The 55931-nt window shown below is 67.9% G+C and carries 59 protein-coding genes and 2 tRNA genes (2 of these 61 running past the window's edge); 41 read left to right on the top strand and 20 right to left on the bottom strand.

What is annotated here, in order from left to right; all coding sequences use genetic code 11:
- Positions 1–357: the 5' portion of a hypothetical protein gene (locus OG817_RS24215; protein WP_406046924.1), read on the bottom strand. The gene continues 174 nt to the left of window position 1, outside the view; only the first 357 of its 531 coding nucleotides appear in the window; it begins with the start codon at positions 355–357; the stop codon falls past the left edge of the window.
- Between the two features lie 85 nt (positions 358–442).
- A complete protein-coding gene (gene pepN, locus OG817_RS24210; protein ID WP_406046923.1) occupies positions 443–3013 on the bottom strand; it encodes an aminopeptidase N in 2571 nt (856 codons plus the stop codon).
- Positions 3014–3121: 108 nt separating this feature from the next.
- On the opposite strand from pepN, the gene OG817_RS24205 reads away from it, so the two are divergent.
- From OG817_RS24205 to OG817_RS24195, 3 genes are all read left to right on the top strand, one after another.
- Positions 3122–3736, top strand: coding sequence for a DsbA family protein (locus tag OG817_RS24205; protein ID WP_360456256.1), 615 nt, complete (start codon positions 3122–3124; stop codon positions 3734–3736).
- Positions 3737–3826: 90 nt separating this feature from the next.
- Complete coding sequence (locus OG817_RS24200) at positions 3827–4621, top strand: hypothetical protein (protein WP_406046922.1); 795 nt, start codon at positions 3827–3829, stop codon at positions 4619–4621.
- 16 nt (positions 4622–4637) lie between these two features.
- Positions 4638–5105, top strand: coding sequence for a ribose-5-phosphate isomerase (locus tag OG817_RS24195; RefSeq protein WP_406046921.1), 468 nt, complete (start codon positions 4638–4640; stop codon positions 5103–5105).
- Here OG817_RS24195 and OG817_RS24190 read toward each other — a convergent pair.
- Positions 5069–5281, bottom strand: a complete 213-nt coding sequence (locus OG817_RS24190; RefSeq protein ID WP_406046920.1) for a hypothetical protein — start codon at positions 5279–5281, stop codon at positions 5069–5071. The genes OG817_RS24195 and OG817_RS24190 overlap by 37 nt on opposite strands.
- A gap of 10 nt (positions 5282–5291) precedes the next feature.
- Here OG817_RS24190 and OG817_RS24185 point away from each other — a divergent pair, with 10 nt between their 5' ends.
- The 9 genes from OG817_RS24185 (at position 5292) to OG817_RS24145 (ending at position 12968) form a co-directional block, all read left to right on the top strand.
- A complete protein-coding gene (locus OG817_RS24185) occupies positions 5292–6116 on the top strand; it encodes an Fpg/Nei family DNA glycosylase (RefSeq protein WP_406046919.1) in 825 nt (274 codons plus the stop codon).
- A gap of 66 nt (positions 6117–6182) precedes the next feature.
- Complete coding sequence (locus tag OG817_RS24180) at positions 6183–7277, top strand: PP2C family protein-serine/threonine phosphatase (RefSeq protein ID WP_406046918.1); 1095 nt, start codon at positions 6183–6185, stop codon at positions 7275–7277.
- Positions 7278–7310: 33 nt separating this feature from the next.
- Positions 7311–7760 carry a hypothetical protein gene (locus OG817_RS24175; RefSeq protein ID WP_406046917.1) on the top strand — a complete coding sequence of 150 codons (450 nt, stop codon included), beginning with the start codon at positions 7311–7313 and terminating at the stop codon, positions 7758–7760.
- Positions 7761–7807: 47 nt separating this feature from the next.
- On the top strand, positions 7808–8236 hold the full coding sequence (locus OG817_RS24170) for an SRPBCC domain-containing protein (protein ID WP_406046916.1): 429 nt from the start codon (positions 7808–7810) through the stop codon (positions 8234–8236).
- A gap of 235 nt (positions 8237–8471) precedes the next feature.
- A complete protein-coding gene (locus tag OG817_RS24165; RefSeq protein ID WP_406046915.1) occupies positions 8472–8909 on the top strand; it encodes a nitroreductase family deazaflavin-dependent oxidoreductase in 438 nt (145 codons plus the stop codon).
- A 47-nt stretch (positions 8910–8956) separates the two neighbouring features.
- On the top strand, positions 8957–9400 hold the full coding sequence (locus OG817_RS24160; RefSeq protein WP_406046914.1) for a nitroreductase family deazaflavin-dependent oxidoreductase: 444 nt from the start codon (positions 8957–8959) through the stop codon (positions 9398–9400).
- Positions 9401–9576: 176 nt separating this feature from the next.
- Positions 9577–10305, top strand: coding sequence for a CDP-alcohol phosphatidyltransferase family protein (locus OG817_RS24155; RefSeq protein WP_406046913.1), 729 nt, complete (start codon positions 9577–9579; stop codon positions 10303–10305).
- Positions 10306–11151, top strand: a complete 846-nt coding sequence (locus OG817_RS24150) for a hypothetical protein (protein ID WP_396394953.1) — start codon at positions 10306–10308, stop codon at positions 11149–11151.
- A gap of 128 nt (positions 11152–11279) precedes the next feature.
- Positions 11280–12968: a SulP family inorganic anion transporter gene (locus OG817_RS24145; protein WP_406046912.1), complete on the top strand. Its 1689-nt coding sequence runs from the start codon at positions 11280–11282 to the stop codon at positions 12966–12968.
- 125 nt (positions 12969–13093) lie between these two features.
- Here the strand turns inward: OG817_RS24145 and OG817_RS24140 are convergent, their stop codons facing one another.
- On the bottom strand, positions 13094–13699 hold the full coding sequence (locus OG817_RS24140) for an MFS transporter (protein ID WP_406046911.1): 606 nt from the start codon (positions 13697–13699) through the stop codon (positions 13094–13096).
- Between the two features lie 78 nt (positions 13700–13777).
- Positions 13778–14380, bottom strand: coding sequence for a TetR/AcrR family transcriptional regulator (locus tag OG817_RS24135; RefSeq protein ID WP_406046910.1), 603 nt, complete (start codon positions 14378–14380; stop codon positions 13778–13780).
- A 70-nt stretch (positions 14381–14450) separates the two neighbouring features.
- On the opposite strand from OG817_RS24135, the gene OG817_RS24130 reads away from it, so the two are divergent.
- Entirely contained in the window at positions 14451–14885 is a 435-nt protein-coding gene (locus OG817_RS24130; protein ID WP_406046909.1) for a PaaI family thioesterase, read from the top strand.
- Here OG817_RS24130 and OG817_RS24125 read toward each other — a convergent pair.
- The 5 genes from OG817_RS24125 to OG817_RS24105 form a co-directional block, all read right to left on the bottom strand.
- On the bottom strand, positions 14882–16030 hold the full coding sequence (locus OG817_RS24125) for an AAA family ATPase (protein WP_406046908.1): 1149 nt from the start codon (positions 16028–16030) through the stop codon (positions 14882–14884). The two genes, OG817_RS24130 and OG817_RS24125, sit on opposite strands and share 4 nt — an antisense overlap.
- A 39-nt stretch (positions 16031–16069) precedes the next feature.
- The gene (locus tag OG817_RS24120; protein WP_406046907.1) at positions 16070–17026 is read right to left on the bottom strand and encodes a phosphotransferase family protein; all 957 of its coding nucleotides are present in this window, start codon (positions 17024–17026) and stop codon (positions 16070–16072) included.
- A 142-nt stretch (positions 17027–17168) separates the two neighbouring features.
- Complete coding sequence (locus OG817_RS24115) at positions 17169–19040, bottom strand: ABC transporter ATP-binding protein (protein WP_406046906.1); 1872 nt, start codon at positions 19038–19040, stop codon at positions 17169–17171.
- A complete protein-coding gene (locus OG817_RS24110) occupies positions 19037–20701 on the bottom strand; it encodes an ABC transporter ATP-binding protein (RefSeq protein WP_360457805.1) in 1665 nt (554 codons plus the stop codon). Before OG817_RS24110 ends, OG817_RS24115 begins: the two co-directional genes overlap by 4 nt.
- Before the next feature lie 318 nt (positions 20702–21019).
- On the bottom strand, positions 21020–22246 hold the full coding sequence (locus OG817_RS24105; RefSeq protein WP_406046905.1) for an MFS transporter: 1227 nt from the start codon (positions 22244–22246) through the stop codon (positions 21020–21022).
- A 186-nt stretch (positions 22247–22432) separates the two neighbouring features.
- Between OG817_RS24105 and OG817_RS24100 the strand changes: the two genes are divergently transcribed.
- From OG817_RS24100 to OG817_RS24085, 4 genes are all read left to right on the top strand, one after another.
- Positions 22433–24310, top strand: coding sequence for a hypothetical protein (locus tag OG817_RS24100; RefSeq protein ID WP_406046904.1), 1878 nt, complete (start codon positions 22433–22435; stop codon positions 24308–24310).
- Between the two features lie 32 nt (positions 24311–24342).
- The gene (locus OG817_RS24095) at positions 24343–24534 is read left to right on the top strand and encodes a hypothetical protein (protein WP_406046903.1); all 192 of its coding nucleotides are present in this window, start codon (positions 24343–24345) and stop codon (positions 24532–24534) included.
- Positions 24534–25058: a DinB family protein gene (locus OG817_RS24090; protein ID WP_406046902.1), complete on the top strand. Its 525-nt coding sequence runs from the start codon at positions 24534–24536 to the stop codon at positions 25056–25058. The genes OG817_RS24095 and OG817_RS24090 overlap by 1 nt, the downstream gene beginning before the upstream one ends.
- A gap of 165 nt (positions 25059–25223) precedes the next feature.
- Positions 25224–25799, top strand: a complete 576-nt coding sequence (locus OG817_RS24085; RefSeq protein WP_406046901.1) for a nucleotidyltransferase domain-containing protein — start codon at positions 25224–25226, stop codon at positions 25797–25799.
- 2 nt (positions 25800–25801) lie between these two features.
- Here the strand turns inward: OG817_RS24085 and OG817_RS24080 are convergent, their stop codons facing one another.
- Positions 25802–26317, bottom strand: a complete 516-nt coding sequence (locus OG817_RS24080) for an AAA family ATPase (RefSeq protein ID WP_406057484.1) — start codon at positions 26315–26317, stop codon at positions 25802–25804.
- Positions 26318–26459: 142 nt separating this feature from the next.
- On the opposite strand from OG817_RS24080, the gene OG817_RS24075 reads away from it, so the two are divergent.
- From OG817_RS24075 to OG817_RS24060, 4 genes are all read left to right on the top strand, one after another.
- Positions 26460–26822, top strand: coding sequence for a VOC family protein (locus tag OG817_RS24075; protein ID WP_406046900.1), 363 nt, complete (start codon positions 26460–26462; stop codon positions 26820–26822).
- 55 nt (positions 26823–26877) lie between these two features.
- Entirely contained in the window at positions 26878–27429 is a 552-nt protein-coding gene (locus tag OG817_RS24070; protein ID WP_406046899.1) for a GNAT family N-acetyltransferase, read from the top strand.
- A 184-nt stretch (positions 27430–27613) separates the two neighbouring features.
- Complete coding sequence (locus OG817_RS24065) at positions 27614–27982, top strand: YciI family protein (protein ID WP_406046897.1); 369 nt, start codon at positions 27614–27616, stop codon at positions 27980–27982.
- A 102-nt stretch (positions 27983–28084) separates the two neighbouring features.
- Positions 28085–28498 carry a cytidine deaminase family protein gene (locus OG817_RS24060; RefSeq protein WP_406046896.1) on the top strand — a complete coding sequence of 138 codons (414 nt, stop codon included), beginning with the start codon at positions 28085–28087 and terminating at the stop codon, positions 28496–28498.
- 17 nt (positions 28499–28515) lie between these two features.
- On the opposite strand, the gene OG817_RS24055 is transcribed toward OG817_RS24060, so the two are convergent.
- Positions 28516–29022, bottom strand: a complete 507-nt coding sequence (locus OG817_RS24055; RefSeq protein WP_406046895.1) for a DinB family protein — start codon at positions 29020–29022, stop codon at positions 28516–28518.
- 154 nt (positions 29023–29176) lie between these two features.
- Between OG817_RS24055 and OG817_RS24050 the strand changes: the two genes are divergently transcribed.
- The 11 genes from OG817_RS24050 (at position 29177) to OG817_RS24000 (ending at position 38016) form a co-directional block, all read left to right on the top strand.
- Positions 29177–29536: a hypothetical protein gene (locus tag OG817_RS24050; protein ID WP_406046894.1), complete on the top strand. Its 360-nt coding sequence runs from the start codon at positions 29177–29179 to the stop codon at positions 29534–29536.
- A 1106-nt stretch (positions 29537–30642) separates the two neighbouring features.
- Positions 30643–30966 carry a putative quinol monooxygenase gene (locus tag OG817_RS24045; protein WP_406046893.1) on the top strand — a complete coding sequence of 108 codons (324 nt, stop codon included), beginning with the start codon at positions 30643–30645 and terminating at the stop codon, positions 30964–30966.
- A complete protein-coding gene (locus tag OG817_RS24040; protein WP_406046891.1) occupies positions 30959–32164 on the top strand; it encodes a helix-turn-helix domain-containing protein in 1206 nt (401 codons plus the stop codon). The genes OG817_RS24045 and OG817_RS24040 overlap by 8 nt, the downstream gene beginning before the upstream one ends.
- A 99-nt stretch (positions 32165–32263) precedes the next feature.
- A complete protein-coding gene (locus tag OG817_RS24035; RefSeq protein ID WP_406046890.1) occupies positions 32264–32674 on the top strand; it encodes a plasmid replication, integration and excision activator in 411 nt (136 codons plus the stop codon).
- Between the two features lie 12 nt (positions 32675–32686).
- On the top strand, positions 32687–32992 hold the full coding sequence (locus OG817_RS24030) for a hypothetical protein (RefSeq protein ID WP_406046889.1): 306 nt from the start codon (positions 32687–32689) through the stop codon (positions 32990–32992).
- Between the two features lie 6 nt (positions 32993–32998).
- Positions 32999–34474: an FtsK/SpoIIIE domain-containing protein gene (locus tag OG817_RS24025; RefSeq protein ID WP_406046888.1), complete on the top strand. Its 1476-nt coding sequence runs from the start codon at positions 32999–33001 to the stop codon at positions 34472–34474.
- Positions 34471–34860 carry a WhiB family transcriptional regulator gene (locus tag OG817_RS24020; RefSeq protein ID WP_406046887.1) on the top strand — a complete coding sequence of 130 codons (390 nt, stop codon included), beginning with the start codon at positions 34471–34473 and terminating at the stop codon, positions 34858–34860. The genes OG817_RS24025 and OG817_RS24020 overlap by 4 nt, the downstream gene beginning before the upstream one ends.
- Positions 34857–35057 carry a hypothetical protein gene (locus OG817_RS24015; RefSeq protein ID WP_406046886.1) on the top strand — a complete coding sequence of 67 codons (201 nt, stop codon included), beginning with the start codon at positions 34857–34859 and terminating at the stop codon, positions 35055–35057. The genes OG817_RS24020 and OG817_RS24015 overlap by 4 nt, the downstream gene beginning before the upstream one ends.
- A complete protein-coding gene (locus OG817_RS24010; RefSeq protein WP_406046885.1) occupies positions 35054–36640 on the top strand; it encodes a replication initiator in 1587 nt (528 codons plus the stop codon). Before OG817_RS24015 ends, OG817_RS24010 begins: the two co-directional genes overlap by 4 nt.
- A gap of 15 nt (positions 36641–36655) precedes the next feature.
- Complete coding sequence (locus OG817_RS24005) at positions 36656–36853, top strand: excisionase family DNA-binding protein (protein ID WP_406046884.1); 198 nt, start codon at positions 36656–36658, stop codon at positions 36851–36853.
- Positions 36853–38016: a tyrosine-type recombinase/integrase gene (locus OG817_RS24000; RefSeq protein ID WP_406046883.1), complete on the top strand. Its 1164-nt coding sequence runs from the start codon at positions 36853–36855 to the stop codon at positions 38014–38016. Before OG817_RS24005 ends, OG817_RS24000 begins: the two co-directional genes overlap by 1 nt.
- A 94-nt stretch (positions 38017–38110) precedes the next feature.
- Here OG817_RS24000 and OG817_RS23995 read toward each other — a convergent pair.
- Positions 38111–38181, bottom strand: a tRNA-Gly gene (locus OG817_RS23995).
- Between the two features lie 131 nt (positions 38182–38312).
- On the opposite strand from OG817_RS23995, the gene OG817_RS23990 reads away from it, so the two are divergent.
- The 5 genes from OG817_RS23990 (at position 38313) to clpX (ending at position 43069) form a co-directional block, all read left to right on the top strand.
- Positions 38313–38385 (top strand) — tRNA-Pro (locus OG817_RS23990).
- A 77-nt stretch (positions 38386–38462) separates the two neighbouring features.
- Entirely contained in the window at positions 38463–39866 is a 1404-nt protein-coding gene (gene tig, locus OG817_RS23985; protein ID WP_406046882.1) for a trigger factor, read from the top strand.
- A gap of 415 nt (positions 39867–40281) precedes the next feature.
- Entirely contained in the window at positions 40282–40905 is a 624-nt protein-coding gene (locus OG817_RS23980; protein ID WP_131349683.1) for a ClpP family protease, read from the top strand.
- 29 nt (positions 40906–40934) lie between these two features.
- Positions 40935–41546 (top strand): ATP-dependent Clp protease proteolytic subunit, encoded by a 612-nt coding sequence (locus OG817_RS23975; RefSeq protein ID WP_396394932.1) that lies wholly within the window; start codon positions 40935–40937, stop codon positions 41544–41546.
- Positions 41547–41773: 227 nt separating this feature from the next.
- Positions 41774–43069 (top strand): ATP-dependent Clp protease ATP-binding subunit ClpX, encoded by a 1296-nt coding sequence (gene clpX / locus OG817_RS23970; RefSeq protein WP_360370783.1) that lies wholly within the window; start codon positions 41774–41776, stop codon positions 43067–43069.
- 87 nt (positions 43070–43156) lie between these two features.
- On the opposite strand, the gene OG817_RS23965 is transcribed toward clpX, so the two are convergent.
- Genes OG817_RS23965 through OG817_RS23935 form a run of 7 tightly spaced genes read right to left on the bottom strand, consistent with a single transcriptional unit; the run spans position 43157 to position 52028 of the window.
- Positions 43157–44464 (bottom strand): aspartate aminotransferase family protein, encoded by a 1308-nt coding sequence (locus tag OG817_RS23965; protein ID WP_406046881.1) that lies wholly within the window; start codon positions 44462–44464, stop codon positions 43157–43159.
- A 22-nt stretch (positions 44465–44486) separates the two neighbouring features.
- Positions 44487–45854: a hypothetical protein gene (locus OG817_RS23960; protein ID WP_360453892.1), complete on the bottom strand. Its 1368-nt coding sequence runs from the start codon at positions 45852–45854 to the stop codon at positions 44487–44489.
- The gene (locus OG817_RS23955) at positions 45847–46650 is read right to left on the bottom strand and encodes an amidohydrolase family protein (RefSeq protein ID WP_406046880.1); all 804 of its coding nucleotides are present in this window, start codon (positions 46648–46650) and stop codon (positions 45847–45849) included. Before OG817_RS23955 ends, OG817_RS23960 begins: the two co-directional genes overlap by 8 nt.
- Complete coding sequence (locus OG817_RS23950; protein WP_406046879.1) at positions 46647–47408, bottom strand: amidohydrolase family protein; 762 nt, start codon at positions 47406–47408, stop codon at positions 46647–46649. Before OG817_RS23950 ends, OG817_RS23955 begins: the two co-directional genes overlap by 4 nt.
- Positions 47401–49581 (bottom strand): heparinase II/III family protein, encoded by a 2181-nt coding sequence (locus OG817_RS23945; RefSeq protein WP_406046878.1) that lies wholly within the window; start codon positions 49579–49581, stop codon positions 47401–47403. The genes OG817_RS23950 and OG817_RS23945 overlap by 8 nt, the downstream gene beginning before the upstream one ends.
- Entirely contained in the window at positions 49578–50645 is a 1068-nt protein-coding gene (locus tag OG817_RS23940) for a Gfo/Idh/MocA family protein (RefSeq protein ID WP_406046877.1), read from the bottom strand. Before OG817_RS23940 ends, OG817_RS23945 begins: the two co-directional genes overlap by 4 nt.
- 57 nt (positions 50646–50702) lie before the next feature.
- Complete coding sequence (locus OG817_RS23935; protein ID WP_406046876.1) at positions 50703–52028, bottom strand: ABC transporter substrate-binding protein; 1326 nt, start codon at positions 52026–52028, stop codon at positions 50703–50705.
- Positions 52029–52222: 194 nt separating this feature from the next.
- Between OG817_RS23935 and OG817_RS23930 the strand changes: the two genes are divergently transcribed.
- The 4 genes from OG817_RS23930 to OG817_RS23915 form a co-directional block, all read left to right on the top strand.
- Positions 52223–53104 carry a carbohydrate ABC transporter permease gene (locus tag OG817_RS23930; RefSeq protein ID WP_396394922.1) on the top strand — a complete coding sequence of 294 codons (882 nt, stop codon included), beginning with the start codon at positions 52223–52225 and terminating at the stop codon, positions 53102–53104.
- Positions 53104–54012 carry a carbohydrate ABC transporter permease gene (locus OG817_RS23925; protein WP_396394921.1) on the top strand — a complete coding sequence of 303 codons (909 nt, stop codon included), beginning with the start codon at positions 53104–53106 and terminating at the stop codon, positions 54010–54012. The genes OG817_RS23930 and OG817_RS23925 overlap by 1 nt, the downstream gene beginning before the upstream one ends.
- Before the next feature lie 62 nt (positions 54013–54074).
- A complete protein-coding gene (locus OG817_RS23920) occupies positions 54075–55601 on the top strand; it encodes a hypothetical protein (protein WP_406046875.1) in 1527 nt (508 codons plus the stop codon).
- Positions 55598–55931, top strand: partial view of a fumarylacetoacetate hydrolase family protein gene (locus OG817_RS23915; RefSeq protein ID WP_406046874.1) — the start only. It continues 503 nt past the right edge of the window; 334 of the gene's 837 nt are visible here — the first part of the coding sequence; its start codon is at positions 55598–55600; its stop codon lies beyond the right edge, outside the window. The genes OG817_RS23920 and OG817_RS23915 overlap by 4 nt, the downstream gene beginning before the upstream one ends.

The raw sequence follows: 55931 nt of genomic DNA, 5'->3' as shown, positions 1-55931 counted from the left end.
CCGCAGATCGTCGGCCTCCATGCCGCTGAAGATGCTGAGCCGCGACTGGAAGTCCTTCGACCAGCTCTGTACGACGAGGTAGATCGCGTCGTCGCCGAGGTGCAGCACGACCACGGCCAGACCGAGCGCGCCCATCGCGTCGTCGAACTCGAGTTGCCTGGTGGCGGTGGCACGGGCGACCTCCACCATGTGGTCGTCCCACTGCCGTCCGCGTGCGGTGATGACGTACGGCTTCACGAGCCGGTGCGGGTACCGCCAGGGCATCAGCGGCGTGACAGGTCGCGGGCGGTACGCCTCTGCGAGTCCGGTCAGCGCAACGGCTGCCGCACCGGCCAGGGCGGGGTCAGAAGCGGGCACCCCATCAGTTCTACAGGTCACCAGGCCGACCACGACAGCACCGGCCCCACATCGGAGTGGGGCCGGCGCTGTGCGGGAGGACGGGTCAGCCGGCGTCGCGCTCCTGCGCCGCGATCGCGCGGGTCAGGTCGGCCTGGGCCTCGGTGACGTAGCGGAGCGTCGGGGCGTCGACCGACGTCGACTCCACCGACAGCCACCCGGTGAGCGCGTCCAGCGTGGACTGCTCCGGGAGGTGCCGAGGCGACAGGTAGACCAGCACGTTCTCGCCCATCGACGAGCCGAGGCGGGTGTAGACGTCCTTGGCCGCGCTCAGGTACTTCTCGACGTACGGCCGGAGCAGGTCCTCCTGGCCCGGCTGCTGGAAGCCGAGGATGGTCCTGAACTGCGTCTCGTTCGGGGTGTCCCCGGACTCGACCGCGATCCGCCACGCCTCTTCCTTGGCCTCGGCGGTCGGCCGCGCTGCCCGCGCCTGAGCCGCACGCTCGCCACCGGTGATGGTGGTGTCGCGGGTCAGCTCGTCGTCGATCTCCGCTGCGTCGATCCGGCCCAGCCGGGCCAGTGCGACGATCAGCGTCCAGCGCAGGTCGGTGTCAACGACCAAACCGGGCGGCAGGTCGCGGTCGTCCAGCCAAGCTGTCAGCCGGTCCGCGCCGGCGTCGGAGAACACCGCCGAGCTGTACGCCCGGGCGAACGCGAGCTGGTGGTCGCTGCCCGCCTCGGCGTCCGCGAGCAAACTAGCCAACGTCTCCTCGAACTGCGTCCGCAGCGCCGGACGGTTCGCCGGGGCGGCGTACAGGTTGATGGCACTGGTCGCCTGCGTCAGCAGCGACCGTACGCCGGTCAGATCGGTCTCGGCCCGGATCCCGCGCAGCACGATGCCGACGTATTGGCTGGCCGGCATCTCCGCGTCGCGGGTCATGTCCCAGGCAGCGCCCCACGCCAGTGCCCGCGGCAGCGACTCGGACAGCTGGTCGATCGACTCGACCAGCGTGGCCCGGGACCGCTCGTCCAGGCGGATCTTGGCGTAGGTCAGGTCGTCGTCGTTCAGCAGCACCAGATCCGGCTGGGTGGCGCCGGTCAGCTCGGGCAGCTCGGTGCGCGGGCCGTCGATGTCCACCTCGAATCGCTCGGTGCGGACCAGTCCGTCGTCGGTCCGGCGGTACAGACCCACCGCCAGCCGGTGCGGCCGCAGTACCGGGAACTTCTCCGTCGCGGTCTGCTCGATCGCGAACGACGTGAACGCACCCTCGGCGTCGACGGCGAAGTCGGCCCGCAGCGTGTTCACCCCGGCGGTCCGCAGCCAGCGCTCGGTCCAGTCGTCCAGGTCGCGGCCGGACGCCTTCTCCAGCGGCTTGAGCAGGTCGGTCAGCTCGGTGTTGCCGAAGGCGTGGTCGGCGAAGTACTCCTTCAGCGCGGTGATGAAGGTGTCCTCACCGACGAACGCGACGAGCTGCCGCAGCGTGGACGCGCCCTTGGCGTAGGTGATGCCGTCGAAGTTCACCTCGACCGCGTGGAAGTCGACCATGTCGGCCGCGATCGGGTGCGTCGAGGGCAGCTGGTCCTGGCGGTACGCCCAGTTCTTCCGCGCGTTGCAGAACGTCGTCCAGGCACCGGCGTACTTGGTCGTCGCGACCGCCTGCGCCCAGTGGCTGGCCCACTCGGCGAACGACTCGTTCAGCCACAGGTCGTCCCACCAGGTCATGGTCACCAGGTCGCCGAACCACATGTGCGCCAGTTCGTGCAGCACCGTGTTGGCGCGCGCTTCCATCTCAGCGTGGGTGGTGCGGCTGCGGAACAGGTACTCGTCCCGCAGTGTCACGCAGCCGGCGTTCTCCATCGCGCCCATGTTGTACTCCGGCACGAACGCCTGGTCGTACTTGTGGAACGGGTACGGCGTACCGAACGCCTTCTCGTACAGCTCGAAGCCCTGCTTGGTCACCTCGAACAGGTCGTCGATGTCCAGCGCCTCCTGCAGGGAAGGACGGCACAGCAGCGACAGCGGGTACGACCCGTGCGGGCCCTCGTACACGTCGGTGACGACGTGGTACGGCCCGGCCACGACAGCGGTGATGTAGGTCGAGATCCGCTCGGTCGGCGGGAACTCCCAGCGGGCCAGCTCCTCGCCGTTCGCACCGGCGTACGGCGTCGGCTCGGGGGCCGGAGCGTTCGAGATGACGACCCAGCGGGCCGGTGCGGACACGGTGAAGGTGAAAGGGGCCTTGAGATCCGGTTGCTCGAAGGTGGCGAACACCCGGCGGGCGTCCGGCACCTCGAACTGGGTGTAGAGGTAGGTCTCCTTGTCGGCCGGGTCGACCGAGCGGTGCAGCCCTTCACCGGTGCGCGAGTACAGGCAATCGGCGGCCACGCGGAGCTCGTTGCGGTCCGCCAGCCCGTCCAGCTGGATCCGCGCGCCGTCGTACACCGTGTCGGGGTCGAGCGCGCGGCCGTTCAGCGTCACCTCACGGACCTTCTCCGCGATCAGGTCGGCGAAGCTGCTCGCGCCCGCCTCGGCGGCGAACGTGATGGTGGTCACCGACGGGTACGTCGGGGCGCCACTCGGGGCGTTGGACAGGTCCAGCTCGATCGCGTAGCTCACGTCGCTGACCACGCCCGCACGGGTACGCGCCTCGTCGCGCGTCAGGTTGGTTCCAGGCATGTCGGCATCCTATGCACCTGGCTCCAGGCTTCGCCGACGGATTCCCCGCGACATTGCGCATGGATACCAAACCGGTGCCTGATTGTTTGATTTTGTATGATCGAGAACATGACTGCCCCCGCCGATTTCTGGTTCGACCCGGCTTGCCCCTGGGCCTGGATGACGTCTCGCTGGATGCTCGAGGTCGAGCAAGTCCGGGATGTGAAGACGACCTGGCACGTGATGAGCCTGGCCGTCCTGAACGATGGCCGCGAATATCTGGAGGACAAGTACAAGAGCTTCCTGACCAACGCCTGGGGCCCGGTCCGCGTGCTGATCGCGGCCGAGCAGGCGCACGGCAACGAGGTGCTGCTGCCGTTGTACACCGCGCTCGGCCGGCGGATCCACGTCGAGGGCCGCGGCATCGGCGACGGCAAGGGTGACGTGGTCCAGGAGGCGCTCGCCGAGGTCGGCCTGCCCGCGTCGCTGATCGAGGCCGCCGACACCGACAAGTACGACGACGCGCTGAAGAAGTCGCACCACGCCGGCATGGACCAGGTCGGCATGGAGGTCGGTACGCCGGTGATCTCGGTCGAGGGCACCGCGTTCTTCGGCCCCGTCGTCACGCCCGCGCCCAAGGGTGAGGCGGCCGGCAAGCTCTGGGACGGCGTCCGCCTGGTGGCCGGTACCGAGGGCTTCTTCGAGATCAAGCGCACCCGCGACCGGGGCCCGATCTTCGACTGATTCGGTCTGTGATTCAAGGCTTGAATTCGCACCGCCCGGATGGTGAAGGTTACTCACCAAGTAGTTCTCCGAGCAGTGAGCAGGTACCAGATGACGTTGCGTGACGAACTTCCCGAGACCGTTGCCGTGCCCCCGGGACTGACGGCGGGGATCGCCGTCTTCGACCGCGGGACCGGGCAGTTCGTCCAGCAACACAACGCCGACCATCGGTTCCGGTCGGCGTCGGTGGTGAAGCTGCTGATCGTGCTCGACCTGCTCTGGGACAGCGGACCGGCGTACGACGTGCCGGCCGAGGACCGGGCCCGGCTCGAGGTCATGCTGCGCAGCAGCGACGACGACGCGGCGAGTTACTACTGGGATCACCTCGGTGGTGCGGGGATCGTCGAGCGGATGGTTCGGCGGCTCGGTCTGACCCACACGGCCGCGCCGCCGGCCACGCACCCGGGCTTCTGGGGCTACGTCGCGATCACCGCCGCGGACACGGTCCGGATCTATCGGCACATCCTCGACGAGGCTCCGGCACCGGTGCGCGAGTACATGATGGGCCTGCTGCATGAGCCGACCCGCCTCGGCACTGACGGCTTCGACCAGTACTTCGGGATCGCGTCCGTCTTCGACCCGGACTTCAGCATCAAGCAGGGCTGGTCGGGATTCCTCGGCTCGAGCGGCTACGGCTCGGACAAGGCCAAGCCGGTCGACGTCCCGCTGGATCTGGTGAGCGAGGCACTGCACACCACCGGGACGGTCGGGGCGGATGATCGCACCATCGTCGCCGTGTTCACCCTGCACCCGCGCGGAACGCAGTACGACAAGGCCTACACGGACGTGACGGCGCTGACCGCGGCGCTGACCGTGCCGGGCGGCGTACGGCGGCCTGCGAGCTGATGCGAGACTTCTGGCCATGCGAGTGCACATCGGCTCTGACCATGCCGGCTTCGAGTTGAAGAACCACCTGGTCCAGCACCTCACGGCTGCCGGGCATGACGTCGTGGACCACGGCCCCGCCGTGTACGACGCCGTCGACGACTACCCGCCGTACTGTCTGCGGACCGGGGTAGCGGTGGTCGAGGAGCCGGGCAGCCTCGGCATCGTGATCGGAGGCTCGGGCAACGGTGAGCAGATCGCCGCGAACAAGGTGAAGGGGGTCCGGGCGGTGCTGGCCTGGAGCACCGACACCGCGCGGCTCGGCCGGGAGCACAACAACGCCAACGTGATCAGCGTCGGCGCGCGGATGCATTCGGAGCAGGAGGCGACCGGGTTCGTGGAGACGTTCCTGGCCACCGACTACTCCGGCGAGGAGCGGCACACCCGCCGGATCGACATGCTGTCGGGCTACGAGTCGACCGGCGAACTGCCGCCGCTGTCGTGATCCTCCGGCGCGTCGGCGGCTGTCCCGGTCTTGGCCGGGCGGCGGTCGGCGGGCCGGCGGGGACGGGAGACGTCGCGGGCCCGCATCGAGCGACCCGTGCCGACCACGGCCGGCGTGGGCGGACCGCTGCGGCCCTTGGCTCCCGGCGAGCCCTGCGTTCCATTGGTCATCCCCATATGAGGAATCATGCCTGAAGGTCACACCCTGCACCGCCTGGCGAGCGACATCTGGGACGCGTTCGGCGGCCGCCCGGTCCAGGCGTCCAGTCCACAGGGCCGGTTCGTCGACGGCGCCGCGCTGCTCAACGGCCACGTGCTGCGGCAGACCGAAGCCCACGGCAAGCACTTCTTCGCCGACTTCGAGGGCGCCGGCTGGCTGCACATCCACCTCGGTCTGATCGGCAAGGTCGACTTCGGTACGGCGCCGGTGCCCGAACCGGTCGGCCAGGTCCGCCTCCGCCTGCAGAACGCCACGTCGTACGCCGATCTGCGCGGGGCGACCGTGTGCGAGGTGCTGGCCGACGGCGAACGCGAGGTGCTGATCGCGCGGCTCGGGCCGGACCCGCTGCGCGACGACGCGGACCCGGAACTGGCGTGGAAGCGGATCCATCGCAGCAAGCTGCCGATCGGCCAGTTGCTGATGGACCAAGGGGTGCTGAGCGGTGTCGGCAACGTGTATCGCGCCGAGGTACTGTTCCGCGCGAAGCTGCACCCGATGACGCGCGGCCACCTGGTCAAGAAGCGCGAGTGGCAAGGCATGTGGAACGACCTGCTCGAGCTGATGAAATACGGCGTCGAGACCGGCCGCATCGATACCGTTGCCGACGACCACACACCTGAGGCGATGGGCCGTGACCCACGGCAGGACGATCATGGCGGCGAGGTGTACGTCTACCGCCGCCAGGGCCAGCGGTGTCACGTCTGCCACTCGGTGATCCGGACCGAGATCCTGGCCGGGCGCAACCTCTTCTGGTGCCCCAAATGCCAGCGGACAGGTCTCACTCGCAAGTGACGGCAGCCAACGGTTGTATGACGATGATATGCGCGGACCAGGGAGTGCCGTTATGTTCTTCACACCATGAACTGGCGCGGCGGTCTCGCTGGAGTAGTGCGACGGGTCGGCCGCCGGGTCGACGCGCTGGTACGCCGTGCGCGCCGGTCGCACCCGATGGCGTTCGCCGCGATCCTGCTGATGACGGTGCTCTTCGCCGTCGCCAGCCTGAGCTGGAAGACGCACTTCCCTGCGTCGGCGCTGATCATCCCGCTGCTGCTCGGCGGGCTGCTGCTGCGCTTCAAGCAGTTGCTCGTCCTGACGCTGTTCACGCTGACGGTCAGTTCGTTCGTCGTCATGTCCCGTCCGGCGCTGCCGAAGACCGGGTTCGTGCTGGTCCTCGGGGTGATCGGCTGGATCGTGATCACCAACGCGAAGGTGCGCAACCAGCTCGGCGTTCCGGGAACCCGCGGCGAGTCGATGCTGATGGAGCTGCGCGACACGCTGACGGCCCAGAGCGACCTGCCTGAGATTCCGATCGGCTGGCGGCTCGAGGTGGCGATCCGTTCGGCCGGTGGGTCGACGTTCTCCGGTGACTTCGTGGTGTCGACGACGCACGAGCAGACACTCGAGGTCGCGCTGGTCGATGTCTCGGGCAAGGGAATCGATGCCGGCACCCGGGCGCTGTTGCTGTCCGGTGCGTTCGGCGGGCTGCTCGGCGTCGTCCCGGCCCAGGACTTCCTGCCGTCGGCGAACCGCTACATTCGCCGGCAGGACTGGGACGACGACTTCGCCACCGTGGTGCACGTCGCGGTCGACCTGCAGTCCGGGGACTTCGACGTACGGACCGCTGGTCACCCGCCCGCGATCCTGTTCGATGCGTGGGCCGGGCGCTGGCAGACGCGCGAGTCCGACGGGCCGCTGCTCGGGTTGATGGAGGCGCCGGAGTTCGCGGTGAACCATGGGCAGCTGAAGCTCGGCGACGCGCTCTTCCTCTATAGCGACGGGATGGTCGAGACACCTCGCCGCGACATCGTCCGCGGCACCGACCGGCTGGCCGGGCACGCGGAACGCCTTGTCGGACAGGGCTTTCTGGGCGGCGCTGAAGCGCTGGTGGCGAATGCCGGCGGCCCCGGCGACGACTCGGCGATCGTCATCATCCACCGCCTGGCCCACGGGTAGAGCTGCGCTCGTGATGGCGTAGCCTGCACGATCGTGACGAGCGAGGGCTTCGACAAGGATGCTGACCGGGCGGCGCCGGACGTGTCGTTCGAGGAACTGGTCGCGCTGATGCCCGACGCGGTCCGGGACGCGTTCCCGCCGGACCGCTGGCAGTTGGAGAAGCTGTGGGCGCTGGACCTCAAGGTCGAACCGGTGGAGATCGCCGACCTGGTCTGGATGTTCGACCTGCCGCTGTGGCAGCTCGACGGCGAACGGTTCAAGATCACCCCGAACCAGGTCGCCGAGACCCCGATGAACTTCCGCGGCAGCTACCAGCGGGTGATGGACTCCGACCTCGACCACCCGATCAACCTGGTCGCGTACCGCGGCCGCCTGGTCGTGCTGGACGGCGTACATCGGCTGCTCAAGGCGCACTTCCTCCGCCGGCGCTGGATCGAGGCCACCATCGCGACCGCCAGGCAGTTGCAGTCCTGCGCGCCGTGAACCCGACCGGCTGGTCTGCGGCTACCGGCGCTGGCAGGGTGGTGGCCATGGACAGCAGGGTGGAACGTGAGGTGTACGTCGAGGCGCGGCCGGACCAGGTCTGGGCGGCGCTGACCCAGGGCGAGAACTTCACCCGGTGGTACGCGTTCGGCGGGGCCGACATCGACCTGAAGCCGGGCGGCCGGATCGTGCTGCAGTGGGATGAGCACGGGCGCTACCTCGGCTTCGTCGAGAAGGTCGAGCCCGGCCGTCGCTTCGCCTACCGGTACGCCGTCGAGGCGGACACCGACCCGGCGCCGGGTAACGCGAACCTGGTCGAGTTCACCCTCACGCCGGAGGGCGACGGTGCCCGGCTCGGTGTGGTCGAGTCCGGCTTCGACCGCCTCGATCCACCCGCCTTGGCCCACCCGGACGAATCCGCCCAGTCCTGGGAAGCCGGCCTGGCGGCGCTGGCGGCTCTGGCGGCGACACTGTGAGACTTCACCTGCGGATGGCCGCCCTGGTCGCGTCGACTGTCGCGCTTGCGTGATCTGGTCCGTCTTCACCGGGATCGAACCCTTGTCGGAGGTGCAGCTACGCCACCAGTACGGCGACCCCGAACGCTACCGACGCACGACGAAGGCTACCTCCCGATGACATCCGCACCAGGTCCGCGGTCCAGAAGGTGAAAAACCGGCGATAGTGATGCATCACCGATCTAGCATCGGTGACATGACAACCACCAACGACGAGTACGCCCCGAGCCCGAGGGACTGGGTTCGCGACCTGGTCCAGCAGGTCGAGGCGGCCGGAACCACCCACGTCGTCGAAATCCGCGGGCAGAAGGTGGTGCTGGTGACGATGCGCGGCGCCAAGTCCGGCAAGCTCCGCAAGGTCCCACTGATGCGGGTCGAGCACCATGGCGTCTACGCGGCGGTCGCGTCGACCAGCGGTGCTCCGAAGAACCCGGTCTGGTACCACAACCTCAAGGCCGACCCGAAGGTCACCCTGCAGGACGGCACCGTCACCAAGGAGTATGCCGCCCGCGAGATCGACGGTGCGGAGTACGACGAGTGGTGGCAGCGGGCGGTCGCCGCATTCCCGTTCTACGCGGAGTACCAGGACCAGACCACCCGCAAGATCCCGCTGTTCCTGCTCGACCCGGTGTGACGCGCCGCGATTAGTGATGGTGATGCGTCACTATTACCATTGGTGACATGACAACCAGCAATGACGACTACGCGCCGAGCCCGACCGGCTGGGTCCGCAACCAGGTCGAGAAGGTCGAAGCCGCCGGTACCACCGACGCGGTCGACATCATCGGGCTCAAGGTGGTGCTGCTGACCATGCGCGGCGCCAAGTCGGGCAAGCTCCGCAAGGTCCCGCTGATGCGCGTCGAGAACGACGGCGTGTACGCCGCGGTCGCCTCGCTCGGCGGCGCCCCGAAGAACCCGGTCTGGTACTACAACCTGAAGGCCGACCCGAAGGTCACCCTGCAGGACGGCGACGTCACCAACGAGTACGTCGCCCGCGAGATCGAGGGCGCGGAGTACGACGAGTGGTGGAAGCGCTCCGTCGACGCGTACCCGCCGTACGCCGAGTACCAGACCAAGACCAGCCGGAAGATCCCACTGTTCCTGCTGGACCCGGTCAGTAACTGAGACGACGCCGTCGGTCACCCGGGGCCCATGTCATCCCAGTAAAGTCTGTGAACAGTTCCACGGCGGAACGGTACAGGTTGCTCAGAGCGGTCCAGGGACTGTGAGACGCTGGGCTCGGTAGTTCGGCGCGTTGCGTCGACCGAGTTCTGGGAGTCGTCCTGACCACACACGACGCGGTGCAGGAACCGTTCGTCGGGTCGACGCGGTTGCGTCTGGCCGGACTGGCACTGCATGCCTATACCGCGAGCGGAACGGTGCTCGCGCTGCTGATCGTCATCGCCGCCATCGACGGGGACGCGGTCCGTGCGCTCTGGCTCGGCCTGGCAGCGCTGGTGATCGACGGGACCGACGGGATGCTGGCCCGCCGGCTGCGGGTCAAGGAGACTCTCCCGTGGTTCGACGGCGCGATGCTGGACAACATCGTCGACTACCTGACCTACGCATTCGCCCCGATCGTGCTGCTCTGGACCGGCGACTACCTGCCCGCCGGCGCGCTCGGCGCGGTGCTCGCCGCGCTGCCGTTGCTTGCCTCCAGCTACCAGTTCTGCCGGGTCGACGCGAAGACCGACGACCACTTCTTCCTCGGGTTCCCCAGCTACTGGAACGTGGTCGCGTTCTACGTGGTCGTCCTCAGCCTCACCCCGGTCGTCACCGGCATCATCCTGGTGGTCTGCTCGATCCTGGTCTTCATCCCGGTCAAGTACGTCTACCCGTCCCGGACCAAGGCGTTCCGGTCGCTCAACCTGCTGACCACCGCGATCTGGCTGGCGTCGTACGCCGTACTCCTCGCCCAGATGCCCGACCCGAATGCGATCGTGGTCGCCGTCTCGCTGGCCTACCTTCTGTACTACGCGGTGCTGAGCCTCTACATGACCTTCTGGGTCCCAAGGCGCAAGGTCGTCTGAGTGGTCTTAGGTCTGGGGGCGGCGCTCGGCGCCGCGGTGCTCTTCGGTATCGCCTCGATCCTGCAGGCAGTCGGCTCGCGCAAGGTCCCGACCGAGTCCGAGCTGGATCCGCGGCGGCTCGGCGGGTTCGTGGTCGCGCTGCTCAAGCAGCCGGCGTTCGTTGGTGCGCTGGTGCTGAACCTGGCCGGTTTCGGGTTGCACTTCGTTGCCCTTCGCCTCCTTCCGCTGTACCTGGCGCAGGCGGGGATCGCGGTGAGTCTGGTCGTGACCGCGTTGCTTGCGACGCGACTGATGTCGGATCAGCTGAGTGCGCTCGAGTGGTCTGCGGTGCTTGCGGTCTGTGTGGGGCTCGGGCTGCTGGCAGTGTCGGCGGGGGATGCGGGGGAGAGCACGGAGCATCACGGGCTGACGATCGGGGTCATCGTCGGTTTGGTCGCGATTGCGGTTCTTGGTGCGCTCGCGAGTCGGTCGCAGCGTGGTGTGTCTACGGCGTTGCTTGGTCTGCTGGCTGGCCTCGGGTACGCCGGGGTCGCGATCTCGGCGCGGTTGTTGCAGGACGGGTCGGTGGGTGAGTTGCTTCGCAGCCCCACGACGTACACGCTGCCTATCAGTGGGGCGATGGCGTTCATTCTTTACTCGCTCGCGTTGCAGCGTGGGTCGGTGACGCTGGCAACCACTCCGATGATCGCCCTGCAGACCATTACCCCAGCCGCCGTCGGCGTCTTCGTCCTCGACGACGCGGTCCGCTCCGGCTGGTGGCCCGCCGCAATTGCCGGCTTCCTCCTCTCCGCCGCAGGCTCCCTGATCCTCGTCCGCTTCGAATCCGTCAAACCCGACCCGAGGTAGTCCCCACCCGCCCGGTGTGTTGCGGGCTGCCGCCCGCGCTTGAACGTCTCGGCGGGCTGTGGGGTGTGGGTGGGGTGGCGGTGTTGTACTTGTGGTCTCGTCGGGCAGGGCGTGGGTAGGGGATGGGCATGGGTAGATGGTCTGTGTCGGTGACCGGGGTGGCGACGCTTCGGGAGTATCGGCTGGGCTGGTTGCGGCCGGATGTGATTGCTGGGGTCACGGTGGCGGCGTACTTCGTGCCTCAGGTGATGGCGTACGCGCAGCTGGCCGGGTTGCCGGCGGTGACCGGGTTGTGGGCCGCTATCGGCCCTCTGCTGTTGTACTTCGTGCTGGGTTCGTCGCGGCTGCTGTCGCTCGGCCCGGAGTCGACGACCGCGTTGCTGACCGCCACGGCGATCGGGCCGCTCGCAGCGGGTGATCCGGTCCGCTACGCGCAACTGGCCGCCGTACTGGCGCTGATCGTCGGTGCCATCTGCGTGCTGGGATGGCTGGCGCGTCTCGGGTTCCTCGCGGACCTGCTGTCCAAGCCGGTGCTGGTCGGGTACCTGGCCGGGATCGCGGTGATCATGATCACGGGCCAGCTCGGCCGCCTGACCGGTGCTCCGGTGAGCGGCGACTCACCGCCCGCCGAGGTACTGTCCGTGATTCGTTTGTACGCCGAATGGCAGGCGGCGCCGCTGGTGTTGTCACTGGCTTCGCTGGGGTTGTTGCTCGCGTTCGCTCGCTGGACGCCGCGACTGCCGGGTCCGCTGATCGTGGTCGCGCTCGCCGCCTTGGTGACGTGGGTGGCAGGGCTGGGCGACAAGGGAGTGACCGTGGTCGGCAACGTGCCCAGCGGGCTTCCCGTTCCGCGACTTCCGGACATCTCGGTTGCGGACGTCGGCCTGCTCGCGTTGCCGGCCCTCGGTGTTGCCCTCGTCGGCTACACCGACACGGTGCTGACCGGGCGCGCGTTCGCCTCCCGTGGTCAAGAGCGTGTCGACCCCGATGGTGAACTGCTCGTTCTCGGCCTGGCCAACGTGTCCACCAGCCTGGTTCGTGGTTTCCCCATCAGCAGCAGCGGAAGCCGGACCGCCCTCGCGGAGGCCACCGGCGCGAAGAGCCAGGTGTACTCGCTCGTCGCCGCAGCCGTCATCGTCGCGACGTTGGTCTTCGCCGGACCGTTGCTGTCGACGTTCCCGATCGCCGCGCTCGGCGCGCTCGTGGTGTTCGCCGCCTTGCGGCTGATCGAACTGTCCGAGTTCCGCCGTATCGCCAGCTTCCGCACCAGCGAGTTCCTGCTGGCGATGGCGACCACGGTTGGCGTGATCGCGCTGGATGTCCTGTACGGCGTCCTGGTCGCGGTCGCCTTGTCGGTCATCGACATACTGCGTCGCGTCGCCCGCCCGCACGACGGCATCCTGGGCTATGTCCCGGGGATCGCCGGCATGCATGACATCGACGACTACCCGGACGCGAGGCCGGTCCCGGGTCTGGTCGTGTACCGCTACGACTCGCCACTGTTCTTCGCGAACGCCGAGGACTTCCGCCGCCGCGCGATGGCCGCGGTCGACGACGCCGACGCACCGGTCCGCTGGCTGCTCCTCAACGCCGAGGCGAACGTCGAGATCGACATCACCGCCATCGATGCGCTCGACTCCCTCCGCGAGGACCTCACCTCCCGCGGCATCGTCCTCGCCCTGGCCCGCGTCAAACAGGAACTCCGCGACGACCTCGACGCCGCCGGCTTCCTCGACCGCCTGGGCCCCGACCGCCTCTTCTACACCCTCCCCACCGCAGTCGAGGCCTTCCGTCTGGAGACCACGGCGCCGGAATAGTTGCCGCAAGCAATATCACGGCACTTCTGCCGCCCGGTTCGCGGCAGCGATCCAGGATCGACCGGCGAAGATGGCGAGCGACGCGCCGGCGGCACCCATGACACCTACCGCGGTTGACGGTGAGGTCAGGCCTGCCACCGCTCCGGCAGCGGCGACACCGAGACCTTGGACCGCTTGCAATCCCGCCGAGGCAAGCCCGATGACGCGTTCAGCGCCAGCGCGACGTGCGATCCGGTCAGGCCGACCAGCGCTCCGCCCGCTGCGAATCCGGCTACTTGGACGATGCTGTCGGTCGCATTGGCCAGGCCGACTCCGACGACGTACCGGTCTCCCTCCAGGACGGTCGGCAGGATCGCGTTGCGAGCAGCGCTGTAGAGCGGCTGCAGTCCGACGACGACGATCAGCAGTGCAGCTAGTACGGCGACCGGCAGCCCGGGGATCGCCATCGCGGTCACCAGACCCGCGCGGCTCAGGTCTGTCACCACCATCACCGTACGGCGCGGGAACCGGTCCGCCAGCCCGGTCAGCAGTGGGGCGCTGACCAACGACGGCAGGAACGACAGGGCGTACGTCAACGCGGTGACGGCGGCGGACTCGGTCCGGTCGAAGACCAGTACGGCGATTGCGACCCGGGCGAGTTGATCGCCGAGCCGGGACTGCGCGTGCGCGATCCACAAGGCGCGGAACTCGGCCACGCCCACGACTTCGCGGATGGTCGGACGGCTGGCCATGCGCCGACGCTAGGTAGCGCAACTTTCAGATCGCTGTCACCGCCGCCCAGGCCCGCCGTGAAAGCAGCCTGAAAGTGGCTAGCGCTGGGCGAGGTGGCGGAGGAGGGCGGTCAGACCGGCGATCTGGTAGCGCCAGAAGCTGGTGATCGTGGCACGGAGGTCCGCCTCGGTCTCGTTGTGGAGCAGGATCCGGGCGATGGTTCTCGAGGTGTTCGTCCAGATGGATTCGAACAGGTCGAGGTCGCCGGCCGCGACCGAGTCGGCCGGCAGCGCGTTGACGAGAGCCTCCACGGACAGGCTGTTGATGCGCGCGACGACGTCCGCGTGCCGCGTCCCGGCCGCACCGGAGAGGATCACGACGGACTCGAGCCGGTACTGCAGCCAGAACCGCATCATGTCGTCGGCGACATCCGTGGTCGTGCCGTCACGTTTCACCAGCGCGGCGAAGTCCTCGACCCGGCGGCCGACCACCTGCTCCAGCGTGTTGACGACCTCATCCGGTACGACGGCGTCGTACAACTCCTGTTTGTTGCGGTAGTAGCGGTACAGGTTCGCCGGTGCCATCCCGGCCTCGGCCGCGACACCGGCCATGGTGGCACCGGCGTACCCGTGGACGGCGAACGCCCGGAGTGCGGCTGCGCGGATCCGGGACCGGACGTCATCCTTCAGCACCTGCGGCACACGAAAGAGCCTAGCATGAATAGTGAATCTGTGATTCGCTATTGGCCGGAGCCGATCAGAGGAGGCAAGGATGACTCGCACCGGAGTGTTCTGGGACGGCGTGGAAGGGCGGGCGCCGGTACCGCACGCGGCGCGCACGCTCGGGTTCGAGCTGCTCGAGGCCGATCCGGAGCAGGGCACGATCTCCGTCGCGTTCGCCGGCGTCGAGGCGTTCACCAATCCGTTCGGGGAGGTCCTCGGCGCCTTCCTCGCCGCGATGCTCTACGACACCGTCGGCCCGGCGCTGCTGGCCACGCTCCCGCCCGGCCGGTTCATCGAGACGCTCGACCTCAACACCACGTTCGTCCGTCCGGCGCGCATGGGCCGGTTGATCGGCCACGGTCGCGTCGTCACCCGCGTCGACGACCACGCCACGCTCGAAGGAACGCTCTACGGCACCGACAACGAGATCGTCGCCACCGCAACCGCCACCGCTCGAGTCATCGACCTCCCGTCAGCCGCCTAGCGCGACGGCCACTTCCAGGCGGGCTCGTCGAGTGGGCCTTGGCCGGCGATCGTGGTGGCGCCGTGGTCTTTGACGAGTTCGATCGTGTGCAGGTCATCCAGGGCATCCAGTGCGGCGAGGAACGGCCGGGAGTGTGTCACGACGATGACCTGGGCTTCCTTGGCGGCGGTGACGACGAGATTCGCCAAGGCGGGCAGGAGGTCCGGATGCAGGCTGGTCTCGGGCTCGTTCAGTACGAGGAGCTCTGGCGGTCGCGGGGTCAGCAACGCGGCGACCCACAGCAAGTACCGCAGTGTCCCGTCGGACAACTCCGCCCCGGACAACGGCCGCAGCAACCCGTGCTGCCGGAACGAGATCTCGAACCGCCCGCCGGCATTGACGATGGCCAGGGTGCTGCCCGGGAACGCCAGTTCGATGGCCTCGTCCAGCGCACCCTTGATGCCGATCTCACGGATCGTCTGCAACGCGGCCGCGACGTCGGCGCCGTCCGGACCGAGCACCGGCGTACGCGTGCCGATCTGCACACGACGGGCAGGCGCATCGGCGTCGGTACGGAAGTGATCGTAGAAGCGCCAGGACCGCAGCCGCTCGCGCACGGTCAGCAGCTCCGGCGCGCGTTCGGGATCGGCGAACTCGCTCAGCATGCTGTCGAAGGTCTGGAGCTGGTGACCACCGCGCAACCACTCGCCGGAGCCGGCGCGGATCCGCACCTCGCGGTTGACGCGCTCCACCAGCAGCGATGCCGGCCGCAGGAACGGCCCCGCCCACAGGGCTTCCCGTTTGATCTCCGGATCGAGATCGAACACAGAGCCATGCGGCACCGGCAGCCCGAGATCCATCAGATAGCCGTAGTCGTCACCCGCGAATCCCAGTCGCAGGTTCACCGGCCCGGTCCGCACCGTGCCCTGAACCGGCCGATTCTTGCGTACCTGCTCCGGCCCAGCCCAGAGCGTCGACTGAAGACCGCCCTCTCGGGCCAACGCGGCGACGGCCCCGTTGCGTGAGGCGTCGGCAAGCAGGCGAAGCGCTCGGTAGAGGCTGGATTTGCCGGTCCCGTTGGCTCCGGTCACGACGTTGAGCCCGCGCAGCGGCATCACCACGCGGCGCAGTGACCGGTAGTTCTCCACAGCCAGCGTCGTGAGCATGTCCGTCACGCTACCGACCTGCTCCGACAGAACGAACTGTCAGACAGAACGGAGGAGAGGCCGCGCGTCCGGGTCGATGCCCAGGGCGGTGAAGCGCTGGGCGAGGTCGTCGACCCAGGCATGCGCTGTTCGGTGATCCGGTAGCGGGACGCCCGCTTCGCTGCGCCAGAGTGCATCGCCGAGGGCAGTGCGCAGATGCCAGGCCATCACGCGCTCGGCTGACAGTTCATGGCCGGTGAGCTGCTTGTAGTGGTGGAGGGTGGCGGTCAGCAGTTCGACGCCGGGACCCGTTCCGGGGAAGGCGCGCAGGTCGTACTCGGCCTCGGCCAGGCCGGCGGTCTCGAAATCGACGACTACGCGGAGGTGCTCGTCCTCCCAGACCTGGTTGCCGCCGTGCAGATCGCCGTGGACCAGTACGTTCGGGCCCAGCGTCGCCAGTACGTCGTCCGCCCAGTCGCACCACTGCATGACCGCGGGGCGCTGATCTGGACGCGCCCACTTCATGAACTGGTCGCGCAGGTCGTTGGTTGTGGCTGGTTGGAGGATCGCGGGGGGAAGTTCGCCGATGACGGCTTCGACGCGTTCCCGGGTCGCTGAACGGTTCAACGCAGCCAGAAAGTGCGCGAGCTGCCGACCCACCTCGTCCCGGTCGACCGAGTCCACGACCTCGAACAGCGACTTGCCAGGCACCAGTTCGGTCACGAGAAGCAGTGGATCGGTGCTGCTAGCAACTACGTTCGGCAGGAACGGAATGGCCGGCTCGCGTGCCAACGCCGCCAGAACGGCGATCTCATGCGCCAGCCGGAGCCCGGCAGGACGCGACCACGCGAACTTCGCCACGAACCGTCCGCCAACGACCGCACTCGCCGCCCACCACAGCGGATCCTCCTCGCCCAACGTCTCGCGAAGCACGATCGAGCAATCGCCCAACGCAGGCGCAACCTCCCGCAACGCCCCGGCAACCGCCGACGGCGAGCACTCCTCCAACCACTTCATCACGGCCGAGGCTACCTCGCTTGCTCGAACCCGCGTGCACCATTTCTGCTCTCCCCAAGCTGTCCGCACACGACGTAGCAGGCGGCCGGGAAAGCAAACTGCCCTCGGTCCGTTGGGGGACCGAGGGCAGTTCGGGGAGGGGTTAGGCCAGGGACTCTTCCCAGGCTTGGTGGAGGCCGGCGTAGCTGCCTCCGGTGGTGATGAGGTTGCGCGGGGCGCCGTCCTCGATGATGCGGCCGTGCTCGAGCACGATCACGCGGTCCGCGGTTTCCACCGTGGACAGCCGGTGCGCGATCACGATCGCCGTACGGTCGGCCAGGATGGTCCGCAGCGCGCGCTGGATCAGCCGCTCGCTGGGGATGTCGAGGCTCGAGGTCGCCTCGTCCAGGATCAGTACGGCGGGATCCGCGAGGAACGCCCGGGCGAACGCGACCAGCTGGCGCTGGCCTGCGGACAGCCGGGAACCGCGCTTCTCCACCGACGTCTCGTACCCGTTCGGCAGGGCCGTGATGAAGTCGTGCGCGCCGATCACCTTGGCCGCCTCGACCACCTCTTCCATCGTGGCCTCCGGCTTGCCGAACCGGATGTTGTCGGCCACCGAGCCGGTGAACAGGAAGTTCTCCTGCGTCACCATCACCACCCGCTTGCGCAGGTCGTCCTCGGTGAGGTCCCGCAGATCGATCCCGTCCAGCAGCACCTGGCCGTCGGACGGGTCGTTGAACCGCGCCACCAGCTTGGCGATCGTGGTCTTGCCGGCCCCCGTCGTACCGACCAGGGCCAGGGTCTGACCGGCCGGCACGTCCAGATCGAGACCGGGCAGGACCGGTACGTCGTCGACGTAGTTGAACCGGACGTTGCGGAACTCGAGGTGACCCCGCGCGCGACCGGGCTTGGCCGGCTCGATCGGCTCGGGGACATCGGGCGTCTCGTTCAGGACGCCGGAGAGCTTCTCCAGCGCCGCACTCGCGGACAGGAAGGTGTTGTAGAACTGCGAGATGTCCTGCAGCGGCTCGAAGAACTGCCGCAGGTAGAGCAGGAACGCGGTCAGTACGCCGACCGTCACGTGACCGTGGTAGGCCTGGTAACCGCCGAACGCCAGGATCGCCACGATCGTGATGTTGCCGACGCCCTTGATCGACGGCATGAAGATCGCGTTCAGCTGGAACGACTTCAGGTTGGCCTGGCGGTACCGGTCGTTGACGCCGTGGAAGATCTCCTCGTTGCGCGGCTCCCGGCGGAACGCCTGGACCGCGCGGATCCCGGTCATCGACTCGACGAAGTGCACGATGACGAGTACGACGGCCTCACGCGTCTGCCGGTACACGACCGCCGACCGCTTCCGGAACCAAGCCGTCAGCAGGATCAGGGCCGGGAACGACAGCAGCGCGATCAGACCGAGCTTGAGGTCGAGCGTGAGCAGCAGGATCGACGTACCGATCAGGGTCAGGGCTGCCGTGACCAGGCCGTCGAACCCATTGGCCAGCATCTCGTCGATCACGCCCACGTCGGACGTCAACCGCGAGATCACCCGGCCGGAGGTGAACTTGTCGTGGAACGACGGGCTGAGCCGCTGGAAGTGGTCGAACACCCGTTTGCGCAGGCCGAGCAGGATGGTCTGCCCGAGCCGGCCGGACCGCATCAGGAACAGCTGCCGGGTAAAGGCCTGGAGCAGGGCCATCACCAGGACGAGGGACACGACGGTGATCAGTTCCCGCGAGCCTTCGCCGGCGATGATCGGCGGGATGCCGTTGTCGATGCCGAGGTGGACCAGGTACGGGACCGCGAGGCGGGCACCGTTCTCGACCACCACGATCACGACCAGCAGCCAGATCAGCTTGGCGTGCGGCCGGAGCAGTTCACCGAGCAGCTTGCGCGAGTCCTCCTTCAGCCGGACGGTCGTTGCCCTCGACAACTCCCGGTCGGGGTCCTCGTCGAACTGACCCCGCCAGGTGTCCTGCTGCGACTCGTCGTCCTTGGTTTCCTCAGGAGGAGGTGTCTGCTGGGTCGTGGTCATGCGTGCACCTCCTCTTCCTCCGCCGCGAGCAGGTTCCGGTACGCCGGGACCTGCTCGAGCAAATCGTGATGGGTTCCGACGTGGGTGATGGTCCCGTTCTGGAGCAGGGCCACCTTGTCGGCCAGCATCACGGTCGACGCGCGGTGCGCGACCACGATGCCGGTGGTCTCGGAGAGCACGTTGCGCAGTGCCTCCTCGACCAGGGCCTCGGTGTGCACGTCGAGTGCGGACAACGTGTCGTCGAGGACCAGGACGGCGGGCTTGGCGAGCACGGCCCGGGCCAGCGCGAGCCGCTGGCGCTGACCGCCGGACAGTGACATGCCCTGCTCTCCGACGCGGGTCTCCAGGCCCCACGGCAGTTCGTTGGCGAACTCGGCCTGCGCGACCTGCAGGGCCTGCTGGACGTCGGCCTCGGAGGCGTCCGGCCGGCCCAGCGTCAGATTCTCCCGGACGCTCATCGAGAACAGCGTCGGGTCGTCGAACGCGGAGGCGACCGCGGTCCGCAGCGAGACCAGCGACAGGTCACGGATGTCGTGCCCGTCGATGGTGATCCGCCCCGCGGTCACGTCGTACAGCCGGGGGACCAGCGCGGTGAGCGTGGTCTTGCCCGACCCGGTCGCGCCCACCAGGGCGAGCGTCGTACCGGGGGTGAGGTCGAGGTTGATGTCGTGCAGGATCTCGCTGGAGTCGTCGGAGAACCGGAAGCCGACATGCTCGAAGCGCAGATGCCCCTTCGAGTTCACCAGCTCGTCCGGACCCGACTTGATCACCGAGTAGGTGTCGAGGATCTCGCTGATCCGGTCCGCCGCGGTCATCGCCTCCTGGGCCATCGCCAGGATCGCGCCGAGCGAGGTGACCGGCCAGATCAGGGACAGCATCAGCGTGATGAACGCGACCAGAGTGCCGAGCGTGATCGCCTCACGGCCCACTGCGAGGGCGCCGAGCAGCAGCACGATCACCAGGGTCAGGTTCGGGATCACGCCGAGGAAGCTCCAGAACCGCGACGCCAGCCGGACCTTCTCCACCTCGGTGGTGTAGAGCGTGACGGCCTCGTCGTCGAACTGCCGTTGGACGTGCCCGCGCCGGCCGAAGGCCTTGATCACCCGGAAGCCGAGCGCCGACTCCTCCACCCGGGTGGCCAGGTCGCCCTGCTGGTCCTGGACCTTGCGGGAGATCAGCAGGTACTTCTTCTCGAACTTCAGCGACAGCGTGATGATCGGCACCGCGGCCAGCAGGACCACGACGCCGAGCGGCCAGTACAGCCGCAGCAGGAGGATGGTGACGACCCCCAGCTGCAGGATGTTCATCACCAGGAACAACAGGCCGAAGCCCATGAACCGGCGGATGATGGACAGGTCAGTGGTGACCCGGGACAGCAGCTGACCGCTCTGCCAGCGGGTGTGGAACTCCATCGGCAGCGACTGGAGCCGGACGTACAGGTCGTGCCGGAGGGTGGCCTCGAGGTCGCTGACGGTGCGGGACTGCGCCCACCGGCGGGCCCAGACCAGCAGGACTTCGGCGATGCTCAGCCCGAGGGCAAGGAAAGCGAGCGGGACCAGGAGGTCCAGCTCGTGGCGGGTGACCGGGCCGTCGATGATGGCCCGGGTGACCAGTGGAACGGTAAGGCTGACGCCCACACCCAGCATGGCGGTGGTGAACATCACCGACAGGCGCCAGCGGTGTGGCCGGAGGTAGGGCCGGAGCCGCCAGAGGTTGCGGCTGCGTGCAGGGACTCGGGTGGTAGGGGCAGCGATCGACGGCGCTTGGGCAGGGTGCTCGGACGGCATCTGGACGGGCGCACTTCCCATCATGCTCGGTAAGGGGTTTTCGCGACCGGAAAACGGCGCACTTTCCAGTATCGCTCACCAGGTAAGCGCTTGTCCTCCCAATTCCATTCCCTCTGGATGAATTACCACTTGTTGCAATAAGCGCCTCCCGCCCCACGCGGTAGCAGCCGTCACACTCATCACGTTTCGCAATCAGTCTTCAGCCATCGATCGCGGCTGCGGGTCGGTGGCCGGGAGCGAACGGAAGGTCCGGAGCGGGGAGACGAGAGCGATCAGGACGCCGAGGAGCATGCCTGCGGTGGCCAGGAGGAGGGTCGGCCGGATGCCGATCGCGGTGGCCAGGACGCCTGAGGTGGCGGCGCCGGCGGCTTGGCCTCCGATCACGACCGTCCGCCAGGTGGCCGTGACCTGACCGAGCAGGTGGGCCGGGGCCAAGGACTGACGGAGAGTGCGCTGGGGAACACCGAAGAGCGACATGCCGAGCCCGGACAGCGCCTGAGCGGCGTAGATCATCGCAGTGACGCCCGTGGCCAGGGCAACACCGCTCAGAGAGGCCAGGAGTACGCCGGAGATGTACGCGGGGCCGATGCCGACCCGGCTGCACCAGGCGGTGGCGACGAAGGTCCCTGCCACGGCAGCGACACCGAACGCGGTCAGAGCGACGCCGACGAACCCGGGCGACCAGTGCAGCTCACGCACCAGGTAGAGGACGACCAGCGGCCCCTGCATCGCGCCGGCCAGCGCGGCCGTGGTCGCGGACAACGTCAGAGAAGTCAGGATCCGGTCGCTGAAGATCGCCCGCAGCCCGGTGGTCAGGCGGGCCCGGGTGTGCGCCGCAGACGCCCGTACCGGCTCGCGGATCAGGTACGACGCCGTAGCGGCGACGAGGTACGACGCGGCGTCGACGAGGATCGCGAACGGCGCAGTCACCAGCTGCACCAGGAAGCCGGCCACCGATGGACCGGTGGTCGAGGCCAGGTTCAGGTTGAGCAGAGCGGCGCTGTTGGCCCGCATCAGGTCCTCACGCGGCACCAGCGACGGCAGCATGGTCAGCGACGCCGTGTCGGACAGCAGAGTCAGCACTCCGGTCAGTACGGCGACGACGTACAGCTGCTCGATGCGCAGCGAATCCGTTGCCGCGGCCAACGGAATGGTTCCGAGCAGTAGGGCGCGGCCGAGGTCCGTGACGATCAGGATGCGGCGCAGCGGCCACCGGTCGACCCAGACACCGGCCGGCAGGCCGAAGACGAGGTGCGGCGCGATGCTCAGAGCGGACAGCAGACCCATCTGCAGTGCGGACGCCTGCAGCGTGACGACAGCCACCAGCGGCAGCGCCACAGTGGTGATCGCACTGCCGGACGCCGACACCAGCTGCCCGATCCACAGCTTGCGGAACTCGCCCCTCACGACCCATGCCATGCCAAGCAACCTGTCACTCAGCAGAGTCATGCGACTACGTGTGTTCGCCCCGAGCAGAGCGTGTTCACTGCACGCGAAACACGGGCCCTGGCCGTCGGTGATGGGGCGACTTCCCTTGGTTGGGGGTTGGTGGCTAGGGTGCCCCCCTGTGCAGAGGTGCTGGGGAGCGCCGCGAGGGGGAGTCTGGTGTTGAATCTGCGGGTCAAGGTGGCTGCCGCCTGTGTCGTCGTACTCGTTCCGCTGGCTGCCAGTCAGGTCATGGCCGCCGATCCACCGCAGCACCTGGGGGAGGGGACGCTGGTCGCCGGCCGCACGGTGGCTGATGTCGGCATGTCCGGGGCGCGTGTGGTCGCGTCGGACACCACGGACCACGCGGTCTACGAGACCAGCAACAACGGCACCACCTGGACCGCAACCGGCGGCTCCAACGACACCAAGCCGCTCCAGCTGGAGGGGTCGTCGCTGCTCACCTTTGACTCCGGTACGGCGAAGGTCGGCGGGCTCACGTTCCCGGCGACCGATGAGGTCGTGCTGGGCAAGGGCGGCAAGCTCGTGTCGCACCGTACGCCGAACGCCGCCACTGCGGAGGTGTACGACGTCGCGACCAAGGCGAAGGTTGCGGATTACGCCCCGCCGTTCGCCATGGCCGACAGCACGGTGTGGAAGGTGACTGAGCCCGGTCAGCTGATCGGCAAGAACCTGAGTACCAACGCAGAGAAGACCATCCTCGTCGCCAGCGCGTGCACGGTCGGTCCGGGCCGTGTCAACGGACGCTGGGCGCTGCTGAGCGGCTGCAACCAGTTGGTCGACGTGAAGGGTCCGGAGGCTCCGCGCAACCTGATCGTGGCCGCCGACGCCCAGGTCGGCAACGGCTTCACGGTCCAGACCGCGTCCGGGAACTTGCTGGTCACCGATCTGAACGACCAGGCCCTAGGGCAGCGGCTCTACGGACCGATCCGCACTGCACCGGCCAGCCTCAGCACCGACGGCTCCGGTGCGACCAAGATCGTGTACGCGGACCCGCAGAACCGGGCGCGAGTGATCAGCCTGACCTGGCTCGCTGCCGATCCGCAGCAGCGGCCCGACACCACTGCGCCGGTGCTGACCAGTGCGTCCGCGGGCGACCGGATCCGCGACAACACGAGCCTCTCGTTCCAGTGGGCCTTCACCGACCCGACCGACCCGAACTCCCCCGCGTCCGGTGTCGCCACCTACGACCTGCGTACCCAGACGCGCCCCAACCGCACCTCGCCGTACGGCGCCTGGAACCAGCCGGCAGGCTGGCAGGGGCTGAAGGGGACCGCCGCGAGCACCACCGCGCCCCTCGGCACGGACACCTGCTGGCAGGTCCGTGCACGTGACTACGCAGGCAACCTGAGTGGGTGGAGTACGTCGTACTGCAGTGAAGTCGACGGTACGGCGCCCGGCCTGATCACACTGCGGATCGGGGACCGGGTGCAGCTCGGGTCGGCGGTGTTCAGCTGGGGGTACAAGGACGACACGGACGTCGATTCGTACGACATCGTCTACAAGGTCGCGTCGCCCGGGAACCCGCTGGGCGCGTGGATCTACCCGCCGGCCTGGCAGAAGACCAAGATCCGGTCGATCGCGTGGACCCCACGCCTCGGCTGGGACGAGTGCTTCATGGTCCGGGCGCGTGACTACCTGGGCAACACGACCGCGTGGTCGGCGCAGCTCTGCTCGGTGGCACCGCAGGACGACCGCGCGCTCACCTCGGCCGGCACCGTCACCCGCTCGACCAGCACGCTCGCGTTCAAGGGCACCACCTCGATCCTGAAGGCGAACGGCGCCTACCTCACCAAGACCGCCGAGGCCGGCGCCCGCATCGCCCTGGTCGCCATCCACGGTCCCGGTCAAGGCCGCGTCGACATCTACCACGCCAACATCAAGATCGGCACAGTCTCCCTGGCCGCCACCACCACAGCCCGCAAGGTCACCTACCTCCCGATCACTCCCTACCGCTCCGGCGCCATCAAGATCATCTCCACCTCCACCGCCCCAGCCACCATCGACGGCATCGCCTTCCTCCGCCAGAACCCGTAGTTCGACCGCGCTGCTGGGTGGAGAATGCGCGGGTGTCTTTGGTGTATGTGACTGGCGGGTCTGGGGTGGGGACGCCGGCGGATCGGGATGACGAGTGGGAGCTCGCCTGGCACGCCACCGCGGAACTCAGCAACGCGCGGTACGGCGCCCTCATCGTCGACGCGACGCCGCCACCATCGAAGGTCGTCGACAACCTCCTCACAGCACTGGACCTACCAACGTGATGCGGGAGTTATCGCGCGCGCTGCAAGCGAGCCGGGCTGTGATGCTCGAGAAGTTGGACGGATTGTCGGAGTACGACCGGCGGCGGCCGTTGACTCCGACCGGGACCAACCTGCTGGGGTTGGTGAAGCATCTGGCCGGGCTGGAGTACGGGTACCTGGGGGAGGCGTTCGGGCGTCCTCCTGTCGAGCGCCCGTCGTGGTTCAGGGACAACCCGTACGACGAGATCGACATGTGGGCGACGCCGGACGAGTCGAGCGAGTACATCACCGGCGTGTACCGGCAGGCCTGGGCTCACTCCGACGACACGATCGCTGAGCTCGACCTCGACAGTCCCGGTCACGTGGCGCACTGGAGCGAGGGCCATCAGGACACCACTCTCGGCGTACTCCTGATCCGCATGGTTACGGAGACCACCCAGCACGCAGGCCACGCCGACATCATCCGCGAACTGATCGACGGCGAGCTGGACGCCGATCGGAGGAGCACTGTCCAGGAGGCCGCGGATCACTTCCGCAATCGGTAATTGCCTGGGTGGTCGGCGTGGTGCGCTGCTAGCCTGCGGTCGAGTCAGAGCGTGAAGGAGGTGGTGCACATGCGGTCTATCTGCGCGGTGCCGCCTCGCCGATCTCCCCGGCGGCTCTGACCCTCTCGGGGCTCACCGCATCCAACTCATGCGAGGAGTCCTGTTGTGGATTCGTTTGATCAGTTGCGGGCGGCCTGTTCTCTCTTCGACGGCTATCCGGGTTCGTACTGGGTGGCCGGCGGGTGGGCGCTGGATCTGTTCGCGGGCCGGGTACGTCGGCCGCACAGCGACGTGGATGTACTGGTTCTGGCCCGCGATCTCGATCAGGTCGCCAAGACGTTCAGCATGCCGCGGCCCATGGTCCAGCATCCCGAGTCCGGCACGCGCCGTCCGTGGGAACCGGGCGAACAACTCACCCCCGGCCCCGACGCGCTCGTCTTCCCCGACGACGCCAAGCCGTGCCCGATCCAGATCCTGCTTGCCGCGTCCGACGTCGACGAGTGGGTCTTCCACCGCGGCCGGGGCACCATCCGGAAGCCGCTCACCGAGATCACGCTGACGTCGCCGGACGGTACGCCGTACGTCGCGCCGGAGATCGTGCTCCTGTTCAAGGCACGCGGTGGCCGGCCGAAGGACAACGACGACTTCGCGGACGTCGTACACCTCCTGGACGCCGACCGCCGTCACTGGCTCCGCGACCGCATCGCTCCCGACCACCTCTGGTTCCCTGCGTTGCACTGAGCTCAGTCGAGTGGGCTCGCCGCGCGGCCGCCCGTGGTCCAGGTGAGGTCGGTGATGATGCGACTGGCGGTCTCGTCGAGGCTGCTGGACGGATCGATCACCTGCTCGCCTGGAACGTCGAGCAGGTCGCACGGCTGGTACCAGTCGCGCATCTGCTCGGTGGTGACGACCTCGGACAGCGGGCGGGTCGCGTGGCGCCGGACGGTTTCGTCGAACGAGAGCTGGAAGTAGTACACGCCGGTCCGGCCCACGTGATCCGCGATCAGTTGCCGCAGCATGTCGCCGTACGTCGGGCTGTACAGGATGCCCTCCAGCATCACGTGATAGCCGTTCTCCAGCGCGTAGCGCGCGGTCTGGTCGATCAGACCGACGTTCGGCGCACCGGGTCTGTCGTGCTCCCGCAGCAGGATCCGCCGCAGATAATCCTGCTCGATCCATGCAACCCCACGGCCCACCCGCTCCCGCACCGCCTGCGCCGTAGTGCTCTTCCCCGACCCCGAATTCCCCCGCAGAACCACCAACCGCGAAGTCCCATCCCCAACCCGACCCACGTGGCGACCCTAGCCCACGCTGAGGTGTGTTCGGTCTACGTCCATGCCGGTCGCGCGGGCGACGTACCGCGTGCTGCCACACTGACGAGCCATGGACATCAAACATCGGATGATCGTGTTCGACGCTGCGGATATCGATGCGGAGAGTGCGTTCTGGGCGGCGTTCCTGGGTGGCACTGTCGAGGCGTGGGGCGACAGATGGCGCGCGATCTGGGTCGATGGCGAGTGGGCATTGGGTGTCCAGTCCGCTCCGAACCATGTGCCGCCGGATTGGCCCGATGGCGCGCCCCAGCAGATGCATCTCGACTTCTACTTCGAAGGGCTTGAGGCCCACGACGCTGCCCATGAGCAGGTGCTCAGCCTCGGCGGACGACTGTTGAAAGCCGCCGACGACCGCACAGCCCCACGCGGCGTCCAGGTGTACGCCGACCCCGCCGGCCACCCGTTCTGCCTCTGTTGGATGCCCAACTGACCTACGGTATTTCAGCGGAAGCCAAGGCGACACGGCCGACTGCTACGGTCCGTTGGTGGCTGGAACTACGGACTCGGATTGGCCTGTGTTGGTGGGGGCTCGGGTGGTCCTGCGGGTGCTCACGATGGGCGATGTTGATACTTGGCACGCTGGTGATGATGTGGAGCAGCAGCGGTGGTTCGAGGCGCCGGGGCCTGCTCCGCGGGAGAACGTCGTGCGGTACATCCGCGAGACGCGCGAAAGTTGGGCGAGTTCCGGGAGCAAGCGGGCCTGGGGGATCTGGCTCGGCGACGTACTCGCAGGCGGCATCGACGTCGCGGATCGAGGACAGGGGAGTGCCTACCTGTCCTACGTGGTCTTTCCCGCGAGCAGGCGCAAAGGTGCGGCCTCCGAGTCGATCCCACTCGTGGCCGCTTGGGCGTTCGAGAACTGGCCGGTGGATCGTGTCGTGGCGACCATCGACGAACTCAACCTCGCCTCCCGCGCCACAGCCGAACGCGCCGGCCTCACGTACGACGGAATCGCCGACCCCAGCGAGTACGGCGAGTCAGGCACCATGCTGCGCTACGTCCTCCACCGCCCAGCCACCCAAAACACCCACGCCTGAGCCCCCTGCCGACTGCCCGTGGCAATAAGGCAGGTGCTCGGACGGCGCTCGAGGACTACCTCGGCAGCGGCAGCTCGGCGAGTGGTGCGACCTGTGACCTTCTGATGCGGTGTCGGATCGGGCTGCCGCCGTTCGTGGAGAAGGTGGAGAGTGGCCGTAGGGGCCGCCCCGCGAAGGAGGAGACATGACGGAGTACCTCATCGCATTCAACGACGAATGGGTGCCCGATCTCACGGACGACGATCTACGCGCGGCGTCCAAGCGGACCACCGCGCTGAGGGCAGAGATGAAGGCTGCCGGCGTTCTCATCTTCACCGGCGGCCTCGACGACGCTGCGCCCGTGTTCAGCGTCGACGCGTCGAGTGGTGCCCCGCTGTTCACAGACGGTCCGTACGTCGAGACCAAGGAGTACCTCGGCGGCTTTGCCGTCGTCGACGTGGCCGACGAGGAGGCTGCGCGGTTGTGGGCGGGAAAGATCGCGGTGGCCTGCGGTTGGCCACAGGAAGTACGACGCTTCCGGTACGCAACCGCCGCCAAGCCCGAGACCACCTGAACGTCGGAAGCGAACATCCCAGGACAGAGGATCGTGCCTCTGCCCTGGGCCACTGACGAAATCCCATAGCCCCGAGCTGGACATCGCCGCTACGTTCCGTGCGTGATCGTTCAAAGTAACGACAGCCTCATCGACGCGGCCGCGGCCGTACTGCGTCCTCACCGTGTCGGTGATCGAGTCTTCGGAGATGTGGCCTCGGCTCTCGTCACTGACACCGGCAGTGTGTACGTCGGCGTGTGTGTCGACACCACCTCCGGTACGGGATTCTGTGCCGAGGACGCTGCCATCGCGGCAATGGTGACTGCCGGTGAGTACAAAATCGCGAGGATTGTGGCCGTCTGCCAAGCCGACGACCACGGCGCGTTGCACGTAGTGCCGCCCTGCGGGCGCTGCCGAGAGTTCATCCGCCAGATCGACCCGGCAAACCTTGATACCGAGGTCATTCTTGGCCGCCACCGAACGTCGACCCTCCGCGAACTCCTCCCCGAGAACGACTGGCCCGTCTCGCTGGACTGAGCCAACCGGCGGGCTGGTTATTCGCCCGTGGTGCCGTCGATGCGTTCGCGGAGGAGGTCCGCGTGGCCGTTGTGGCGGGCGTACTCCTCGATCATGTGCAGGTAGATCCAGCGCAGGGTGTAGTCCTCGCCGGGACTGGCTTCGTCGAGACTGCGACCGGCCACGGCCCGACGCGACCGGGCGACGCTTGCTTGATAGCTGGCCAGATCGTCGGCGGCATGCGCGATGTCGACCGCCTCGGAGCCTTCCTTCGAGCCGGGCGCGTAGTCCCAGAAGAACAGGTGGTCCGGCTGCCCGTCGTACGCATGGAACCAGGCCTCGACTCCAGACAGGTGCCGAACCAGGCCGAGCAGCGAGAGTGTCGACGGTGGCACCGACCGCAGCGCCAGTTGTTCCGGCGTCAGCCCGCCGCATTTCAGCAGCAAGGTCGTCCGCTGGAACTCGAGGCGGTCTTCGAGCGCGGCCCGCTCATCGATCGGGTTGTACGGCGGCTCGGGTCGCTCAGGCGTGGTCCACGTCGACACCCGGGCGACCCTACCCACGTGTCGCCCCCTTGGCCAGCCGGACAAGACAGCCCAACGCGGGCCTGCCACCACGCCGACATCAACGCCGTTCCCAAGTACGTCCCAACGTCGACGCCGCTCTAACCCGAGTGGACCAACGAGTGATGATGGTGCGATGCCTGAACGACACTCACGCACTGTGCCCGGCGGCCGAGCCTTCTACCTGACCGAACGGCTCTGGAAGTTGGCGGAAGATCTTCCGGTCGAGCGTGTGCCGATCAACACCATCCGGGAGTTCGACGAGGACTGCTGGTTCGGTGGCGGACCGGTCACCTGCCGAATGGTCGCCCAGCACGCCGACCGTATCCAGAAAGCCGATCTCCGGTACCCGGTGATCTTGTCGGCAGACGGACGCTTGATGGACGGCGGCCACAGAATCGCGAAGGCCTGGCTCACCGGCTCAACAACCATCGCCGCAACCCGCTTCACCACCGACCCCGACCCCGACTACATCGAGCCGAACCCCACCCGCTGAATCCTGCTGGCAAGGTCGTCCGAATCGGCGGCCACGCGGCCGATCCCCGCCGGAGTGAGAGAGGGCCCCCAGCAGCCGATTCCCTGTGGCTGGGGCCTGCTTCTGTTGGAGCGGGTGACGAGAATCGAACTCGCGTAGCCAGTTTGGAAGACCGGTCGCCACACTGCCTACCGTCTGATCGCGAGCGCGAACCCGTCGCCTCCGGGTGTCCTGATTTGGCCCCGGCTGACCCCTGCTAATCGCTCGCTAATCGCACACCGTAGCCCAGGCGGTGATGCACTCGGCTGCATCATCGGCGCGGGTGGTGGCTCCCGCCCATTCGGACGCATTGGCCTTCTGAACTGCCCACGCAATGCACGGACGTCGTGACCGTCTCCGGATCACGAGCCCGAGGTAGCCAGGGCGCGCGGACAGTACGTCCGATTTGTGGAGTCGCCGAGTCCAGAGTGGGTTTCGTACGATGAGGTAGTCGGCCGTGAGCCGGACACTGGGACGCATCGCCCCGAGCCACCAGGTAGCCGTGAGGATGATTGCGATAGGCACCGGATCTGCGGGCGGCAGGTGATTGACCGCAGTGTCGACGGCCGCAACGAGGGGCAGACCGAGGAACACAACGCCCGACCCGATGCGCCCGGCGAGGCTGACTCTCCAAGCGCGACCCTTGGTTTCTCCGCGCGGACTCATGCTCGGCATTGTCGCAGCGCTCCGACGACCACACCTGCCGCGTCCCCCTGATAGCTGCAAACCCAGGTCAGCGCGGCGCGGGTCAAGAGTCGGCTTGCCGATCCCGTAGGGACGCGTAGCGCTCTTGATGCGTGTCGTGGTGGCCGGACAATCGAGCGGCCAGGGGGACGGGGCCAACCGGCAGTCGGACGCGTGCACGCGGCTCGTGGCAGTTGGGATCGCGTGGACGGGGACGCGTCCTGCTGCTGGGCCTCGGCGAGGACGGCGCCCTGGCGCCGCCCGCAGTCCGGGGCCGCGCGCCGAAGGCGCGCCTTGATCCATAAGAGCCCAACTCGGCAGAGAGTTACCGGCTCAGGCGTGCCGTTGCTACCCTGGGTGCGGCCTAGTACTTCTGGTGCGTGTCGTCTTGGAGGGTGTCGCACATGTTCGCGCTCGTAGTTCGATTTGACCTGACCGACCAGTCCGCCGCGAGCAAGTTCGATGCGCTAGTCGAGCGCACGGCGGCTGGCATCGTCGAACACGAGCCGGGAACACTCGTGTACTCCACTCACCCGGTGGTCGATGAGCCGCTGGCTCGGGTGTTCTACGAGGTGTACGCCGATCGCGCGGCATTCGAGGCGCACGAGGAACAGCCGCACGTGAAGGCGTTCCTGGCGGAGCGAGGTCAGTACTTGAGCGCGACTCGTGTCGAGTTCTTGAGTGACGGACCGGCAAAGGGGTTGCCGGCGGGCCCCGGCGATGAGTGACGAGAGTCGAACGCTCGGCCGAAAGGTAGCGCAGGCTCGGAAGCGTCGAGGGCTGTCGCAGCGTGACTTTGCGCGCCTGATCGAGCGGTCGGAGACGTGGGTCTCGCAGGTTGAGCGAGGCGTGCGGAAGATCGACCGCATGTCGGTGCTGGAACGCCTAGCCGATGTCCTGGACATCCCGCTTGCCGAGCTGGCGCCTGAGCAGCCGGTTGTGGCGGCCGCACATGACCGTCCGATCCCGGCTGTTGAGCTGACGCTCGCCCTCAGTTCCAGCACAGCACTCGCGGCCGTTCTCGAAGAACGTACAGCGGCGAACTTTGAGGAGCTGAGCGCCTCAACCGAAGAAGCCTGGTCGCTTGTGCACGCAGCCGAGTACGAGCGCGTCGGGGACCTGATGGTTCGGCTTCTTCCCGAGCTGGAGTTCGCCGCGCGCCGAACCGAGGGCGAGGCGCAGGAGGCGATCTACTCGGCGCTGGCACGGGCGTATCACGCGTGCGCCTCCGTGCTGTCGAAGCTGGGTGAACCGGCCAGTGCATGGGTGTCCGCCGATCGGGCCATTTCAGCCGCCGAGCGGGCCGGGGACGCGCTGCTGATGGCCGAAGGTGCATTTCGACTGACGCTGGTGTTCCAGAGCGCACGCCAGTACGCCCAGGTGAACCAGACCGCGTCGACAGCGGTCGCTGCCCTCGCCGATCGCGTGTCGGCCGAGGAGCCTGAGGCCATCTCGCTGACGGGCTCCCTTCATCTGCAAATGGCGATTGCCGCTGCTCGTCAGAACCACGCCGAGGACGCGTACAGCCATGTCGATGCCGCTGAGCGCCTTGCACAGTCGCTCGGTGTCGACAGGAACGATTACGGCACGGAGTTCGGCCCCACGAACGTGACGCTGCACCAGGTCACGGTTGCGGTCGAGCTCGGCGACGCTGGCCGGGCGCTACGCATCGCTGAGGAGTTTGATCCGACCGGCCTCTCATCCGAGCGGCGTTCGCGATACCTCGTCGAACTGGCTCGTGCTCACGCCCAGCGCCGCGACGTCCGCGCCGCAGTGGCTGCGATCGAGTCGGCCTATGGCATCGCCCCAGAACAGGTGCGATGGCACCCGGTAGTGCACGCGTTACTGGAGGACCTTCTCCGCACCGATCAGGCCACACTGCCGGAGCTTCAAGCCCTCGTCCGGAGGCTCGAGCCAACCACCTGAGATAACCCGCACTAAAAGTATTGATCCGCATTTAAAGTGCGGGTATGCTCTTTGGTATGGACGCGGCCGCGACGGTCGCCTAATGCCGAGGAGCGAGTCATGGCGATGCCCCGCAAGATCAACATCCAGTTCGGCGAGGTCTTCCCGTACGGCGTCTATGCCGTCTCGGAGGTCACCCAGGTCCGCGACTTCGACCGCTCGACGAAGGACCGGCCGGTCTACTCGGTCGACGAGGACTCCGGCCTGAACGTCTGGTCGGTCGACGTGATGGACGGCGACCCGGAGGCGCGCAAGGCCGACCGGCAGCTGTCGATCAAGATCCTCGCGAAGCAGCAGCCGGTGTTGCCGCCTGCGAACGGTCTGCCGTTCACGCCGGTGGAGTTCGAGGGCATGACGGCGACGCCGTACGTGTCGGACTCGAACGGCCGTCCGCGTCTGGCGTGGTCGTTCCGGGCGATGGCGGTCCGGGCTCCGAAGAACGCCCCCGGCGCGAACAAGCCTGCGGCGTAGGCGGGCTGGCCGATGAACATCAGAGCGACCGAGACCGAGATGACCTCGGCCGAGTTCCCGGTGTACGCCGAGCTGGTCGCGCCAGGTCAGTGGCGGATCGGCCCGGTGGAGTTCTTCGGGGCCATGTGCCGCGAGCGGTTGTTCACGGTGAATCAGGCGATGTCGGCGATGACGCTGGGCGAGCTGGTGTACGGGGGCCGTGACGCCGACCCGGCGCGGTACGACGTGCTCTACGCGATCTACTCCGGCGAGCTGGGCCTGTACCCGGGCTCCGGTTCGGCGTGGGAGCGGCACGACGACCCCGAGATGGGCAGGTGAGCAGGCGTGTTCAGCATCAGGGGGACAGAGGTCAAGGAAGGGCCGTTGCGGTTCCGGACTCCGGCCGTCGCGATTCGCCTGCGGTGGTGGCTGGTATGGGTGGTGGTGTCGTGGTTGGTGCGGCTTCCGTTCGTGCTGGCCCGGCACCCGCGATCGACGGGAACTGTGCTGGCCGGTCTGCTGGCGTGGAAGGCGTGGACGGTCTACGGGCTGTGGCGGCTCGCTGCTGTTGCGGCTGCTGTGGTCCTTCTCGGGGTCGTGTGGTGGTGGCGCTGGCCGGAGTCGTTCGCGCAGCGGATCGTCTGGCGGGCGCGTGGCTGGTGGCGACGCTTGGCGGTGTACCGGGGCCTGTGGCAACCAACCATGACCACGCTCAAGCTGCACTCAAAGCTCGACGATGTGACGTACCTGCCCCGGATCGTCAAGGTTCGGTCGACCGGACGCGTTGACCTGGTCACGGTCCGGCTGCTGCCGGGTCAGATTCTCACCGACTACGCCGAGGTCGCCGAGAGACTCGCTGCGACCTTCGGTGCGATGGACTGCCGCGTCCGGTCGCACAGGCGCAACCGGCGACAGATCGTGTTGTGGTTCTTGGTCGATGACCCGCTGACCAAGGTGGTCCCGCCGATTGCGCCGGCCGATTCGCTAGAACTCAAGGCGCTGACGGTGGCGCTGCGCGAGGACGGGTTGATGTACCGGTTGCGGCTGCTCGGCACGCACCTGCTGATCGCGGGTGCGACCGGTGCCGGTAAGGGCTCGGTGTTGTGGTCGATCATCGCGGCGCTCGGTCCTGGCATCCGCTCGGGCCTGGTCCAGGTGTGGGCGCTGGACCCGAAGGGCGGGATGGAGCTGGCGGCCGGTCGGCGGTTGTTCGCGAAGTTCTGCTACGGCGGTGACGACACGGTCGGCTGGGAGTCCGCGTTCGCCGAGGTGCTGGATGAGGCGGTCGAGCGGATGCGTGCTCGGCAGGCGACGATGCGCGGGTTCTCCCGGCTCCACAAGCCCACGACCGATGAGCCGTTCATTGTGCTCGTGGTCGACGAGCTGGCCTCCCTGACGGCGTACGTCACCGACCGAGACACCAAGCGCCGGATCGCCGCTGCGTTGTCGCTGCTGCTGTCGCAGGGCCGCGCTGCCGGTGTCACCGTCGTTGGTGCCCTCCAGGACCCGCGCAAGGAGGTGCTGCCGTTCCGGGACCTGTTCCCGACCCGGCTGGCGCTGCGGCTGGCGGAGGCTGCGCAAGTCGGCCTGGTGCTCGCCGAGGGTGCCAGGGCTCGCGGTGCCCGCTGCGATGAGATCCCGGAGTCTTTGCCGGGCGTCGGTTACGTCGGGATCGATGGTGAGGCCGAACCGGTGCGGGTCCGGTTCCCGTTCCACTCCGACGAGGACGTTGCCGCTCTGGTCTACCTGTACGCGCCGACCGATGGCACCGGCAACGACCGTGAGTCGTCGCTGCGGCCGGTCGAGGAGGTGGCGGCATGACCCGCCCGCAGGTCCCCGGACAGGTCGAACTGGTCTTCGAGGTGCCCGAGCTGGGCGATGAGCTGCGCGCCGAGCTGGCTGCACACGTGCTGCCCGGTTGGGCCTCGATGGGTGCCTGCCGATCCGTCGCCGATGACACCTGGTTCCCCGATGAAACCGCCACCGCACGCAAGGCCGCCGCGATCGATCGGTGCGGGTTCTGCCCGGTCCGCCGATCCTGCCTGGCCCATGCTCTGTCGGCGGGGGAGGAGTACGGCGTCTGGGGTGGCACGACGGAGCTGCAACGTGACGTCTTGGTCTGGGACTTGGTCGATGGAGCTCCCGTGGTCGACGCGCTCGACGGCGCAACCCTGCTGCCGGAATTCCTCTGGAGGCAGGCGTCATGACGGTCCGACTCCGCGTCTCGGGAGACCCCGACGAGATCGAGGTCATGCTCAAGGTCCTGGGCGTGGTGTTCGACGTCACCGGCTCTGGCCGGATCTTCCCCAACCACGGCTCTGCGGGAGTCCGCGTCTACCTCACGGCGCGGATCCCGTGGGCCGGTGAACGAGACCAGCCACGCCGAGGAGGTGGTCCCCAATGATTTCGTCCCTGGGCCAGGTCGCGCCCGACGTGCTGCACGACCTGGCGGTCCGCAACGGTGTCTGCGTCCGCCCGGTGCTGTCCCGCATGACCGACACCACCACCGGAGAGCAGACCGTCGTACCGATCCCGTGCGGCTCCACTCAGCAGCGCCAGTGCCCGCCCTGCGCCGAGCGCGCTCGCAAGCTCCGCATGCAACAGTGCCGCGAAGGCTGGCACCGCGACGACGAGATCCACGGCACGGATGAAGCAGCCGAAGACCTTCCCGCGGAACTGGTCGATGAGCCTTCCGGCGACGACGAACCCGACGATGAGGACCAGGTCGACGACGACGAAACCACTCGTCGTGTCCGGTCGACCCGCCGCCGTCAGGACGCCCCTGACCTGCCCCGCGTCCCGATGGACAACCGCACGATCGGCGCAAGCTTCACCGCACCCAACGGGCGCACCTACCGGCCGTCGATGTTCCTGACCCTCACACTCCCGTCCTACGGCCGCGTCGGCTCCGACGGCACACCGCTCGACCCCGACACGTACGACTACCACCGGGCCGCGATGGACGCCCTGCACTTCCCCAAGCTGGTCGACCGGTTCTGGCAGAACCTGCGCCGCTGCGCCGGGTACAAGGTCCAGTACTTCGCCACCGTCGAAGCCCAACGCCGCCTCGCACCGCACCTGCACGCCGCCGTCCGGGGCGTCATCCCTCGCCAGACCGTCAAGGACGTTGCCGCCGCCACCTACCACCAACTGTGGTGGCCGCAATGCGACCGGCCGATGTACGTCGGCGACGACCTGCCGACCTGGGACGAGCTGGCCGGCCGATTCGTCGACCCGGTCAACGGCTCGATGCTGCCAACCTGGGATGACGCTCTCGATGCGATCGGAGACGACCCGGCCGCGCAACCGGCGCACGTGGTCAAGCTCGGCCGCCAGGTCGACTACCAAGGCATCATCGCCAGCGCTGAGGACAAGGTCGGCAAGGCGATCGGCTACCTGACCAAATACCTCGCCAAGTCCATCGCCGACACCTACGGCGACGACGACGAAATCACCACCCGCCAGGCGATCCACCTCGACCGGCTGCACCGCGAGGTCCGCTGGCTGCCCTGCTCCCCGACCTGCTCGAACTGGCTCCGGTTCGGCGTCCAGCCCAAGGGAGCAGAGGCAGGCATGCGGCCGGGCTGGTGCCCCTCCAAAGCGCACGACCGGCACCACCTGGGGCTTGGTGGCCGGAGGGTGCTGGTGTCGCGTCAGTGGACCGGCAAGACGCTGTCCGACCACAAAGCCGACCGCGCCGAGGTCGTCCGCCAAACCCTCGCCGCTGCCGGTGTCGACATGCCCGACACCGACCGATACGCCGCCACCGCCCAGCTCGAGGACGGCTCGCCCCGCTTCATCTGGCAACCCGTCGACCGGAACAACGATGACGACCTACCCACCTGGCACGGAGTCATCACCCGAGGCATCGGCGAACGCATCCGCTGGCGAACCGAGTACGAGCAAGCCAAACAACGCGCCCACCCGCCACCGGCCGACACCTGTTCGGCAACTGACACCGACACCGCCGCTGACCCGGCGGCATGACCTGGGGAGATCGAGATGGACAGACTTCTGACAGTCGAAGAGGCCGCGCCGTACCTCGGTGCGAGATCGGAACGCCTCGCGCGACGGTTGATCGCGCAACGCCGCATCCGGTTCGTTCGGGTCGGTCGCAACGTTCGAATTCCTGAGTCGGCAATCACCGAGTACGTCAGGGCGAACACGGTTCAGCCGATCGCGCGTGGGAGGGCGGCCTAGTGGCGAACAAGCCGGGCAAACGCCAGTTCGGCTACGTCCGCACACTGAAGTCCGGGCGGATTCAGGCGAGCTACCTCGGGCCAGACGGCATCCGGCGTTTCGCTCCGAACACCTTCCCAGACCAGACGTCGGCGGGCGTATGGCTGACCCTGAGACAAGCGGACCTCATCCGGGGCGAGTGGAACGATCCCGACCTCGGACGCATCCTGTTCGGCAACTACGCCGAGCGCTGGATCGAGGAGCACGAGCTGAGCCCGCGGACGCAGGAGCTGTACCGGGCGCTGCTCAGGCTCCACATCGATCCGTTCCTCGGCCGGAAGGAACTCAGCAAGATCGGTCCCGAGACCGTACGCAAGTGGCGCCAGGACCTTCAGGATGGTGGTCGTTCGGCAGATGCCGTGGCGAAGTCCTACCGGCTGGTGCGAGCGATCATGGCGACGGCGGTCGACGATGAGCGGATCAAACGCAATCCGTGTCGGATCAAGGGCGCGGACACGGCTGCCCGAGCTGAGCGGCCGGTTGCGACGGTCAAGCAGGTGTACGCCCTTGCCGACGCGATCGGTCCGCGCTTCCGCGTGTTCATCCTCGCTGCGGCCTTCACCGGTCTGCGTTGGGGCGAGCTGATCGCGCTTCGCCGGATGGATGTCGACCTGGACGACGCAAGCATCCGCGTGGAACGGAGCATGGCACAGCTGTCCGGTGGCAAGCTCGTGGTGAAGCCGCCGAAGTCGGACGCGGGTATCCGCACGGTCCCGATCCCGGCTGTGCTGGTCGAGGAGATGCAGACCCACCTGCGTGAGTACGTCGAACCGCAAGCGGAGAGCCTCGTTTTCACCGGGCCACGTGGCGGCACGCCCAAGCGGGGGAGCTGGCGTTCCACCGTCAGATGGACGGCGAAGGTCCGTGAAGCCGGTCTGCCTGCCGGGTTCCACTTCCATGACCTACGTCACACGGGTAACCACCTGGCCTCGAAGAGTGGCGCGTCGACCAGGGAGCTGATGCACAGGATGGGGCACGGCTCGATGCGAGCGGCGCTGATCTACCAGCACAAGACCGATGAACGGGCTCGGGAGATCGCGGTTCGGCTGAACGAGGTAGTCGCTCGCGAGGCCAAGCGGGATGACGACGGTGGGGCGGCCGGCGTGCCCGTGCCGACAACCTAATCGCTGGCTAATCGCACGCCGCCCGATCCGGCCCGAACATGAGACAAGGCCCCCAGCCTCAGAATCCCTGTGACTGGGGGCCTTCCTCTATCTGAGCGGGTGACGAGAATCGAACTCGCGTAGCCAGTTTGGAAGACTGGGGCTCTACCATTGAGCTACACCCGCGGTGCTCGGACATGATTCCACATACCCTGGGGTGGACTCAAAACGCCACGGGTGGGGCCCTGATCGGCATGGTCGGTCCGGGGTGGTGGCGCGAGCACTGGTTCGGGTCGACTAGACTCGTCCGGTCACTGCGGGGCGTAGCGTAGTGGCTAGCGCGCCTGCTTTGGGAGCAGGAGACCGCAGGTTCGAGTCCTGTCGCCCCGACAAACCCCCTGCAGCACCGCTGCAGCGCGGGCTGTCGCCCACGCTGTGAACGTCATCGATCAAGGAGAACCGCCACCGTGAAGAGCACCGTCGAGTCCTTGAGCCCGACCAAGGTCAAGCTCATCGTCGAGGTGCCGTTCGAGGAACTCAAGCAGAGCCTCGACGCGGCGTACCAGAGCATCGCCTCGCAGATCACCGTCCCGGGGTTCCGCAAGGGCAAGGTCCCGCCGCAGGTGATCGACCAGCGGGTCGGCCGCGGGCCGGTGCTCGAGGAGGCGATCAACGACGCGCTGCCGAAGCTGTACTCGCAGGCGGTGAGCGACAACCAGGTGAAGGCGATCGGCCGGCCCGAGGTCGACGTGACCGAGTTCAACGACAAGGAGAGCCTGCAGTTCTCCGCCGAGGTCGAGGTACGCCCGGAGATCACGCTGCCGGACCTGGAGGGCCTGGAGGCCGAGGTCGAGGACATCGCCGTCTCCGACGACGATGTGACCGAGCAGATCGAGGCGCTGCGGCAGCGGTTCGGCTCGCTGAACCCGGTCGAGCGCGCGGTCCAGGACAACGACTTCATCACCCTCGACCTGTCCGCCAGCAAGGACGGCGAGAAGGTCGAGGAGGCGCAGGCGACCGGCCTGTCCTACCAGGTCGGCAGCGGCCAGCTGCTGGACGGCCTGGACGAGGCGGTCGTCGGGCTGAACCCCGGTGAGAGCAAGACCTTCGTCACCCAGCTGGTCGGCGGCTCGCTGAAGGGCGAGGACGTCGACGTCGAGGTGACCGTGACCGCGGTCAAGGAGCAGGAGCTGCCGGAGTTCGACGACGAGTTCGCGCAGACCGCGTCGGAGTTCGACACCGCCGACGAGCTGAAGGCGGACGTGCAGGGCCGCCTGGAGCGCGGCAAGCGGCTGGAGCAGGCCGGCGAGGCACGCGACGCAGTACTGGAGAAGATCCTGACCCTGGTCGAGGTGCCGGTGCCCGAGGGCCTGCTGACCGATGAGCTGGCCGCCCGGAAGGAGAACCTGGAGCAGCAGCTCGGGTACTCCGGGATGACGTTCGAGCAGTTCCTGGAGGGCGAGGAGCAGACCCAGGACGAGTTCGACGAGGACCTGAAGAAGCGCTCCGAGGACGCGATCAAGGCGCAGTTCGTGCTCGACCTGGTGGCCGAGCAGCAGGAGCTGAGCGTCAACGACCAGGAGCTGACCGAGCACATCGTGCGGCACGCGCAGCGCTCCGGCGTCAGCCCGGACCAGTTCGCCCAGCACGCGGTCGAGAACAACCTGGTGCCGAGCCTCGTCTCCGAGGTCGTCCGCGGCAAGGCGCTCGCCCACCTGGTCGAGAACGCCAAGGTGACCGACGCCTCCGGCAACGTGGTCGAGCTGAAGACCCTGCAGCCGGACGGCAGCTACGCCGACCCGGACGCGGAGCAGGCGGCCGAGGCGGCCACGGCGGAGGAGACTCCGGCCGAGGAGCCCGCGAAGGCCTGACCAGCAGTACGCCGAACGGCCCGGAACCCACTGTGGTTCCGGGCCGTTCGGCGTTGAAAGGGAACTGAAAGGCGGCCGCCCTAGCGTTGGCGCCATGACCTGTTCCCTCGATGAACCACGCGTGCCGGTGCAGGACCAGCCGGCCGCCCGGGTCGAAGTACCTGCTGAGAGCGCCGGAACTCCCCGGGATCGAGTTCCCGCCGACGCTTCCGGCGCGGTCGCAGTCTGCGGCTGGTGACTCCCGGCCAACCGGGGTGAACGGTGTTCACCGGAGACCGCAGCCGCCTGTGTACGGCGCCGCGAACCTCGCAGGCGGCTGCTTCCGGAATTCGCTCACGGCAGACACGGTGCGCCGTGAGCGAACACCTGTGGCCCAGCCTTAGGTCTGTCGCCCCCGCCCAGTAATGTCGGCTTCGTGAACGAGACATTTGCAGCCAGCCCCACCGCCGCGGGTGGCAACGGATCCGGCGGACTCGACGACCACATCTACCAGCGCCTGCTGCAGAACCGGATCATCTTCCTGGGGTCCGAGGTTCGCGATGACAACGCGAACGCGATCTGCGCGCAGATGCTGCTCCTCAACGCCGAGGACCCCAACAAGGACATCTGGCTGTACATCAACTCGCCGGGCGGTTCGGTCGACTCCGGCATGGCGATCTACGACACCATGCAGTGGATCTCGAACGACGTGGCGACGGTCGGGATGGGCCTGGCCGCCTCGATGGGCCAGTTCCTGCTCTGCGCCGGTGCGAAGGACAAGCGCTTCGCCCTGCCGCACGCGCGGATCATGATGCACCAGCCGTCGGGCGGTATGGGTGGTACGGCGTCGGACATCAAGATCCAGGCCGAGCAGTCGCTGCACATCAAGGCGCAGCTGTTCAAGCTGATCGCCGAGCACACCGGCCAGCCGCTCGAGCAGGTCGAGAACGACGCCGACCGGGACCGCTGGTTCACCGCCGACGCGGCCAAGGACTACGGCTTCATCGACCACGTGGTCGCCAGCGCCGCGCAGCTCACCTCCGGCAGCCCGAACTCCTGATCTCCCACTCCGTCAGTTAAGGACGCACCATGAACTACTTCATCCCGCAGTGGGAGGAGCGCACGTCGTACGGCATGCGCCGGATCGACCCCTACACGAAGCTGTTCGAGGACCGCATCATCTTCCTCGGTACGCCGATCACCGACGAGATCGCGAACGCCGTGATGGCGCAGCTGCTGTGCCTGCAGTCGATGGACTCCGACCGCGACATCAGCATCTACATCAACTCCCCGGGCGGCTCGTTCACCGCGCTGACCGCGATCTACGACACCGTCCGCTACATCAAGCCGGACGTCCAGACGGTCTGCCTGGGCCAGGCCGCCTCGGCCGCCGCCGTACTGCTCGCGGCCGGTACGCCGGGCAAGCGGCTGGCGCTGCCGAACAGCCGGATCATCATCCACCAGCCGGCCACCGAGGGCACCTACGGGCAGTCCAGCGACATCGAGATCCAGGCGAACGAGATCCTCCGGCTGCGCGCGCTGCTGGAGAAGATGATCGCCGACGCCAGCGGCAAGTCGCTGGAGGAGGTCTCGCGTGACATCGAGCGGGACAAGTTCCTGACCGCTCAGCAGGCAATCGAGTACGGCCTGATCGACGACGTGCTTGAGACCCTCAAGGCCCCGGTTCCGGCCGGTGTCTGAGCGTCTCAGTCAGGTCTGACCCGGTTCGACGGTGCTGACACGAGGGCTGTCAAGAGCGGAGCGCGTTCGCCAGCGGCGTAGTCACAACGCGGCGGCGGGCGCGGCTTTTCGGCCATCGGCGCGGTACCGTCGAATCGGGATCCGGGGCGCCACACGGCACCCGGTCCGAGCGGCCTCTACGCCCCCTTGGCCCACGGTTCGACTGCTCAGAGAAGGGATCTGTCCCGGTGGCACGCATAGGTGACGGCGGCGATCTGCTGAAATGCTCTTTCTGCGGGAAGAGTCAGAAGCAGGTCAAGAAGCTCATCGCCGGTCCCGGCGTCTACATCTGCGACGAATGCATCGATCTCTGCAACGAGATCATCGAGGAGGAGCTGAACGAAGGCTCCGAGGTCGGACTCACCGAGCTGCCCAAGCCGCGCGAGATCTACGACTTCCTCAACGCGTACGTCGTCGGACAGGACGTGGCCAAGAAGGCACTCGCGGTGGCGGTCTACAACCACTACAAGCGGGTCCGTGACGGTCAAGGCAGCTCGAGCGCCGGCCGGCACGCCAAGGACGAAGCGGTCGAGCTGGCCAAGTCCAACATCCTGCTGATCGGCCCGACCGGCTGCGGCAAGACGTACCTCGCCCAGACGCTGGCCCGGATGCTGAACGTCCCGTTCGCGATCGCCGACGCCACCGCGCTGACCGAGGCCGGGTACGTCGGTGAGGACGTCGAGAACATCCTGCTCAAGCTGATCCAGGCGGCCGACTACGACGTCAAGAAGGCCGAGACCGGAATCATCTACATCGACGAGGTCGACAAGATCGCCCGCAAGAGCGAGAACCCGTCGATCACCCGCGATGTCTCCGGCGAGGGTGTGCAGCAGGCGCTGCTGAAGATCCTGGAAGGTACGACGGCCTCGGTGCCGCCGCAGGGTGGCCGCAAGCACCCGCACCAGGAGTTCATCCAGATCGACACCACCAACGTGCTGTTCATCGTCGGCGGCGCGTTCGCCGGCCTCGACCACATGGTGGAGCAGCGGGTCGGCAAGAAGACGCTCGGCTTCAACACCTCGCGCGAGCCGGAGAAGCCGAAGGAGCTCGGCGGGTACGCCGACGTGATGCCGGAGGATCTGCTCAAGTTCGGCCTGATCCCCGAGTTCATTGGCCGGCTCCCGGTGATCACCACGGTGTCCCCGCTGGACCGCGATGCGCTGATCAAGATCCTGTCCGAGCCGAAGAACGCGCTGGTCAAGCAGTACCGGCGGCTGTTCGAGATCGACAACGTCGAGCTGGAGTTCAGCGACGACGCGGTCGAGGCGATCGCCGACCAGGCGCTGCTGCGCGGCACCGGCGCCCGCGGCCTGCGGGCGATCATGGAAGAGGTCCTCCTCAACGTGATGTACGAGGTGCCCAGCCGCGAGGACGTCGCCAAGGTCGTCGTCACCGGCGAGGTCGTACTGGAGAACGTGAACCCCACGCTGATCCCGCGCGACCAGATCGAGCGCAAGCGCGAACGGCGCGAGAAGACCGCGTAAAGCAAGTCTCGAGAAGGAGGCCGATAGTCCGCCGGACTGCGGACTACCGGCCTCCTTCTCGTGGTGGATCCGAGCTGCCGACGGGCGCTACAACGAGGCCAGCACGTCGTCCGCTGCCCGGATCGTCTCGTCGATCTGGTCGTCGGTGTGCTCGGTGGACAGGAACCACAGGCCGCGGGGGACGATGTTGATCCCGGCCGCGTACAGCCCGGCGTGGAATCTGGTCATCGCCGGCCGGTCGCAGGCCACGAACGACCGGTAGTCGGTCACCTCGGCCTGGTCGGTCAGGTAGGTCTGGAACACCGGACCGGGCCCATCGACGAGCATCGGCACGCCATGCCGCTGGGCCGATTCCCGCAGACCGGTCATCAACCGCTGGCCCGCGGCGACCAGCGGCGGGTACAGGGTGTCGCGGTGCACGTCGAGATGGCGCAGTACTGCGTCTGCCGCGGCCATCGCGACCGGGTGCGAGTTGAAGGTGCCGGCATGGGCCACTGTCCCGTTGGCGATCGAGCCCATCACCTCGCGGGTTCCGACCAGCGCCGAGACCTGCATGCCACCGGCCATCGCCTTGCCGAAGGCGGACAGGTCGGGAACGACGCCGAGCAACTCCTGGGCACCGCCGGGAGCGACGCGGAAGCCGGAGATGATCTCGTCGAAGATCAGCAGCGCGCCGTGCTGACGGGTGAGCTCCCGGAGTCCCGCGAGGTAGCCGGGCTGCGGGGTGATGCAGCCGGTGTTGCAGAGCAGTGGCTCGAGAATGACCGCGGCGATCTGGTCGCCGGACTCCGCGAAGACCTCTTCGACAGCGGGCAGATCGTTGTACGGCAGGACGATCAGGTCTTCCGCGCCGTTGCGGGGCTGGCCCGCCGTACCGCCGACGGCCGCGGGGTGTTGTGCGTCGCCGGCCAGGGCGAGGTCGGGGTGGACGCTGTACAGGACCGGGTCGAGCCAGCCGTGGTAGTTGCCCTCGAACTTCACGATCTTCGGTCGGCCGGTGTGGCCGCGGGCCAGCCGGATCGCACCGTGCACTGCCTCGGAGCCGACGCTGTTGAAGCGCACCAGCTCCGCGGACGGGACCATCGAGCACAGGCGCTCGGCGACGACTGCTTCCAGCTCATGCTGAGCGGCGTACGCGACGCCGCGGCTGACCTGGGCAGACACCGCCTCGGCGACCAGCGGGGACGCGTGGCCGAGCAGGTTGGGGCCTTGCCCGAGCACATAGTCGACGTACCGGTTGCCGTCCACGTCCCAGAGCTCTGCGCCGCGGGCGTGGTCGACGAACAGCGGCTGGTCGGCGCGCCGGGCGTCGCTGGACACGCCGCCGGCGATCACCTGGCGGGCGCGCTCGTACAGGCGCTCGGTGCGTTCGTAGCCTCGGGCAACGGTCTGCACAACATCCTCCAAAAGGGGCGGATCAGTCGAGTTTCTCGGTGAGCAGCCGGAACTGCTGACGGGGACGGCCGCCACCGGTCGAACGCGCCGGTGGCACCGGCCAGGCCAGGCCGGCCTCGACCAGCTCCTTGAGCATCCGGCGGCCGGTCCGTGGGGTGACCTGCATGATGTCCGCGACGCTCTCGACGTCGACGACCACCTGCTGACCGGCCACCGGTGTGGTCGCGGCTGCGATCGAGGTGACGATCTCGAGCGCGCGCGGATCGATCGACGGCGTACTGTCCTGCGGCGCGGTCTCGGTGACCGCCGGACCCGGCGCTAGGTCGGTCCGCACGTTCGTGTCGTCCAGGTACACCGCGACCTTGCCGCCGGCGTTGACGGAGTCCTCCACCGCCATCAGCGCGTTGGCCTCCGCAGCTCGCGCCGTCTGTCCGGCACCGGCACCAACGGCAACGGGCACGCCGAGCTGCGCCGTCAGAGCACTGAGGAACGGGGCGACGGTGAACTGCTCGGTCAGCCGAACCAGCGCACCGTGGGTCGTGGTGACGAGGAACAACGTGTCCGACCGGCGCGCCACCGACGCGCCGACCTGTCGTGCCTCCGACAGCAGCTTCTGGTGGGTCAGCAGTGCGAGCTCCTGCTGCCAGTAGTCACCCGACTCGGCGCGAGACGTGCCGGACGGGATGAGCTGGACGGCGATCATCGCGAGCTGGTGTGCGCCCATCCGGGTGCCCTGGCCAAGCAGCACCGCAGTCTCCAGGGCGTCCCGCACACTTGCTCGGGTCGGGGCGACCCGCAGCACTGGGATGCCCTGGGTCCGCAGCTCGCGTTCGACCGCGAGGATGGTGGTCAGGGCGACCGTGGTGTGCTGCTGCTCCCACTTCTCTCGGTGGAAGGCCGCGAAACCTGCGACCGACTCCGGCCCTTCGTACGGAATGTCGTAGACGTTGGTGGTGTCGAGGCCGATCTCGCCGTACGCCTCCTCGACGTCCGCCGCGGACAGCGAGTCGATGCTCACCCGGCTGAGATCGACGTCCTCGATGGTGAGTGACGCCCGGAGCAGGGCGGCGTACAGCGCGGCGCCGGTCAGCGGGAGGTGCGTCGACGGAACCGTCAGCCAGTGCCCGTCGGTCGCCAGGTCGAACACCCACGGCCCGGGGAACACGGCCGAGTCGATCCGGTCCCGCAGCCGCAGGTAGCGCTCCTCGGCCTCACCCGGGTCGTCGTACCCGCCGGGCACGAACCGGACCCGGTTCTGAGGCCGCAGGGCGACGTCGATCGCCACCTCGGACATCATCCGCACCAGCTTGCGCGGGCCGAAGAGCCCGACGGTCACCGCGGGCAGGCGGTCACCGTTCGCCGGCTCCGCCGCTCTGACTTCCTCACTCATCGACGTCCTCCCCTGTCCCTCCCGGCAGCTGGCGCCACCGGAACAGTCTGCGGGCATTCCCGCTGAGAACATCTTGGCGTTGACCTGCTGTCAGTGGCGCGCACACCACCCGGCCGAGCGACATCCGCTGGTCGATGAAGGGGAAATCGGAGCCGAACAGCACCCGTCGACTACCGACCCGATCGATCATCGCCTGGATCAGCGGCCCGGTCATCTGCGAGCCGCACACCTCCAGCCAGAGCGATTCGTGCCGGGCCGCGGCCTCGATCGCCTCGTCCACCCCGGCCGGCGTGATGCCCGCGTGGCCGAGGATGATCGGCGCCCGCGGGTACTTCGCCGCGACCGCCTCGAACAGCACCGGAGCGTCGTACGCCGATCCATGCTCGGAATGACTGAGCACCGGGCAACCGGTCTCCTCCGCGAAGGCCCACACGGCGGCGTACCGCGCTCCGGTGACCGGGTACTTGTGCAGGGACGGGTGCACCTTGATGCCGACGAACCGCTCGTCGGCGGCGAGCCGCTCGAGCTCGCGCTCCGGGTCCTGCCACGGATTGATGACCGCGTACGCCGCGATCCTGCCCGGGTGCGCGTCGACGGCGGCGAGGGCCTGGGTGTTGCCGAGGTGCGCGTCCTGCTGGATCGCGCGGTTCGCGGCGACCACGGTGACCTCGGTCCCGGTCCGGTCCATCACCGACACCATCGTCGCGGCGTCGGGATCGGGGATGTAGAACAGCGAGTACGGCCCGAGGTGCGCGTGCACGTCGACGACCCGGTGCTGCGGCCGGCGTCCGATCATGAGAGTCCTCCTGCCGCGAACAACCGGCGTGCGTTGTCTGCACCGATCCGGGTGACCGTGTCGTCGTCGAGCCCGGACCAGGCGAGACGGACGATGCTCTCGCCCGGATCACGTACGCCGAGTCCGGTCGCGAACACCAGCCGATCGCTCAGCCCTTCCGCAGCGAGCCACTCCACGCCTTGGTGCGCAGCGAAGTCGACGAGATCGACGGAGAGATTGTCGTGGTCGCGCAGCGCCGACCACAGCCTGCGCAACTGGCGGTAGCCGAGATTCGACACGACGATCGGCAGCATCGGAAAGCGAGTGGCGATCGCATCCAGGTCCGACCAGCCGATCTCCGCGGTGTCGATGCAGAGCGGCAGTCCACTGCCCTCCAGTGCTGCATAGAGCTCCAGCAAGACATCCGGTGCGTACCCGTGGGAGTGAGGATGAATTCGGAACGCCGCGACGCCTTCGGCCAGAGCCTGCGCGACCAGCTTGTCGAGCGAGTCCAGCTCGCCCGGCGTGGTGGGAACCGCGGTCCAGCAGGCCAGCACACCGCGGTCCGCGAGGCTGTTGGCCACCGCGGTCGCCTCGGCGTTGCCGCCCAGCGGGTCGTGCAGCCACGACGCCATCGCGCTGACCAGAGCGCCCGACATGGCGTAGGCGTCCAGGTGAGCGGCGATCGCGTCGCGGTCGGTGGACGGCACCAGGGACGACGGGTGCGCACCGGTCACGATGCGCGCGTCGAACCATCCGGTGGTGGCATCGTCAGTCATGGCGAGCCCCATCGACCGTCCAGCGCCCCGCGTACGGCAGGGTGAGGTGCGCCCAGCCGTCGCCATCGCTCTCCGCGGTGACGAGCACGCCGTCGAGCCGGATGTCACCAAGCGGCCGGATCCACAGCCCACAACGACCGGAGCAGGTCACCTCGAGGCGAAGCGCCCCATCGGCGACGGTGGCCGAGACGTCCACGTCCTCCGAAGTGCGTAGCAGGTCGAGCAGCGCGCGGGTCCGCCAACCAGTTGCCCAGGACAACCTTCCGGACCGGGTCCGGACCCAGGTCGAGGGGCTCACCCGGTCGACGGTGTCACCATGATCGATCGTCAACCCGTCGTCGTCACGGGTGACCGAGACCTCCGGCACCTGAGCGCCGGCATGCGGGAGGAGAACGGTGGTGAACTCCCCACTGTGACGCGTGAGCCCGAGCGAGTAGAGCGGACCGTACTCCGCGACCGGCTTGTCGACGAGCGGGCGCCGGGCGACGCCCTCCGATGTCTCAACCGTCGTGGTCGAGGGATCGCCCGTCTCGATCAGAAGCAACCCCGGCCCGTCCGCGGCAGAAGCGTCGTACGCGAGGGGACCGACCTGCTGCCACGGGTTGAGGGCGTGCCAGTGCGCGCGGAACGTGTGCTCCCCGGCGGCGCTGTCGTCGGAGACCACCACGACGGCCGGCTCCTCGCGCACCATCGCGATGGTGCGCGACTGCGGTACGACGCTGCCGTGGTGGCGACCGGAGAAGACCGCGACCTGCCCGGTGTCGACGAGCGGATCGACGTGTACGCCGCGATCCGTGCTCAGCTCCTGGTCGTCGACGAGCACGGTGTTGTGACCCCGACCGGACTGGTACCAGGTCAGGTAGTCCGGATCGTCATAGCTCGGCGGACCACCGGCCTCCCACAGCAGCGGTCGCTGCCAGCCCTCGAGGACCAGGTCGAGTACGGCGCGATGCGAGTGCGACTCGAGCTCGTGCTCGATGTGCGGTCCGTAGTTGATCACGGCCCGCAGATCGTCGCTGCGCAGGATCACATAGCCGCTGTCGGCCAGCACGGTGCTCTGCGGCGGAGCGGGCACTGCCTCTTCCCGTGCAGTGGCAACCGTGTCCAGCCAACGCCGCTGCCTGTCCGCGTCCCAAGCTGGTAGCGCCGCCGCCTCGACACCGAAGTCCTCGGCAGATAGCCACTGCGCGGCGATCCGCGCCAGCGCTGGGTTGTCGAGCACGTAGCTGCCGCGCAGCAGCGACGTGGCCGGCCACTCGATGCCGCTGTCCTGCAGGTGCGGGATCCAGCCACCGGGGGACACCAGCTCGCACAACCACTGGTGCATGGCGGCAACCTTCGGGTGCGCCGCCACGTCCGCGTCGAGCAGAGCCGCCGTCTGCAGAGCGGTCAGGCACATCTTGTGATAGCCGGGGGAGCGCTCGTAGTGCCCGCCGTCTCCGTAGACGTCTAGCAGCAAGTGCTCGTCGATGCGCTCACGCGCCCGCTCCGCCCAGCTCCTGGCCTCAACCAGGTCAGGCAGAACGACGCTGATGTGCAGCAGCTCGGTCGCACACACCAGTTGCCAGTTCCCATGGCGGAAGACGTCATGCTCGTCGTACGCCCAGCGGGCTCCGCCGACCAGCGTGGCGACAAGACTGCCCCAAGCACGGTCTGACAGCGCTGAGTCGGTCAGAACCTCCAGCGTGGGCAGGAGATTCCGGCAGCGCGCCCACGTGCCGAGCGAGTACCAGATGACGTCCAGACCCGGCCACTCGCCGGTCACCGAGTCACGCTGCTCGACCCAGTCCTCGAGGTGCTGCTCGAACGCGTGCAGGTACCGGTCGTCGCCGGTCAACATCCACGCATGGACACCAGGCGACAGCCAGCCCAGGTAGTGGAAGCCGTACCGCTGCGACCGGCCGCGCTCGCGCCCGGTCACCTCCACTCCGGTCAGCAATGGAGCTGCCGCGGCGAGTACGTCGTCCGCCGCGGACGTGGATCGGATCGCGTCGGTCCACTCCTGGAGCGGCCACGCCGGCCGCCGGAGCCTGCCCGCGACGAACGCACGCAACGCACCGATGTCCTGGACGCCGGGTGGGGAGCCGAAGGCCTTGATCAGGTCGTCGGTCCCGATCCGGTTGATCCGGCCGTCGATGTGTCGCGGCTTCTCGGGGCCTGTGGTGGCGTTCATGCGTTCCCTGAGTCGGACGCCAGCTCAGCGAGCATCGAGACGTCGACCGGCTGCCGGGTCTCGATCGAGGTGTGCGCGGCCTCCAGTACGGCGGTCACGTTCCGGCTGCTCTCGATCGTGATCAGCGGCTGCCTGCCGGTGCGGCAGCAGGTGACCCAGTGCGCGATCGCGTCGGCGTATGCACCGGCCGGGATGCCGTGCATCACCCGTTGCAGCATGTTCCTCGGGTAGCTGTACCCGTCGGGGCGGGCCACAACGACGCTCTCCTTCTGCCGGTCGAGCTGGACCACGCCGTTGTCGGTGACGACCGAGACGTAGGAGTCGACCGTGGTCGGGAAGGTGTTCGGGTAGATCCACGCAGACTCGAACGTCGCCACCGCCCCGCGCGAATACTCGGCCTGGATCTGGATCGCATCCGGGGTGTCGATGCCGAGCGACCGGAGCTTGCCCCACCGGGCCGTCGCGTAGACCCGGCGGACCTGGTCGCGCAGCAGCCACGAGACCAGGTCGATGTCGTGGCTGGACAGGAACCAGGCGCAGGTCGTGCGGTCGGCCCAGGACAGCATCTCTGTCGGCACGAAGATGGTGTCGTCCTTGCGGGCGTACGCGACCGCTCCGTCACCGAGATCCGCGAGCAGGTCGTAGGCCTGCGCGTAGGCGGGAACCCAGCGGTGGTTGAACAGGCACATCGCGACCACACCGTTCTCGCGGATCGCCTTCACCGCCGCGTCCGCCTCGGCGACGGACGTGGTCAGCGGCTTCTCGACCAGGATGTGCTTCCCGGCCTCGGCGGCCCGGACCATCATCTCGCCGTGCAGATGATCCGGTGTGGTCAGGACGACCGCGTCCACCGACTTGTCGGCCAGCACGGCCTCCAGGTCCGGATGGATCGCCGGCCGCGGTGCACCGCGCCCCTCGATCTCGTCGGCCAGCCGTCCGGCGGAGTCCGCCGAACGACTGGTCACCGCGGTGACCTCGACCTCCGGCAGCCCGGACAGGGACAAGGCATTGCCTCGCCCCATGATCCCGGCGCCGACGATCCCGATCCGCACCCCGTTGCTCACCAACCCACCGACCTTTCGATTCCGCGGCTCACCGATTTGTCCGACGCGAGCGCCAACTCACTTGCCCTTCGCGAGGGTGTCGTTCCACGCCTTCTCGGCGGCGTCCAGCGCATCCTTGGCGGACTTGGTCCCGGACATGTACGCCCGGATCTGGTCGTCGAACAGCTTCCGCAGCTGCTCGTCGTTGCCCGAACCCATTGACGCGTCCACGCTGTTCTTGAACGTGTCCAGCAGAATCTTGCGCGCCTCGTCGGCGGACGTGGTGCCGGGGATGTCAGTGAAGAACGGGTCGGCCAGCGCCTTCACCGACGACGGGTAGATCGGCACCAGCTTGCACAGCGCGAGCTGCTGCTCGGGCGCGGCGACGTACTTGAGCCACGCGGCCGCGGCCGCCTGGTTGTCCGACTTGGCCGGGATACCCATCACCTGCTGGCCGGGCATGTAGAACTTGCCGTCGGCACCGGTCACCGGCGGTCCCACGACGATCGACTTGTAGACGGCCGGGGAGTTCTTCTCGACGTTCAGCAGCGAGCTGGACACGGCGGCCGGGTTGAAGGCGATCAGCTTGTTCTCCAGTGACTGGGGCAGATCGCGCTGGTTCTCGCCGAGGCTGCCGGGTGCGATCGCGCCCGAGCTGAAGAGGGTCTTGAACTTCTCCACGAGAGCCAGCGTTTCCGGCGTGTTGAAGGCCGCCGACTTGCCGTCCTCCGACAGCAGTTTGACGCCGTCAGCCTGGACCACGCTGGAGTAGGCCATGAAGTTGGTCGCGGACTTGCCGGTCGCGTCGTGGTACGCCTTGGCCAGGGCGAGCGCCTCGTCGTACGTCTTCGGCGGCGTGGCCGGGTCGAAGCCGGACTTGGCCAGCAGATCCTTGTTGTAGAACGCCAGCGAGGTGCCGCCGTTGTACCAGGGGATCGCGATCCGCTTGCCGTCGGCAACCAGCGGGTCGGCCAGGTTCGGCAGGTAGGCGGCGACGTCTTCCTTGCTGAACAGGCCGTTCAGGTCGGCCATCGAGCCGGCGAACAGGCCGGTGGTGGCGGACGTGAAGTTGACGACGTCCGGCACCTTGCCGCCGGCGATCGCCGCCAGCAGCTTGGTGGTGATGTCCTGGCCCGGGACGTCGACCCACTTGATCGACACCTTCGGGTGGTCCTTCTGGTAGGCGTCGATCCACTTCTGGATGTCCGGCCCGTAGTTCTTCTGCAGGTTGATGGTCCACCACTCGACCTCGCCGGAGTAGGCGTCGGTCGACTGCTGCTCTGGCTCGTCTCCGCCGGCCGGACTGCCGGAAACGCATCCGGCGAGGGCCAGCGGTAAGGCCAGAACCATCGCGACGGTGGGGACGAGGCGTCTCCTCAGCAGGGATCGTGTGCGTCGCGACATTGCGAGCTCCTCGGGGAATGTGTGTCCTAAACAGTGCTTACAGACATCACAGTGTTTGCCATCGATCGGCCGGCGTCAACCGATGACTTCCAAAAATCTTGCCAATTAGCGCTTCCGGCGGCCGGTGTGGTGAGCTACGGTTCCGCATAACCGCGAAGCTGAAAGCCAGGTTTCAGACACGAGAGGCGGTAGGCATGCCGGGTCTCAGGGGCCGCGTGGTCGGTCAGCACTGGTACACGCCGTACGCGTTCATGCTGCCCGGGCTGCTGATGTACGCCGCGATGTTCGCCTGGCCGGCCGTGATCGCGATCCAGTTGGCCTTCTCCGACTACAACATCGTCAGCCCGGTCCGGTTCTCCGGGCTGGACAACTTCTCTCGGCTGCTGCATGACCCGCGGGTCTGGATCGCGCTGCGCAACTCACTGCTGTTCGTGGTGATGTTCCTGCCGCTCACCGTGGTCGTCCCGCTGTTCCTGGCGATGCTGGTGAACCTGAAGCTGCGCGCGATCCAGGCGTTCCGGATGCTCTACTACCTGCCGGTGATCACCTCGATGGTCGCGGTGGCGGTCGCCTGGCGGTACGTCTTCAACCGCGAAGGCGTCATCAACTGGCTGCTCAGCCTGGTCGGGGCGGGTCCGATCGACTTCCTGCTCGATCGGCACTGGGCACTGCCGACGGTGGTGCTGCTGGAGGCGTGGAAGAACGCGGGCCTGTTCATGATGATCTACCTGGCCGGACTGCAGGCGGTCCCGCCCGACCAGGTCGAGGCGGCCACGATCGACGGCGCCAACAGCTGGCAGCGGCTCAGACACGTCATCGTCCCGTCGCTGCGGCCGACGTTCGCGGTCACGCTGATCCTCAGCATGCTCGAGGCGATGCGCGCCTTCGAGTCCGTCTACGTGCTGACCCGCGGCGGTCCGCTCGACTCCACACTCACCCTCGGCTACTACATCTGGTCGAAGGCCTTCGAGGACTACGACATGGGCTATGCGAGCGCCGTCGGCCTGTTGCTCTGGGCAATCATGATCGTCCTGGCCGGCTTCAACTTGGTCGTGACCCGGCGGAGGGACGGCTGATGGCGACCCGGAGCCGATTGGCCCGGCGAGCCGGGCAGTTGCCACGCGTCGCTCCACCCACATCGCAACCGACGCCGGCCGGGACCTCCCGGCGCACGGTACGGCGGATCGGGCTCTACGTGCTGCTGATCGCGGTGGCGGCCCTGTTCATCGGCCCCTTCCTGATCCTGCTGAGCTCGGCCACCAAGCCGGCCAGCCAGGACGTGTTCGGCTTTCCGCCGGACCTCATCCCGCGCCCGCCGGTGGCCGACTGGTTCCGGGAGGCGTGGACAACGATCCCGTACGCCCGGTTCCTGGTGAACTCGCTGATCTACGTGGGGATCACGGTCCCGATCTACCTGGTCGTCTCCGCGCTCACCGCCTACCCACTGGCCCGCATCGCGTTCCGCGGCCGCGGCGTGTTCTTCCTGTTGTTCCTGTCGATCATGTTCCTGCCGGGTGAGCTGATGCTGATCCCGCGCTTCCTGGTGATGAGCCAGTTGGGACTGACCGACACGTTCGCCTCGGTGATCCTGCCGGCCATTCTCTCGTCGCTCGGGATCTTCCTGCTCCGCCAGGCGTTCTCGCAGATCCCCGACGAGATCGTCGAGGCGGCCCGGATGGACGGTGCGAACGAGTTCGCCATCTTCTGGCGGATCGCGGTGCCGATCGTCGCTCCGACGCTGGCCGTGCTGGCGATCCTCGGTTTCGTCTCGGTCTGGAACAGCTTCATCTGGCCGCTGGTCACGCTGACCAGTCAGTCCAAGTTCCCGATCGCGCTCGGCATCGCCTACCTGAGCGGAGTCAGCGGGACCGACGTCCGCGGTCTGGCCGCGGGCACGGTGATCTCGCTGGTCCCGGTCGTCATGGTCTTCCTGTTCCTGCAGAAACGCATCCTCAACAGCATGGGCGGTGCGGTCAAAGGCTGAGTCGCCACGTCCGCCCGCTCCCGTGTGGTTCCCGCCTTTCCCGTCCACCCCAGTGAGGCATCATGTTGAATCCGCAGCTCAGTCGCCGTACCTTGCTCCTGGGCTCCGCCGGCGGAGCCCTTGCCTGGACCGGGCTTCCGGCTCTCCAGGCGTCCGCCGCTCCACTCGTCTACGACTCGCCCGAGGCCTTCGACGTGGCCCAGGCCGGGTATCTCGCGTCCGACCCGCAGAACAACGAGGCCGGGGTGTACGCGTGGGGCGAGTCCTACTTCCTGCTCAGCCTGCTCCGGATGTACGAGGCGTACGAGGACGAGCGCTACCTGAACACCTTCGAGCAGCGCGCCAAACACGTGATGGCGACCACCGACCGCGCCCGCCACGTGAAGGACTACGCCGGCCGCTCCGGCAAGGTGTGGCGCACGGCCGGCAACTACACCGCGGGCCATGGCGTGCTCCCGGACGGCGACGGCAAGCCGGCCGTGCAGCTGCGCTGGGCCGGCAGCAGGGCGGCCGAGTCGACGGCCGAGGTGTCGAACGTCAGCGGCGACACCTTCGACCTGATCCTGCGCAACCCGGCCACCACCGGTGTCGTGACGTTGCGCGGTGTCTCCCTCGATCCGGCTGCCACGTCGTACGTCGTGACGGCGGTCAACAACGCGTACACCACAGGGCTCCGCTGGACTGCTGTCGACCTTCGGACCGCGCCCGCCGCCGGCCCCGCGCCGGTGGCGACCACGATCGCCTTCGAGTCGCAGTACTACGTGTTCGCCGTCCACACCGGGATGATTGCGTTCCCGCTCGCCCGCTATGCCCGCATGGTGCTGCAGTCGCCGAAGTTGCGGCGTGGCCCGAGGCAGAAGGTGGCCAAGGACCTGCTTGACGCGGCCACCGTGGCTGTGGCGTTCCACGACCGGGAGTGGGTCTCCCACGCGGACGGGACCGGTGACTACGTCTGGCCCAAGGGTGCGCCGATCCCGTTCGACGGCACGATCCAGCCGTACAACCAGAGCCAGGGTCTCGGCCAGGTGCTGGTCGAGCTTTACCGCGTGACACGGCAGCAGCGCTACCGGACGCGGGTCGTCGAGATGCTGAAGGCGTACCGCGCAGGTCTGACCCTCGCTGCCGACGGCGCCTACGTCTGGCCCTACTGGCCGCCGTACAGCCAGATGTACGCCGGTTTCCCGAAGACCGCCGGGATCTCGGAGTACACGCCGGGGTACTCCGCGTCCACCCAGATCGAGGACATCAGTCACGCGGCGATCAGTACCGAGTTCGTGCACGCGGCGTACGACGCGAAGATCGAGACCGACGTGGCCACGGACGTGCTGCGGTTCACCAAGACTTTCACGCAGCGGGTGGTCCGGTCCGAGACCGAGGTCTGGTTCCGGGTGGACGGGACCGGGACCGCGGTGCCCGCGAACGCGGTGCAGTGTGCACGATGGGGTGCGTACGCTGAGCAGGATCTCCTTGTCTACCAGCAGGCCCTCCGCGTGTACGACGCCGTGCAGCTCGATCCGGTGCAAGGCTCGCACGCATTGGGTATCGCGTATCTGAACTGGGCCAAACGAGCTCCTTGGAGGAATCAGTGAGATTGCTACGTGTCCACACCGACGACGGTCTGCGTGACGCCGTGCTGACCGAGGACGACCGGGTGGTGACGCTGGCCGGGGAGCCCGGGGCGTTCGACCTGGCCGGGCTCCGGGAGCGCGCCACCGCGGCCCTCGCCGACGTGGGGACAGCTGCCGCGTTGGACGACGTACGGCTCGCCGCACCGCTCAACCCCGGCAAGATCGTCTGCGTCGGGCTGAACTACGCCGACCACGCGGCCGAGGGCGGCCAGGCCGCGCCGGCCGAGCCGATCCTGTTCATGAAGGCACCGGACACCGTGGTCGGCGCTCGCGACGACATCGTCATCCCGC

This window comes from Kribbella sp. NBC_00889 (assembly GCF_045207705.1).
Classification (GTDB): Bacteria; Actinomycetota; Actinomycetes; order Propionibacteriales; family Kribbellaceae; genus Kribbella.
This window is presented reverse-complemented; position numbering and strand designations above follow the sequence as displayed.

What these genes read in the sequence shown, in the direction of transcription:
- OG817_RS24090 (WP_406046902.1), top strand. Translation starts at nt 24,534, where the DNA reads ATGCGGGAGTTATCGCGCGCGCTGCAAGCGAGCCGGGCTGTGATGCTC.
- OG817_RS24075 (WP_406046900.1), top strand. Translation starts at nt 26,460, where the DNA reads ATGATCGTGTTCGACGCTGCGGATATCGATGCGGAGAGTGCGTTCTGG.
- OG817_RS24050 (WP_406046894.1), top strand. Translation starts at nt 29,177, where the DNA reads ATGCCTGAACGACACTCACGCACTGTGCCCGGCGGCCGAGCCTTCTAC.
- OG817_RS24020 (WP_406046887.1), top strand. Translation starts at nt 34,471, where the DNA reads ATGACCCGCCCGCAGGTCCCCGGACAGGTCGAACTGGTCTTCGAGGTG.
- OG817_RS24125 (WP_406046908.1), bottom strand. Translation starts at nt 16,030, where the DNA reads ATGCTCACGACGCTGGCTGTGGAGAACTACCGGTCACTGCGCCGCGTG.
- OG817_RS24205 (WP_360456256.1), top strand. Translation starts at nt 3,122, where the DNA reads ATGACTGCCCCCGCCGATTTCTGGTTCGACCCGGCTTGCCCCTGGGCC.
- OG817_RS24190 (WP_406046920.1), bottom strand. Translation starts at nt 5,281, where the DNA reads ATGGGGATGACCAATGGAACGCAGGGCTCGCCGGGAGCCAAGGGCCGC.
- OG817_RS24160 (WP_406046914.1), top strand. Translation starts at nt 8,957, where the DNA reads ATGACAACCAGCAATGACGACTACGCGCCGAGCCCGACCGGCTGGGTC.
- OG817_RS23930 (WP_396394922.1), top strand. Translation starts at nt 52,223, where the DNA reads ATGCCGGGTCTCAGGGGCCGCGTGGTCGGTCAGCACTGGTACACGCCG.
- OG817_RS24105 (WP_406046905.1), bottom strand. Translation starts at nt 22,246, where the DNA reads ATGGCATGGGTCGTGAGGGGCGAGTTCCGCAAGCTGTGGATCGGGCAG.
- OG817_RS24005 (WP_406046884.1), top strand. Translation starts at nt 36,656, where the DNA reads ATGGACAGACTTCTGACAGTCGAAGAGGCCGCGCCGTACCTCGGTGCG.
- pepN (WP_406046923.1), bottom strand. Translation starts at nt 3,013, where the DNA reads ATGCCTGGAACCAACCTGACGCGCGACGAGGCGCGTACCCGTGCGGGC.
- OG817_RS24140 (WP_406046911.1), bottom strand. Translation starts at nt 13,699, where the DNA reads ATGGCCAGCCGTCCGACCATCCGCGAAGTCGTGGGCGTGGCCGAGTTC.
- OG817_RS24030 (WP_406046889.1), top strand. Translation starts at nt 32,687, where the DNA reads ATGAACATCAGAGCGACCGAGACCGAGATGACCTCGGCCGAGTTCCCG.
- OG817_RS24185 (WP_406046919.1), top strand. Translation starts at nt 5,292, where the DNA reads ATGCCTGAAGGTCACACCCTGCACCGCCTGGCGAGCGACATCTGGGAC.
- OG817_RS23950 (WP_406046879.1), bottom strand. Translation starts at nt 47,408, where the DNA reads ATGACTGACGATGCCACCACCGGATGGTTCGACGCGCGCATCGTGACC.
- OG817_RS24110 (WP_360457805.1), bottom strand. Translation starts at nt 20,701, where the DNA reads ATGTTCACCACCGCCATGCTGGGTGTGGGCGTCAGCCTTACCGTTCCA.
- OG817_RS24015 (WP_406046886.1), top strand. Translation starts at nt 34,857, where the DNA reads ATGACGGTCCGACTCCGCGTCTCGGGAGACCCCGACGAGATCGAGGTC.
- OG817_RS23955 (WP_406046880.1), bottom strand. Translation starts at nt 46,650, where the DNA reads ATGATCGGACGCCGGCCGCAGCACCGGGTCGTCGACGTGCACGCGCAC.
- OG817_RS23925 (WP_396394921.1), top strand. Translation starts at nt 53,104, where the DNA reads ATGGCGACCCGGAGCCGATTGGCCCGGCGAGCCGGGCAGTTGCCACGC.
- OG817_RS24010 (WP_406046885.1), top strand. Translation starts at nt 35,054, where the DNA reads ATGATTTCGTCCCTGGGCCAGGTCGCGCCCGACGTGCTGCACGACCTG.
- OG817_RS24145 (WP_406046912.1), top strand. Translation starts at nt 11,280, where the DNA reads ATGGGTAGATGGTCTGTGTCGGTGACCGGGGTGGCGACGCTTCGGGAG.
- OG817_RS24170 (WP_406046916.1), top strand. Translation starts at nt 7,808, where the DNA reads ATGGACAGCAGGGTGGAACGTGAGGTGTACGTCGAGGCGCGGCCGGAC.
- OG817_RS23920 (WP_406046875.1), top strand. Translation starts at nt 54,075, where the DNA reads ATGTTGAATCCGCAGCTCAGTCGCCGTACCTTGCTCCTGGGCTCCGCC.
- OG817_RS24035 (WP_406046890.1), top strand. Translation starts at nt 32,264, where the DNA reads ATGGCGATGCCCCGCAAGATCAACATCCAGTTCGGCGAGGTCTTCCCG.
- OG817_RS24065 (WP_406046897.1), top strand. Translation starts at nt 27,614, where the DNA reads ATGACGGAGTACCTCATCGCATTCAACGACGAATGGGTGCCCGATCTC.
- OG817_RS24130 (WP_406046909.1), top strand. Translation starts at nt 14,451, where the DNA reads ATGACTCGCACCGGAGTGTTCTGGGACGGCGTGGAAGGGCGGGCGCCG.
- OG817_RS24040 (WP_406046891.1), top strand. Translation starts at nt 30,959, where the DNA reads ATGAGTGACGAGAGTCGAACGCTCGGCCGAAAGGTAGCGCAGGCTCGG.
- OG817_RS24045 (WP_406046893.1), top strand. Translation starts at nt 30,643, where the DNA reads ATGTTCGCGCTCGTAGTTCGATTTGACCTGACCGACCAGTCCGCCGCG.
- OG817_RS23960 (WP_360453892.1), bottom strand. Translation starts at nt 45,854, where the DNA reads ATGAGTGAGGAAGTCAGAGCGGCGGAGCCGGCGAACGGTGACCGCCTG.
- OG817_RS23945 (WP_406046878.1), bottom strand. Translation starts at nt 49,581, where the DNA reads ATGAACGCCACCACAGGCCCCGAGAAGCCGCGACACATCGACGGCCGG.
- OG817_RS23975 (WP_396394932.1), top strand. Translation starts at nt 40,935, where the DNA reads ATGAACTACTTCATCCCGCAGTGGGAGGAGCGCACGTCGTACGGCATG.
- OG817_RS24120 (WP_406046907.1), bottom strand. Translation starts at nt 17,026, where the DNA reads ATGAAGTGGTTGGAGGAGTGCTCGCCGTCGGCGGTTGCCGGGGCGTTG.
- OG817_RS24180 (WP_406046918.1), top strand. Translation starts at nt 6,183, where the DNA reads ATGAACTGGCGCGGCGGTCTCGCTGGAGTAGTGCGACGGGTCGGCCGC.
- OG817_RS24200 (WP_406046922.1), top strand. Translation starts at nt 3,827, where the DNA reads ATGACGTTGCGTGACGAACTTCCCGAGACCGTTGCCGTGCCCCCGGGA.
- OG817_RS24195 (WP_406046921.1), top strand. Translation starts at nt 4,638, where the DNA reads ATGCGAGTGCACATCGGCTCTGACCATGCCGGCTTCGAGTTGAAGAAC.
- OG817_RS24115 (WP_406046906.1), bottom strand. Translation starts at nt 19,040, where the DNA reads ATGACCACGACCCAGCAGACACCTCCTCCTGAGGAAACCAAGGACGAC.
- OG817_RS23935 (WP_406046876.1), bottom strand. Translation starts at nt 52,028, where the DNA reads ATGTCGCGACGCACACGATCCCTGCTGAGGAGACGCCTCGTCCCCACC.
- OG817_RS24165 (WP_406046915.1), top strand. Translation starts at nt 8,472, where the DNA reads ATGACAACCACCAACGACGAGTACGCCCCGAGCCCGAGGGACTGGGTT.